The organism is Caulobacter sp. P4_E5 (assembly GCF_056401555.1).
This window is the reverse complement of record NZ_JBFUJD010000043.1, coordinates 1-42,182: the sequence shown is the minus strand read 5'-3', so window position 1 is coordinate 42,182 and position 42,182 is coordinate 1. Positions and strand designations below refer to the sequence as shown.

The 42,182-nt window shown below is 68.8% G+C and carries 38 protein-coding genes and 3 pseudogenes; 18 read left to right on the top strand and 23 right to left on the bottom strand.

Annotation, left to right across the window (positions count from 1 at the left end; translation table 11 throughout):
- Window positions 1–149: 149 nt before the first annotated feature.
- Both AC1DSO_RS14450 and AC1DSO_RS14445 read right to left on the bottom strand, forming a co-directional pair.
- The gene (locus AC1DSO_RS14450) at window positions 150–1,121 is read right to left on the bottom strand and encodes a FecR family protein (protein WP_477069476.1); all 972 of its coding nucleotides are present in this window, start codon (window positions 1,119–1,121) and stop codon (window positions 150–152) included.
- Window positions 1,090–1,671 (bottom strand): RNA polymerase sigma factor, encoded by a 582-nt coding sequence (locus tag AC1DSO_RS14445; RefSeq protein WP_477069477.1) that lies wholly within the window; start codon window positions 1,669–1,671, stop codon window positions 1,090–1,092. The genes AC1DSO_RS14450 and AC1DSO_RS14445 overlap by 32 nt, the downstream gene beginning before the upstream one ends.
- Window positions 1,672–1,879: 208 nt before the next feature.
- On the opposite strand from AC1DSO_RS14445, the gene AC1DSO_RS14440 reads away from it, so the two are divergent.
- Window positions 1,880–3,238, top strand: coding sequence for an FAD/NAD(P)-binding protein (locus AC1DSO_RS14440; RefSeq protein WP_477069475.1), 1,359 nt, complete (start codon window positions 1,880–1,882; stop codon window positions 3,236–3,238).
- On the opposite strand, the gene AC1DSO_RS14435 is transcribed toward AC1DSO_RS14440, so the two are convergent.
- The gene (locus tag AC1DSO_RS14435) at window positions 3,235–4,071 is read right to left on the bottom strand and encodes a LysR substrate-binding domain-containing protein (RefSeq protein ID WP_477069474.1); all 837 of its coding nucleotides are present in this window, start codon (window positions 4,069–4,071) and stop codon (window positions 3,235–3,237) included. The two genes, AC1DSO_RS14440 and AC1DSO_RS14435, sit on opposite strands and share 4 nt — an antisense overlap.
- Before the next feature lie 129 nt (window positions 4,072–4,200).
- Between AC1DSO_RS14435 and AC1DSO_RS14430 the strand changes: the two genes are divergently transcribed.
- The 12 genes from AC1DSO_RS14430 (at window position 4,201) to AC1DSO_RS14375 (ending at window position 16,636) form a co-directional block, all read left to right on the top strand.
- Window positions 4,201–5,010 (top strand): ABC transporter permease, encoded by an 810-nt coding sequence (locus AC1DSO_RS14430; protein WP_477069473.1) that lies wholly within the window; start codon window positions 4,201–4,203, stop codon window positions 5,008–5,010.
- Window positions 5,011–5,012: 2 nt separating this feature from the next.
- Entirely contained in the window at window positions 5,013–5,822 is an 810-nt protein-coding gene (locus AC1DSO_RS14425) for an ABC transporter ATP-binding protein (RefSeq protein WP_477069472.1), read from the top strand.
- A gap of 35 nt (window positions 5,823–5,857) precedes the next feature.
- Window positions 5,858–6,991, top strand: a complete 1,134-nt coding sequence (locus AC1DSO_RS14420; RefSeq protein WP_477069471.1) for an acyl-CoA dehydrogenase family protein — start codon at window positions 5,858–5,860, stop codon at window positions 6,989–6,991.
- A complete protein-coding gene (locus AC1DSO_RS14415; RefSeq protein WP_477069470.1) occupies window positions 6,988–7,938 on the top strand; it encodes a D-isomer specific 2-hydroxyacid dehydrogenase family protein in 951 nt (316 codons plus the stop codon). Before AC1DSO_RS14420 ends, AC1DSO_RS14415 begins: the two co-directional genes overlap by 4 nt.
- A gap of 11 nt (window positions 7,939–7,949) precedes the next feature.
- Window positions 7,950–8,792, top strand: a complete 843-nt coding sequence (locus AC1DSO_RS14410; RefSeq protein ID WP_477069469.1) for a class II aldolase/adducin family protein — start codon at window positions 7,950–7,952, stop codon at window positions 8,790–8,792.
- Entirely contained in the window at window positions 8,792–9,796 is a 1,005-nt protein-coding gene (locus AC1DSO_RS14405) for an ABC transporter substrate-binding protein (protein WP_477069468.1), read from the top strand. Before AC1DSO_RS14410 ends, AC1DSO_RS14405 begins: the two co-directional genes overlap by 1 nt.
- Before the next feature lie 125 nt (window positions 9,797–9,921).
- Entirely contained in the window at window positions 9,922–12,090 is a 2,169-nt protein-coding gene (locus tag AC1DSO_RS14400) for a TonB-dependent receptor (protein WP_477069467.1), read from the top strand.
- Between the two features lie 4 nt (window positions 12,091–12,094).
- Window positions 12,095–12,706, top strand: coding sequence for a cysteine dioxygenase family protein (locus tag AC1DSO_RS14395; RefSeq protein ID WP_477069466.1), 612 nt, complete (start codon window positions 12,095–12,097; stop codon window positions 12,704–12,706).
- Window positions 12,703–14,295 (top strand): rhodanese-like domain-containing protein, encoded by a 1,593-nt coding sequence (locus AC1DSO_RS14390; protein ID WP_477069465.1) that lies wholly within the window; start codon window positions 12,703–12,705, stop codon window positions 14,293–14,295. The genes AC1DSO_RS14395 and AC1DSO_RS14390 overlap by 4 nt, the downstream gene beginning before the upstream one ends.
- 8 nt (window positions 14,296–14,303) lie before the next feature.
- Window positions 14,304–14,945, top strand: coding sequence for a glutathione S-transferase family protein (locus tag AC1DSO_RS14385; protein ID WP_477069464.1), 642 nt, complete (start codon window positions 14,304–14,306; stop codon window positions 14,943–14,945).
- Between the two features lie 88 nt (window positions 14,946–15,033).
- Entirely contained in the window at window positions 15,034–16,128 is a 1,095-nt protein-coding gene (locus AC1DSO_RS14380) for an LLM class flavin-dependent oxidoreductase (RefSeq protein WP_477069463.1), read from the top strand.
- A gap of 4 nt (window positions 16,129–16,132) precedes the next feature.
- Window positions 16,133–16,636, top strand: a complete 504-nt coding sequence (locus tag AC1DSO_RS14375; protein WP_477069462.1) for a flavin reductase family protein — start codon at window positions 16,133–16,135, stop codon at window positions 16,634–16,636.
- 19 nt (window positions 16,637–16,655) lie between these two features.
- Here the strand turns inward: AC1DSO_RS14375 and tpiA are convergent, their stop codons facing one another.
- From tpiA to AC1DSO_RS14335, 8 genes are all read right to left on the bottom strand, one after another.
- Entirely contained in the window at window positions 16,656–17,390 is a 735-nt protein-coding gene (tpiA, locus tag AC1DSO_RS14370; protein ID WP_477069461.1) for a triose-phosphate isomerase, read from the bottom strand.
- A 77-nt stretch (window positions 17,391–17,467) separates the two neighbouring features.
- Window positions 17,468–20,044, bottom strand: a complete 2,577-nt coding sequence (locus AC1DSO_RS14365; protein WP_477069460.1) for a TonB-dependent receptor — start codon at window positions 20,042–20,044, stop codon at window positions 17,468–17,470.
- Between the two features lie 136 nt (window positions 20,045–20,180).
- Window positions 20,181–21,533, bottom strand: a complete 1,353-nt coding sequence (locus AC1DSO_RS14360; protein ID WP_477069459.1) for an ATP-binding protein — start codon at window positions 21,531–21,533, stop codon at window positions 20,181–20,183.
- Window positions 21,530–22,201 carry a response regulator transcription factor gene (locus AC1DSO_RS14355; RefSeq protein ID WP_477069458.1) on the bottom strand — a complete coding sequence of 224 codons (672 nt, stop codon included), beginning with the start codon at window positions 22,199–22,201 and terminating at the stop codon, window positions 21,530–21,532. The genes AC1DSO_RS14360 and AC1DSO_RS14355 overlap by 4 nt, the downstream gene beginning before the upstream one ends.
- The gene (locus AC1DSO_RS14350) at window positions 22,202–22,534 is read right to left on the bottom strand and encodes a PepSY domain-containing protein (protein ID WP_477069457.1); all 333 of its coding nucleotides are present in this window, start codon (window positions 22,532–22,534) and stop codon (window positions 22,202–22,204) included. It lies immediately after the preceding gene.
- Between the two features lie 62 nt (window positions 22,535–22,596).
- Complete coding sequence (locus AC1DSO_RS14345) at window positions 22,597–22,818, bottom strand: hypothetical protein (RefSeq protein ID WP_477069456.1); 222 nt, start codon at window positions 22,816–22,818, stop codon at window positions 22,597–22,599.
- Between the two features lie 94 nt (window positions 22,819–22,912).
- The gene (locus AC1DSO_RS14340) at window positions 22,913–23,707 is read right to left on the bottom strand and encodes an inositol monophosphatase family protein (RefSeq protein WP_477069455.1); all 795 of its coding nucleotides are present in this window, start codon (window positions 23,705–23,707) and stop codon (window positions 22,913–22,915) included.
- 3 nt (window positions 23,708–23,710) lie between these two features.
- Window positions 23,711–25,048 carry an MFS transporter gene (locus tag AC1DSO_RS14335; RefSeq protein WP_477069454.1) on the bottom strand — a complete coding sequence of 446 codons (1,338 nt, stop codon included), beginning with the start codon at window positions 25,046–25,048 and terminating at the stop codon, window positions 23,711–23,713.
- Window positions 25,049–25,227: 179 nt separating this feature from the next.
- Between AC1DSO_RS14335 and AC1DSO_RS14330 the strand changes: the two genes are divergently transcribed.
- The gene (locus tag AC1DSO_RS14330; protein WP_477069453.1) at window positions 25,228–25,509 is read left to right on the top strand and encodes a type II toxin-antitoxin system RelE/ParE family toxin; all 282 of its coding nucleotides are present in this window, start codon (window positions 25,228–25,230) and stop codon (window positions 25,507–25,509) included.
- Between the two features lie 53 nt (window positions 25,510–25,562).
- Window positions 25,563–25,880: a HigA family addiction module antitoxin gene (locus tag AC1DSO_RS14325; RefSeq protein WP_477069452.1), complete on the top strand. Its 318-nt coding sequence runs from the start codon at window positions 25,563–25,565 to the stop codon at window positions 25,878–25,880.
- A 90-nt stretch (window positions 25,881–25,970) separates the two neighbouring features.
- Here AC1DSO_RS14325 and AC1DSO_RS14320 read toward each other — a convergent pair whose 3' ends face one another.
- The 7 genes and pseudogenes from AC1DSO_RS14320 to AC1DSO_RS14290 all read right to left on the bottom strand — a co-directional run bounded on the left by AC1DSO_RS14320 (window position 25,971) and on the right by AC1DSO_RS14290 (window position 34,131).
- Window positions 25,971–27,470, bottom strand: coding sequence for a CoA-acylating methylmalonate-semialdehyde dehydrogenase (locus AC1DSO_RS14320; RefSeq protein ID WP_477069451.1), 1,500 nt, complete (start codon window positions 27,468–27,470; stop codon window positions 25,971–25,973).
- A 34-nt stretch (window positions 27,471–27,504) separates the two neighbouring features.
- Window positions 27,505–28,311, bottom strand: a complete 807-nt coding sequence (iolB, locus tag AC1DSO_RS14315) for a 5-deoxy-glucuronate isomerase (RefSeq protein WP_477069450.1) — start codon at window positions 28,309–28,311, stop codon at window positions 27,505–27,507.
- A pseudogene (locus AC1DSO_RS14310) lies at window positions 28,308–28,440 on the bottom strand (hypothetical protein); the annotation flags it as partial. The pseudogene AC1DSO_RS14310 and the gene iolB, both read right to left, overlap by 4 nt.
- A gap of 18 nt (window positions 28,441–28,458) precedes the next feature.
- A complete protein-coding gene (gene iolE / locus AC1DSO_RS14305) occupies window positions 28,459–29,358 on the bottom strand; it encodes a myo-inosose-2 dehydratase (RefSeq protein ID WP_477069449.1) in 900 nt (299 codons plus the stop codon).
- A 6-nt stretch (window positions 29,359–29,364) separates the two neighbouring features.
- The gene (gene iolD / locus AC1DSO_RS14300; protein WP_477069448.1) at window positions 29,365–31,209 is read right to left on the bottom strand and encodes a 3D-(3,5/4)-trihydroxycyclohexane-1,2-dione acylhydrolase (decyclizing); all 1,845 of its coding nucleotides are present in this window, start codon (window positions 31,207–31,209) and stop codon (window positions 29,365–29,367) included.
- Entirely contained in the window at window positions 31,210–33,141 is a 1,932-nt protein-coding gene (locus AC1DSO_RS14295) for a bifunctional 5-dehydro-2-deoxygluconokinase/5-dehydro-2-deoxyphosphogluconate aldolase (protein WP_477069447.1), read from the bottom strand.
- A 114-nt stretch (window positions 33,142–33,255) separates the two neighbouring features.
- Complete coding sequence (locus tag AC1DSO_RS14290; protein ID WP_477069446.1) at window positions 33,256–34,131, bottom strand: MurR/RpiR family transcriptional regulator; 876 nt, start codon at window positions 34,129–34,131, stop codon at window positions 33,256–33,258.
- Window positions 34,132–34,306: 175 nt separating this feature from the next.
- On the opposite strand from AC1DSO_RS14290, the gene iolG reads away from it, so the two are divergent.
- On the top strand, window positions 34,307–35,293 hold the full coding sequence (gene iolG / locus AC1DSO_RS14285) for an inositol 2-dehydrogenase (protein WP_477069445.1): 987 nt from the start codon (window positions 34,307–34,309) through the stop codon (window positions 35,291–35,293).
- A 44-nt stretch (window positions 35,294–35,337) separates the two neighbouring features.
- Here the strand turns inward: iolG and AC1DSO_RS14280 are convergent.
- Window positions 35,338–35,451: pseudogene (locus AC1DSO_RS14280) on the bottom strand (hypothetical protein); the annotation flags it as partial.
- A gap of 32 nt (window positions 35,452–35,483) precedes the next feature.
- Window positions 35,484–36,734, bottom strand: coding sequence for a histidine-type phosphatase (locus AC1DSO_RS14275; protein ID WP_477069444.1), 1,251 nt, complete (start codon window positions 36,732–36,734; stop codon window positions 35,484–35,486).
- A 239-nt stretch (window positions 36,735–36,973) separates the two neighbouring features.
- Here AC1DSO_RS14275 and AC1DSO_RS14270 point away from each other — a divergent pair.
- Both AC1DSO_RS14270 and AC1DSO_RS14265 read left to right on the top strand, forming a co-directional pair.
- Window positions 36,974–38,002: pseudogene (locus AC1DSO_RS14270) on the top strand (phytase); the annotation flags it as partial.
- 236 nt (window positions 38,003–38,238) lie between these two features.
- Entirely contained in the window at window positions 38,239–40,428 is a 2,190-nt protein-coding gene (locus AC1DSO_RS14265) for a transglycosylase domain-containing protein (RefSeq protein WP_477069443.1), read from the top strand.
- 59 nt (window positions 40,429–40,487) lie between these two features.
- On the opposite strand, the gene AC1DSO_RS14260 is transcribed toward AC1DSO_RS14265, so the two are convergent.
- The 3 genes from AC1DSO_RS14260 to AC1DSO_RS14250 all read right to left on the bottom strand — a co-directional run.
- The gene (locus AC1DSO_RS14260) at window positions 40,488–41,444 is read right to left on the bottom strand and encodes a beta-1,6-N-acetylglucosaminyltransferase (RefSeq protein WP_477069442.1); all 957 of its coding nucleotides are present in this window, start codon (window positions 41,442–41,444) and stop codon (window positions 40,488–40,490) included.
- Window positions 41,441–41,566 carry a hypothetical protein gene (locus AC1DSO_RS14255; RefSeq protein ID WP_477069441.1) on the bottom strand — a complete coding sequence of 42 codons (126 nt, stop codon included), beginning with the start codon at window positions 41,564–41,566 and terminating at the stop codon, window positions 41,441–41,443. Before AC1DSO_RS14255 ends, AC1DSO_RS14260 begins: the two co-directional genes overlap by 4 nt.
- Window positions 41,567–41,963: 397 nt before the next feature.
- A partial coding sequence (locus tag AC1DSO_RS14250; protein WP_477069440.1) for a DUF1636 domain-containing protein occupies window positions 41,964–42,182 on the bottom strand: 219 nt, incomplete at its 5' end.

Below are 42,182 nucleotides of genomic sequence, written 5' to 3'. Positions count from 1 at the left end.
CACCCCCGCCATTAAATGTCGGAGGACAATAGGCCGATCAGACCCATCTATTCTGAGTCAGAATACGTGCAAAATAGAACAGACTTACTCATATCGTCACGGCGAATGAGCGATATTCAATTCAATTATAAGAACGCGGAAATATACGCTCAAGAAATGTGAGCACGACTGATCCGGATCGCCGCGTCGTCGTCTCGCACGACGGCGCCCAGGGTCGCGGCGACCGCCGCCGCGAAACTTTCGGGCTCGTTGGTCTGGAAGAGACCGACGAAGCGCTCGCGCGCCAGGGCCGGGTCCTCGATGACGATCTGACGGCTGTTGTAGCGGTTGAACAGCCGCGCCGCCTGTTCCAGGCTTTCGCCATCCAACGCGATCTCGCCGTTGCGCCAGGCCAGGCTGCGCTCGATCTCGGATGGGGAGTCCGCGACGGCAGGCGAGGCGGCGCTGGCCAGGATGATGCGGCTGCCGGCCGACAATCGTCGCCGAGGCGCCGTATCCCCCTCGACCCACGCCTCGACCAAGCCCTCGGTGACCATGATGTCGACGCCGTCGCCGGCCTCGTCGCCGCGCCGCACCGAGAAGGCCGTGCCGACGGCGCGGACGCGGACCGATCCCGCCGCCACGACGAACGGGCGCTCGGGGTCCTTGGCGACCTGGAACCAGGCCTCGCCTTCCTTCAGAAGGATCCGCCGCGCCTTGGGCCTCATGGCCACTTCCAGCGCTGTCTTGGTGTTGATCGCCACCAGCGAGCCGTCGGCCAGGGGCACGCGCCGGATCTCGCCCAAGCCCGTGTCCAGCCGCTGCGGCCGCGCGGCCCACAGGCCGATCCCGCCAACCAGCGACGCGGCGATCCCGCCGGCGCCGGCGATCAGCGCGCGCCGGCTGGGACGCTGGGCGACCACGGTCTCGACCGGCGGCGCGGCGCTGGCCAGGGCCCGGCCGCGATCCAGGAAACTGATCGCCGCCTGGGCGCGCAGCAGAGCCCCCGCCCGTCGCGCGTCTCCCTTGAGCCAGGCTCGCAGTTCGGGATCATGCTCGACGTCCAGGCCACGCGCGTCGACGCGGGCGGCCCAGTCGGCCGCCTCCTCGTCAATCTCGCTTGCGGACCGGATGGAGCTCATGAGCCTTGCCGACTGCCGGATGATCCTGTGCTTCCGCTTCCGATAAGGCCCGCAGGATTAAACGCAAGCCCCGCGCCGACTGCATTTCCACCACGTTTTCGGTCACGCCCAAGCGCAGGGCGGTCTCCCGCTGCGACAGGCCGTGGATCCGGCGAAGCGTGAAGATCTGCCGACACCGTTCGGGAAGTCCCTCTATCAGCCGCTGCACCCGCCCCAGTTCGCGACGGCCCGCGACCACGCGTTCCGGAGAGGGCTCTTCATCTACGACGTTCAGCGCGTCGATTTCCGTGACGCAGTCGATGCGAACAATGCGCGCGCGGCGAATTTTCTCGATGGTGATGTTGCGCGCAGTTCGGAAGAAGTAGGCCCGGCCGCTGGCGATGTGGGYGATGCTGTCCAGGGCGGCCAGGCGGCAATAGGTCTCCTGGATCACGTCGTCGACGTCGGCGGGCGCGCTGCCCGATCGGCGCAGCCAGCCGCGCACGTCGGCCTCGTGCGGAAGGATCTGGCCGCCGACGAAGGCGACGATCTCGGCGCGACTCTGTTTCAACGGCCCCTCGACGACGGCGATCCGGACAGGGAAGCGTTCGGGCGAGCCGACCAAACCGGCAACACGCGGCCCGAACTTCAGCCGTCATTGACTGTTCGGCGCCGCCACACGGGGCAGAACTCGGTCGTCGGCGCCTCGAGCGCGAGCCGGCTTGCAAGTTGGCCGAGGATCGCCGACAAAATCCTATCAGTTCCATAGAGTTTTCCGGATGCCGCACCCGCCAGCGCCTGTCATCGCCGTGATCGGCGCGGGGTTCAGCGGCGTCATGACCGCGCTGAACATCCTGCGGCGATCACCGGACGCGAAGGTCATCCTGTTCGAGCGGCGCACCCCAGTCGGACTTGGCGCGGCCTACGCCACCCACAATCCCGGCCACCGGCTGAACGTCCGGGCGGGCAATATGAGCGCCTGGCCGGACCAGCCGGGGCATTTCGTGGCCTGGCTGCGCGGCCGCAACTTCGCCCTGGGCCCCGCCGACTTCGCCACCCGCGCCGACTATGGCCGCTATCTGCAGAGCCTGGTGGCCGAGATCGCCGAGGGCCCGGAAGGCGTCGGACGGCTGGTGGTGACGCCCGACGCGGTCGTCGGCATCGAGCCAGGCGGCGACGGCTGGCGGCTGCAATGCGCCATGGGCCGCGCGGTCACGGCCCACGCCGTCGTCCTGGCCCTGGGCAATCCGCCGCCGGCTCGGCCGCCCGGCATCGACGCGGCCTTCGCCACCTCGCACGCCTATGTCGCCGATCCGTGGCGCTGGAACGCCGCCGACTTGCCGCCCGGACCAGTGATGCTGATCGGCACGGGCCTGACCATGGTCGACGTGGCCCTGTCCCTGAACGACGCCCAGCACGGCCGCCCGATGCTGGCCCTGTCGCGACGCGGCCTGGCCCCGCTGGAGCATGACGGCGCGCCGCCGCTGATCCTTCCCGCCCCACCGGCCAACGACCTTTCGCCGCCGCAGGCCTTCGCCTGGCTGCGCAGCGCGGCGGCCGAGCACGGCTGGCGCACGGCCATTGACGCCACCCGGCCGATGACCCAGGCGCTGTGGCGCGGCTGGTCGGCGGCCCAGAGGCAGGCCTTCCTGCGCCACGCCCGGCCGTTCTGGGAGATCCACCGCCACCGCCTGGCGCCGCAAGTCGCCCGCCGGATCGCCGCCATGCGCGCCACCGGCCAGCTGACCCTGGCCGCCGGCAAGATCCGGAAGCTGACGCTCGAACCCGACGGTTTCGCCCTGTGCCGGTGGCGCGGGCGGGGCGAGCTAGGCGGCTACGTCTTTCGCGCGGCCTCGGTGATCAATTGTACGGGCCCCACCGGCGATATCCTGGCCTCGACGGATCCGCTGATCCAGGACCTGGTCAAGCGCGGCCTGGCCCGCCCCGACCCGCTGCGCCTGGGTTTCGACGTCGACGACAGCGGCCGTGTCCGCGACGTCTCCGGTCAGGCCTCGCCCACCCTACTGGCCGTGGGACCGGCCACGCGCGGCGCGTCGTGGGAGATCACCGCCGTCCCCGACATTCGCGGCCAGACGGTCGCGGTCGCCGACACGGTCCTGGCCGCGCTTCGCCCCTAGAGGTCCAGCGCCGCGGCGTGGATCAGCTGCCCCAGCTTGGTGATCGCGGCGTGGGGCGTGTCGTTGAGCTTCTGGACATAGGCCACCTCCGGCAGCGGCGGCAGGCGGTTGCTGGCCAGCGGCGCGCGCTCGGGCAGGAACAGCGAGGTGCGGCAGGTCACCGCCAGGCCCGCCTGCACCGCCGCGCGCAAGGCCGACAGGCTGGGCGTCTCCAGCGCCACCCGGTACGGCCGGCCGTCGCGCTCCAGCGCCGCCAGGGCGGCGTCGCGGAAGCGGCATGGCGATTCCAGGATGGCGATCGGCAGGACGTCGTTCTCGGCCAGCACCGATTCCCCGTGCCAGACCATCGGGACTACCCGGGCCGCGCGCGGATCGTCGGCCGCGCCCATGCACAGCACCACGTCCAGCCGGTCGGCTTCCAACAGGCCCAGCAGTTCCGGCGATCCGGCCACCCGCACCTGCAGCTGGGTGTCGGGATTGAGCTGGGCGAACCGCGCCAGGACACCAGACAGCAGGGTCTCGGCGAAGTCCTGCACCAGGCCGACCCGCGCGGGCCCCGCCAGGGCGTCGCCGGTCAGGGCCACGACGGCGCGATCGTTGAGCGCCAGGATCTCCCGCGCCCTCGGCAACAGGGTCTGGCCGGCCGGCGTCAGCACCAGCCGCCGCCCCTCGCGGTGGAACAGCGGCGTCAGCACCGTCTCCTCCAGCCGCTTCATCTGCAGGCTCAGCGCCGACTGGGTGACGAACACCCGCTCGGTGGCGCGCAGCATCGAACCGGAGTCGACGATCGCCACGAAACTCCGCAGCAGTTCGGTCGGCAGGTTGGTCACCATCGGGACCCTCTTGAGATTTGCTAATAAGACCCGTGAGTATAAGTCTATTGATTGAGTAGGAATTCAACGTCCTTCTTTCTGGACCCGCGGCGCTTGCGTCGCAACGGTTTCCGACGAGAGAGGACCGCAGTGTCTCTGGCGACGACCTACAGAATTTCTGAAGCTAAGCCGTGGCGGTGGCCCGACCTGGCCCGCGCCCGCTGGCTGTCGCCCCTGGCGCTGCTGGCCCTGTGGGAGCTGGGCGCGCGCGTCGGAGTGATCCCGGCCCGGGTGCTGGCCGCGCCGTCCACGGTCCTGGAGACCTTCTGGACGCTGACCGCCTCGGGCGAGCTGCCGACCAATCTGCTGGTTTCGTTGGCCCGGGCCGGCGCCGGTCTCGGCATCGCGCTCGTGGTGGCCCTGACCTTCGGCCTGCTGTCGGGCCTGTCGCGCTGGGGCGAGACGCTGATCGATCCGCTGATGCAGATCAAGCGGACGATCCCGGTCCTGGCGCTGACCCCGCTGTTCATCGTCTGGTTCGGCATCGGCGAGACCCCCAAGATCGCCCTGATCGCTGTCTCGGCCACCTTCCCGCTGTACCTCAACCTGTTCGCCGGCATCCGCGGCGTCGACGTGCGCCTGGTCGAGGCCGCTCGCAGCTTCGGCCTGCGGGGCTGGAGCCTGGTGCGCGAGGTGATCCTGCCCGGCGCCCTGCCCTCGTTCTTCGTCGGCCTGCGCTACGCCCTGGGCGTCTCGGTGCTGGTGCTGGTGATCTCCGAGCAGATCAACGCCCAAGCCGGCCTGGGCTACCTGGTCAACAACGCCCGCGACTTCATGCGCACCGACATCATCGTCGTCTGCCTCGTCGTCTACGCCCTGCTCGGCCTCGGCGCCGACGCCCTCGTCCGCACGCTGGAGCGCAAGGCGCTGGCGTGGCGCCCCAGCCTCGTGGAGCAATGATCATGGCCGCCCCCCAGCCGCGCCTTCGCCGCCCGGAAATCTCGCGCTCGGCCCCGAAGACCCCCGAGCCGGCCGTACGCCTCTCGAACTTCGTCCGCCGCTTCGGCGACAACACCGTCATCGACGGCCTGGACCTCTCGATCGCCCCCGGCGAGTTCGTCGCCCTGCTGGGCGCCAGCGGCTCGGGCAAGACCACCCTGCTGCGCACCCTGGCCGGCCTCGACTCCCCCGGCGATCAGGACGTGAAGACGCCTGACGCCCGCGCGGTCGTGTTCCAGGACGCGCGCTTGCTGCCGTGGAAGACCGTCTGGCGCAACGTCGCGCTGGGCCTTCCTGGTAGTGACGTCCGGGCCCGCGCTGAGGCGGCGCTCAAGGAAGTGGGCCTTGGGCATCGTCTCGACGCGTGGCCCGGCACGCTTTCGGGTGGGGAGGCCCAGCGCACCGCCCTGGCCCGCGCCCTGGTCCGCGAGCCGGGCCTGCTGCTGCTGGACGAGCCGTTCGCGGCCCTGGACGCCCTGACCCGCCTGAAGATGCACGACCTGGTGCTGTCGCTGTGGCGCGAGCACAGCCCGGCCGTGCTGCTGGTCACCCACGACGTCGACGAGGCCATCGCCTTGGCCGACCGCGTGCTGGTGCTGGACAAGGGCCGCATCGCCGCCGAGGAGCGCATCACGCTGGACCGGCCGCGCACGCCGGACGCCCGCTTCCAGGCCATCCGTCGCCGCTTGCTGAGCCAGCTCGGCGTCGAGTCCGGGCCGGCCCATGGCGAGGGCGCACTGGTCGCTTTCCCGACCGGCGAGGTCGTGCTGTGAACGCGCCGCTCCGTCGCTTCGAAGCTCGAGCGACCTTGCCCGACCTCGACGCAATCCTGCCGCGCCTAACGAAGGCCTTCGCCGCCACCGCCGGCCAGCACGACCGCGAGGCCAGCTTCCCGGTCGACAACTTCCGCCAGCTGCACGAGGCGGGCCTGCTGGCCTTGACCGCGCCCGCCCGGCTGGGGGGCCTGGAGGCCGATCTGCCGACGGCGCTGAAGGTGATCTCGGCCGTGGCGCGCGGCGAGCCGGCGACGGCGCTCGTTTTGGTCATGCAGTACCTGTTCCACGCCTCGGTCGAGGGCCGCTCCGGCTGGCCCGAGCATCTCAAGACCCGGGTCATCGGCGAGGCGATCGAGCACGGGGCCTTGATCAACGCCCTGCGGGTCGAGCCTGACCTCGGCACCCCCGCGCGCGGCGGCCTGCCTGCGACCATCGCCCGCCGCACGCCGGAAGGCTGGCGGATCAGCGGCCGCAAGATCTACTCGACCGGCTCGACCAACCTGACCTGGTTCGTGGTCTGGGCCCGCAGCGACGATGTCGAACCTTTGGTCGGCGGTTGGCTGGTCCGCGCCGACACGCCCGGGATCACGATCGAGGAAACCTGGGACCATCTGGGCCTACGCGCCAGCGCCAGCCACGATGTGGTCTTCGAGGACGTCCTGATCCCGCTGGACCACGCCTTGGACCCGCAACCCGTCGGCGCCCCGCCGCCCTACCCGGCCAGCTTCGCGGCCTGGTCGTCGGTGCTGACCTCGGCGATCTACGACGCCGTCGCCCGTGCGGCTCGCGACTGGCTGGTCGAGTTCCTGGCCAATCGCAAGCCGGCCAACCTGGGCGCGGCGCTGTCGACCCTGCCCCGCTTCCAGGAAGCCGTGGGCGAGATCGACGGCCTGCTGCTGTCCAACCGCATCCTGCTGGCTGCCGCCGCGCGCGGCGAGGTCGACGGCGTCGAGGCCAGCCTGGTCAAGCACCTGGTCACCGAGAACGCCATCAACGCCGTCGAAAAGGCCCTGAAGCTGACGGGCAATCCTGGCCTGACCCGCGCCAACCCGCTGGAGCGCCACCATCGCGACGTGCTCTGCGGCCGGGTCCACACGCCCCAGGCCGACGTGGTGCTGACCAGCGCCGGCCGCGCCGCCTTCGCGGGCCTGGAGACTGGCCGATGAGCCGTATCGTCGTCGCCAGCCAGCTGCCGGAAGTCTTCAACAGCGTCTTCGCCCAGCACGTCGCCGACGCCGAGATCGTCGCCGTCCCGCCCGGCCTGACGACGCCCCTGCCGCCCAAGGCCAGGGTTCTGGTCGCCGCGCCGTTCCGCAAGGCCGGCGGCATTCTGCCCGACCAGCCGCCGCCCGGCTGGCCGTTCGACGTGCGCTGGGTGCAGCTGGTGTCAGTCGGCATCGACTTCTATCCGGACTGGCTGTTCGAGGGGCCCGTCGTCACCTCGGCGCGCGGCTCCTCGGCCGTGGCCCTGGCCGAGTTCGCCCTGGCCGCCATTCTGGCCGAGGCCAAGCGCCTGCCCGAGATCTGGATCGACCAGGCCTCGCACTGGGCGCCGCGACAGCTGAAGCTGGTGGCCGGCTCGACCCTCGGCCTCGTGGGCTTCGGGGCGATCGGCGAAGCCCTGGCCCCGCGCGCCCAGGCGCTGGGCGTCAACGTCCTGGCCGTGCGCCGCTCGGACGCGCCGATCCCGGTGTCCGGCGTCGAGCGGGTCGCCGATCTCAAGACCCTGTTCGAGCGCAGCGACCACGTCGTCCTGGCCGCGCCCGCGACGCCGCAGACCGAGCGGATCGTCAACCGCGACCTGCTGTTGCACGCCAAGCCCGGCCTGCACCTGATCAACATCGCTCGCGGCGCCCTGATCGACGACGAGGCCCTGCTGACGGCGCTGGACGAGGGCCGCGTCGGCCGCGCCAGCCTGGACGTCACCTTCCCCGAACCGCTGCCCGAGGGCCATCCGTTCTACGCCCATCCCAAGGTGCGGCTGTCGCCGCACACCTCGGTACATACGCCCGACACCCGCATCAATCTGGCGACCCGGTTCGCCGAGAACCTCGCTCGCTTCCGGTCCGGCGCGCCTCTGGCCGACGTCGTCGACCTGTCGCGCGGCTACTGAAGGACACCGTCATGACCGCCTATCCTTCGGCCAAGGGTTTCAGCCCCGCCCCGCCGCACCCCGCCAAGATCGAGACCGTGCTGCCCGAGTTCGGGACCCGCGAGATCCCACGCCAGCCGACGATCGAGCTGGAACGCCTCTATCGCAAGCAGCGCCTGGCCGCTTCGTATCGCCTGTTCGGCCGCCACGGTTTTGACATGGGCGGGGCCGGCCACATCACCGCCCGCGATCCGGAGCTGACCGACCACTTCTGGGTCAATCCGTTTGGCGTCCACTTCTCGCGGATCAAGGTCTCGGACCTGATGCTGGTCAGCCATGACGGCCGCATCGTCGAGCCGCCGGCCAAGGTCCCGCCACGCCTGAACCGCGCCGCCTTCGCCATCCACTCGCAGCTGCACGAGGCCCGGCCCGACGTGGTCGCGGCGGCCCACTCGCACTCGCTGTACGGCAAGGCCTGGTCGGCGCTCGGGCGGCTGCTGGATCCGCTGACCCAGGACTCGGCCGCGTTCTATGAAGACCATGCTCTGTTCGAAGAATTCTCCGGCGTCGTGCTCGACGCCAGCGAGGGCCAGAAGATCGCCAAGGCGCTGGGTCCGAAAAAGGCGGTGATCCTGCAGAACCACGGCATCCTGACCGTCGGTCACTCGGTCGAGGCCGCCGTTTGGCGCTACCTCGCCCTGGAAAACGCCTGCCAGACCCAGTTGCTGGCCGAGGCCGCCGGTCCGACCAAGCCGATGCCGCCCGAGGTGGCCAAGCATACCGCCGGCCAGGTCGGCAGCGAGGCCGGCGGCCTGTGGGCCTTCCAGCCCTATTGGGATGTGGTCACCGAAGAAGAGCCGGATCTGTTCGACTGATGACTGGCTTTTCCTTTTCCAGGCGCGACCTGATGGTCGGCGGCCTGTCGATCGCCGGCCTTTCCATGGCGGGCCTGAYGGCCTGCTCACCCCAAGTGGATCGTAAGGGCGACGATCTCGCCAATCTCACACTGCGGGTCGCCACCTATCGCGGCAATCCCGAGAGCTTCTTCGACCAGGCCGGAATCCAGGCTCCGCCCTACAAGCTGGCCCGCACGCAGTTCGCCGGCGGCAACCTGATCGCCGAGGCGATCAACGCCCGGGCGCTGGACTTCGGCGGCATGAGCGAGATCCCGCCGATCTTCGTGGCCGACCATCCAGGCAATCAGCTCCGCATCGTCGGGGTGCTGCGCGGCGACGTGAACAACCAGGTGGTCCTGGTCCCCAAGGGCTCGCCCGTCCAGGACTTCAAGGCCCTGAGGGGCAAGCGCATCGGCTATGTGAAGGCCACGACCTCGCACTACATCCTGCTGCGTTTGCTAAAACGCGCCGGCCTGACCTGGGCCGACATCACGCCCGTGGCGCTGAGTCCCCAGGACGGCCTGGCCGCCTTCCAGAGCGGGGCGCTCGACGCCTGGATCATCTATGGYGTCATCGTCTACCAGGCCCGCGAGGCCGGGGCGCGGGTGCTGACCACCGCCCAGGGGATCCTCTCCGGCAACTACCTGATCACGGCGGCCAAGGAGGCCCTGGACGACCCGCTACGGCTCCAGGCGATCGGCGACTATGTCCAGCGCTACAAGCGCGTTTTCGACTGGATCAACGCCGACGGGACGCGCTGGGCCAAGGTCCGCACTCAGGCGACGGGGGTCAAGCAGGCCTATTACGAGCAGGAATTCCGCGAGCGCAGCTCGCCTTTCATCCTCGAGCCGGTCAGCGAAACGGCCATCGCTTCGCAACAGGCGGTGGCCGACACCTTCGCGACCGCCAAGGTCATTCCCGGCGCGGTTCAGGTCAAATCCCTCTGGGATGATCGACTGACGGCATTTTTGAAGATCAATTAGAAATACAAATATAGTCGTTCACAAATCTGGATATCAGCAAATCTATCGGTTTCCAGATTTTATATTCGTTGAGAACAGATCGCGTGGATGCGAAATCCCTACTTAATAACTAGGGGATAGATTGAATGTTTAAACTTCATTCGCGCGACCTGCTGCTGTTCAGCTCCGCCCTGGCGATCGCCGGGGCGGCGCGGGCCGCCGAACCCGCGCCCGAGGCGGACGCCCCCGCCATCGAGCAGGTGATCGTCACCGCCGAGCGCCGCGCCACCGACCTGCAGAAGACCGCCATCGCCATCTCGGCCTTCAGCCAGCAAGTCCTGGCCGACCGCAAGATCGACAGCATCCGCGACCTGTCGGGCCAGATCCCCAACCTCTCCATCAGCCGGGTCACGATCAGCCACACTACCCAGACCTACGCCCTGCGCGGGGTCGGCGAGGCCGATCCGATCCRGGAACCGGTGCTGGCCGTCTATGTCGACGACGTCTATGTGCCCCGCCAGATCGGCTCGATGGTCGAGTTCAACGACCTGGAGCGGATCGAGGTGCTGCGCGGCCCGCAAGGCACGCTCTATGGCCGCAATTCCAGCGCCGGCGCCCTGCGGATCATCACCCGCGATCCGGGCCAGACCTTGCGCGCCAAGGCCGAGGTGGGCCTCGGCAACTACGGCGCCGTCGATGTCCGCGCCCTGATCGAAGGGCCGCTCGTGACCGACAAGCTGTCGGGCAGCCTCTCGTACATCCACCACAAGCGCGACGGCGTCACCTTCGACCCGACGCTGAACCACGACGTCAACCGCATCGACCTGGACGCCTTCCGTGCCAAGCTGCGCTGGACGCCGACCGATCGCCTCGACGCCCTGCTGACGATCAACGCCCTGCGCGACCGCAGCGACACCCGCAGCTACGTGCCCGCGAACCAGCCCGGCGGCGCGTTCCGCGACGACCGCTCGTATTCCGAGGTCGAACCGGTCCAGGACCTCGACCAGATCAGCGGTTCGCTGCGCGTCCAGTACGAGCTCAGCGACCGTCTGAAGCTGAAGTCGATCACCGCCTATGGCGGCTTCAATCTCAATCCGGTCGCCTACGACAACGACGGCGAGGCCACGCTGATCCAGAAGAACCTGATCCACTACAACGACCAGTACCTCACCCAGGAACTCCAGCTGAACGGCGAGTTCGGCGACGTCACCTTCACCAGCGGCCTGTTCTATCTGCACGAGCGGTTCTTCGTGCAGCGCGACGGCTACAGCCGTCGCAACACCCTGCCGTCCGATCCGGTGGTCACGCCGACCAATTACGGCTTCGCCCGCGCCCACAACATCACCAACACCGACGCCTACGCCGTGTTCGGCGAGGCGACCTGGAAGGCGACCGACCGCCTCTCCCTGACCGGCGGCCTGCGCTGGACCAACGAGGAGAAGGACTTCGTCTTCGACAACAAGGTGCTGAACCTGGCCGGCCAGGTCGTCGGCCAGTCGATCGCGGGTCGAGCCGACAAGACCTTCTCGGCGATCACGCCCAAGGTCTCGGCCCAGTACCAGTGGACCGACGACGTCCTGCAGTACGTGACCTGGTCGAAGGGCTTCAAGTCGGGCGGCTTCGACAATCGCGCCACCCGCCTGGACCTGGCCACCCGCCCGTTCGCGCCCGAGAACGTCGACAGCTACGAGACGGGCCTGAAGACCGAGCTGTTCGACCGCCGCGCGCGGCTGAATCTGGCGGTGTTCTACAACGACTACAAGGACTTGCAGGTCAGCTACAGCGACCCCGCCTATCCCGGCAATTCGATCCGCGGCAACGCTGGCAAGGCCCACACCTACGGCGTCGAGCTGGAGAGCGACGTGCGCCCGACCGAGCGGCTCGGGCTGCAAGCCTCGGTCGGCTACCTGTTCGCCGTCTACGACAAATACCGCAACGCTGGCGGCGTGGGCGTCAACGCCGATGGCCATCGCCTGCTGAACTCGCCGCGCTGGAGCCTGTCGGGCGGCCTGACCTACGATGTTCCTGTCGAGATCCCCGGCAGCGTCCGCCTGGGGCTGAACGCCCAGTGGCAGAGCAAGACCTATTTCAACGCCCTGCAACGCCCCCAAGACGAAGCGCCCAGCCAAGGCTTCCTGAACGGCTCGATCACCTGGACCGCGCCGGACCCGCACTGGGCCGTGCAGCTGTCGGGTCGCAACCTGCTGAAGTCCGACAAGCCGGTCAGCGCCACCTACACGCCGGCCACCGGGGTCTTCTACCGCAACTACCCCGATCCCCGGACCTTCCTCGTCACCCTCAAATACGCGCTGTGACCCCATGAGCCAGCACCGCCCTCACCGCCTCTCCGACTTCGTCGCCGACCTTTCCGACCTGCTGGACCAGACCGGCGACGAGGCCGTGATCCTGCGCGAGGGCGCCGCCCTGCTGGCCGAGCTGGTCGCCGTCGACGACTGGCTGCCGGAGGCCCAGAGCCGCCCCGACCCGACGCGCTACCAGCAGTACCTGCTGCATCGCGACCCGGCCGGCCGTTTCTCGGTGGTCAGCTTCGTGTGGGGTCCGGGCCAGGCCACGCCGGTCCACGACCACACCGTCTGGGGCCTTGTCGGGGTGCTGCGCGGGGCCGAGCTTTCGCAGCGCTACGAGCGCAGTGGCGACGCCCTGGCCGCGACCGGCGAGGTCCATCGTCTGGAGCCCGGCAGGGTCGAGGCCGTCTCGCCGACGGTGGGCGACATCCACCGCGTCGCCAACGCCTTCGACGACCGGATCTCGATCAGCATCCATGTCTATGGCGCCGACATCGGGACGGTGCGCCGCGCCACCTACGACGCCGAGGGGCGGCCCAAGCCGTTCGTGTCCGGCTACGCCGACGTCGCCCCGCCCCTCCTGTTCGATCGCGCCAGCGCCCTGGCCTATGGAGCCGCCGAATGACCCTGCCCACCCTCACGCCGCAGCAGGTGCGCGCCGACCTGATCGCCCGCCGCGAGATCGCCCTGCTGGACCTGCGCGAGGAGGACCCGTTCGCCAAGGCCCACCCGCTGTTCGCCTCGCAGTTGCCGCTCTCCCGGCTGGAGGTCGAGATCCTGGACCGCGTGCCGCGCAAGGACACCAAGATCGTTCTCTATGACGACGGCGAGGGTCTGGTTCCGCCGGCCGGGCGACGGCTGGCCGCCCTGGGATACACCAATGTCCACGCCTTGAAGGACGGCCTCGGCGGCTGGCGCGCCGCCGGCTACGAGCTGTTCCAGGACGTCAACTCCTACAGCAAGGCCTTCGGTGAGTTGGTCGAGGCGCGGCGGCACACCCCGTCCCTGCCCGCCCAGGAGGTTCAGGCCCGCATCGACGCCAAGGCCGACCAGGTGATCCTCGACGCCCGCCGGTTCGAGGAATACGCGGTGATGAACATCCCGGGCGGGATCAGCACGCCGGGCGCGGAGCTGGTGCTGCGGGCCCGCGAGCTGGCCCCCGATCCCTCGACCACGATCATCGTCAACTGCGCCGGCCGCACCCGCAGCCTGATCGGCGCCCAGTCGCTGGTCAACGCCGGCCTGCCCAACCCCGTCTTCGCGCTGCGCAACGGCACGATCGGCTGGACCCTGGCCCAGCAGACGCTCGAGCACGGCCAATCGCGAAAGTTTCCGCAGGTCCGCGAACAGACCCTGGACGAGGCCCGGGCCCGCGCCCGCGACGTCGCCTACCGCGCCGGCGTCCGGCGGATCGACGCCGAGGGCGTGGCCGACCTGGCCCAGGACCGCAAGCGCACGCTCTATCGCTTCGACGTCCGCACGCCGGAGGAATACGCAGCCGGCCACCTTGCGGGCTTCCGCTCCGCGCCGGGCGGCCAGCTGGTGCAGGAGACCGACGTCTTCGCCCCCGTGCGCGGCGGTCGCATCGTGCTGGCCGACGACCTCGGCCCCCGCGCCGACATGACCGCCTCGTGGCTGGCCCAGCTAGGTTGGGAGGTCTACGTGCTGGAGCCCTACGTCTTGGATGGCGGCTTCGACGGCGAGCTGGAGACTGGCGTTTGGGCGCCACGCCCGCCGCCCCTGCCAACCGTCGAGACGCTCACGCCGCGCGACCTGGCCCAGGCGATCGCCGACGAGGCCGTGGTGGTGGTCGATCTTGCGCCCAGTCCGCGCCACCGCAAGGCCCACGTCCCGGGCGCCTGGTTCGCCATCCGCGCCCAACTGGCCGAGGCGTTGGAACAATGGCCCGAGGACCGCGCCATCGTCCTGACCTCGTCCGACGGCGTCCTCGCGACGCTGGCGGCGCCGGAACTGGAGGCGCTGACCGATCGCCCGGTGCGCGTCCTGGCCGGCGGGACCGAGGCCTGGATTGCCGCCGGCCGCGCCGTCGAGGCCGGCCTGACCCGCGCCGCCAACGCGCCGACCGACGTCTACAAGCGCCCCTACGAGGGCACGGACAACGCTGCCGAGGCCATGCAGGCCTATCTCGACTGGGAGTTCGGCCTGGTCGACCAGCTGGCCCGCGACGGCTCGCACGGCTTCTACGTGATCTGAGGCGCGAGATGGTCCTGCAGCTCTATTTCGCGCCCGGCGCCTCGTCCCTCGCCCCGCTGGTGGCGCTGGAGGAAATCGACATTCCCTACGCCGCTCACCGCCTCGACCTGGCGGCGGGGGACCAGCGCAAGCCGGAGTACCTCAAGGTCAATCCGCGCGGCCGCGTGCCGACCCTGGTGGTCGGCGGCCAACCGGTGACCGAGGTGCTGGCGATCCTCACCTATCTGGCCCACCGCTACCCGCACAGCGAACTCTTGCCCCTGGCCGACCCGCTGAAGCTGGCCAAGGCCTATGAGGTGATGAGCTGGTTCGCCAGCACCGTGCACGTGGCCTTCGCCCAGATCGCCCGGCCCGAGCGCTACGCCGACGACGAGGCGGTGAAGGCGGCCCTGGCCACGCCCGGCGAGGCGCGCTTCGCCCGAACCCTGACCGATATCGAGCGGCTGGCCCAGGGCCCTGGCCCGTGGCTGCTGGGCGAGAGCTTCAGCGCCGTCGACGCCTACGCCCTGGTCATCTGGCGCTGGGCCGAGCGCCGCCAGATCGAGACCGCCCGCTATCCCGCCTGGAGCGCCAAGGCCGCGCGCGCCTTCGCCCGTCCGTCCGTCGTCCGCGCCCTGCGCAAGGAGGCCGCGCCCGAAGGGGTTCGATGAGCCGTCCCCATAACCCTCTTGAGAACTCCTCGCTCATCGCCGGGCGAGGTCGTCCCTAAGGTTCAACCTGAAAAGACTGGAGCCCAACATGAGCGTCGAATTCATCGGTTTCATCGGCACGCAGCACGCGTCCGAGATCCATCCGCCGTCCGGCCCCGCGATCGACGTGGCCTATGTCGAGAAGACCGCCCGGGTGCACGAGGAAGGCGGTTTCGACCGCGCCCTCGTGGCCTTCCACTCTACCGGCCCGGAAAGCCAGCTGGTCGTGGCCCACGCGGCCTCGGTGACCCAAAAGCTGAACTTCATGATCGCCCACCGTCCGGGCTTCACCCAGCCGACCCTGGCCGCGCGCCAGCTGGCGACGCTGGACCACTTCACCGGCGGCCGCGTTGCTGTCCACATCATCACCGGCGGCTCGGACGAGGAACTGGCCAAGGACGGCGACCACCTGACCAAGGACGAACGCTACGCCCGCACCAGCGAGTATCTCGACATCGTCCGCGCCGAATGGACCGGCGACAAGCCATTCGACTACGAGGGCAAATACTACAAAGTCGACCAGGGCTTCGGCGCGGTGAAGCCGCTGCAGGCGCCGCACATTCCGATCTATTTCGGCGGCTCGTCCGATGCGGCCATCCCCGTGGCCGGCAAGCACGCCGACATCTACGCCCTGTGGGGCGAGACCCAGGCCCAGGTGCGCGAGACCATCGCCCGCGTCCGCGCCGCCGCCGCCCGGCACGGCCGCCAAGTGCGGTTCTCGCTGTCGCTGCGCCCGGTGATCGCCGACACCGAGGAAGCCGCCTGGGCCCGCGCAGACGACATCGTCGCCCGCGCCAAGGCCCTGCGCGAAGCCGCCGGCCTGCCGACCACGGGCCACCGCCCGCCCAACGCCGGCTCGCAGCGCCTGCTGGACGCCGCGGCCCAGGGCTCGCGCCTCGACAAGCGCCTGTGGACCGGCGTCGCTGGCGTCACTGGGGCGCAAGGCAACTCCACCGGCCTCGTTGGCACGCCGGAACAGGTCGCCGAGAGCCTGCTCGACTACTACGATCTAGGTGTCTCGACCTTCTTGATCCGCGGCTTCGACCCGGTGGAGGACGCCATCAGCTACGGTCGCGACCTGATCCCGCTGGTCCGCCAGCTGGTGGCCGAGCGCGACCTTCGCCTGGCCAAGGCCGCGAGCTAGGCCCATGGCCCCCTACGACGCAGCTTCGCCATCGATCTCGACACAAGCCGTCGATTTCCGGGAGGTGCTGGCCCACCTGGCGAGCGGCGTCGCCATCGTCGCCTGCTGGGACGGTGCGACGCCGCGTGGTCTGCTGGTCAGCTCGATCACCGGCCTATCGGTAGACCCGCCCCGCTTCCTGTTCTGCGTGCGCAAGGAAGCGGGGTGTCACGACGCCTTGCTGGGCGCGACCACCCTGTCGGTCGCGCTCCTGGGCCAGCAGGACCACGACGAGGCGCACCGCTTCGCGAGCGGCGCCAGGGCGGCGGAGCGGTTCGATCCGGCGCGCTGGAGCCTGTCCGCCGCCGCGCCGCTCTATCGAGGCGGCGTGGCGCGCGCGGTGTGCCGGGTCGAGATGGCGATCGACGCCGACACCCACTCGATCTTCACGGTCAGGGCGGACGACGTCGTCTTCACGCCGGGCCCCGCCCTGGTCGCCTGGAACCGCGCCCTGCACGCGGTCGGCTGACGATCAGGCCCTTTGGCGCTCAGCTGCGCAGGATGCTGGCGAACTGGTCGGCCCGCAGCGACGCGCCGCCGATCAGCAACCCGTCGACTTGCGGAAAGCCCAGGATCGCGGCGGCGTTGTCGGGCGTCACCGAGCCGCCATAGAGGATCGGCGGCCGCTCGCTCCAGACTTCGTTGAGCGCGRCGCGGATCGCCGCGTGAATCCTGACGATGTCGTCCCGGCCCGCCGCCAAGCCCGCGCCGATCGCCCAGACCGGCTCGTAGGCCAGGGCCCAGCCGGTCCCCTTCAGGCGCCCGTCCAGCACCGCCAGCACTTGGCGGAGCACCACCTCGATCGCTCGGCCGGACGCGCGATCCTCGGCGGTGTCGCCAACGCAGATGATCGGCGCCAAGCCCGCCTCGACGGCAGCCACGGCCTTCTCCCGCACCTGTTCGTCCGTTTCGCCATAGGCCTGGCGGCGTTCTGAGTGTCCGAGGATCACCCAGCGCGCGCCGGCTCGCGCCAACAGGGCCGCCGAAAGGTCGCCGGTGTGGGCGCCCCGCGCCGCCGCGTGGCAGTCCTGAGCGCCGATCTCGACGCCCAAGGGCGCGAGGCGGCGACGGGCCTGCGCCAACAGGGTGGCCGGCGGACAGACCACCGCTCGCCCCGTCCATTCGCCGCCGTCGAGACGAGCCGCCAGGGCGTCCAGCAAGGCCAGGTCGCCGTTCATCTTCCAATTGCCGACGATCAAGCGCGCCAAAGGGTTCGGAGACATGGTGTTTTCCGACAGGTGGACACGAAAAAGGCCGGCCGCGGCTTTCGCCAGCGACCGGCCCAGGGAGGTTTTCGGGATCAGTAGGTGAACGACAGGCCGAAGCGGTACGACCGGCCGTAGCTCTCGCCCTCGCGGAAACGATCGCTGGTGCGGAAGAAGTAGTAGTCGCTGGCGTCGTTGAGGTTGTTGGCCTCGGCGAAGACCTCGAACTGCTTGGTGACCTTGTAGGCGACCTTGGCGTCGAGGGTGCTGAGGGCGCCGAAATAACCGTCCGAGCGACCGCTGGCGTCGCTGACGTTCAGGCCGCCGTCGGTGTCCAGATAGGCCGAATGGTAGGTGTAGGCCACGCGTCCCGAGAAGCCGTACTTTTCATAATAGACCTGGGCGCTGGCGATCTTGTCGGCCTGGCCGATCAGCGGGGTCTTCACGTTGCGGCCGGGCGCCTTCAGCTCGCCGTCGGTGAAGGTCATGTTGAAATTGACCCCGAAGCCGTCCAGCGGCGACGGCAGGAAGGTCAGCGGCTTCTGGATGTTGAACTCCAGGCCCGTCACCGACGCCTTCGTGCCATTGGCGTAGGAATTGACGATGGCGTTGGTCAGGGCCACGCCGCCGAAGGTGCCGCTCTGGCCGGTGGCCGTGGAGTTGAAGATCGGGTTCTCGATGTCCTTGTGGAACAGGCCGATCGAGACGCCGCCCTCGCTGGGGAAGTAGTATTCCAGCGACAGATCGTAGTTGGTGGCCTTCTGCGGCTTCAGGTTCGGATTGCCCATGCTGACGGTGTTGCTGCCGACGTCGACGGTGACCGTCGGCGCTAGATCCACGAAGGGCGGCCGGCCCAGGGCCTTGGTGATCGCGCCGCGCGCCAGCAGATGCGACGAGAACTGGTACTTGAGGTTCAGGCTCGGGAAGTAGTTGGTGTAGCTGTACGCGCCGAACGAGTTGTAGCCGCTGGTCAGGGTGGTGGTCGGGGTGAAGGCAATCGCCTTGGTGTCGCCGTCAGTGTGCTCGACGCGCACGCCCGGCAGGATGGTCAGGTCACCTCTCTGGATGCTGGCCATCACATAGGCGGCCGTGACCTTCTCGACGACCTTGTAGTCGGAGGTCACCGACTGCGAGATCTGGTCCGCGCCGTTGACCGTGAACAGGCTCGGGTTGCTGTCGACGTAGTTGCGGGCGGCCTTGAAGTCGATCGTCGGGCCGAAGCTGTACTTGCCGTCGGAAATCAGCGGGAAGGTGTCGGCGGTGAACGAGGCCAGGGTTTGAGCGGCGGCCGCGCCCGTGGCCGTGAAGGTCCGGCCGGTCTGGTCCTGGAAGCGGTTGCGCTTCAGGTACTTGGCGCCGAACTTCAGATAGCTGCCTTCGCCCCAGCTGGAGATCGGCAGCTTGTAGTCGGCGCGCACCTGGTTCAACGCTTCGCCGGCCTTGCGCGAGACCCGCTTGTAGTTGTTCAGGCGATAGTTGGCCGGGTTCAGCGCCGCGGCGTTGATCGTGAAGCTGTCGGGCATCTTGTCGCCAAGGCGGAAACTGGCGCCGAGGCCGGTGGAGGCGGCGGCGCGGAACTCGACCTCGTCGCGGACCGGATCCTTCTTGTTCGACTTGGCGTGGGTGGCCTGGACCGTCAGCGTGCCGGGTCCCCAGTAAACGTCGCCGCCCACCGAGAAGGTGGTGGTGTCGGTGGTCTCGCTGCGCTGGCGGAACAGGCGGCGGGCCGTGGTCGAGCCGACGTTGATGTCGCCGCCGTCGGCCGTCAGGTTCGAATAGCTGGCCGCCGAGCCCGGGAAGAAGAAGCGGAAGCGGTTACGGCTCTCGCTGTCGCCGAATTCGGAATACATGATCCGGGCGTACAGCTTGACCGCATCGGTCGGACGCCAGTCGAAGTTGGCGACCGCGCCCTTGCGGGTGCGCCAGGCCGGATCATAGATGCGCTGGTCCATCTCGGCCGGCAGATCGACGCCGCCGACGGTCTGGCGGCTGGTGGCCAGGATGTCCTCGGAATAGGACGGACGCTTGGAATAGTTCAGGGCCAGCACCAGGCCGAACTGCTTCTCGGGACCGAACTTGCCGCCGACCGACACATCGCCTTCGTTGGCCTTGCGATCGCTGTTCTCATAGACACCGCGCACGTAGCGGGCGCTGAGGATGTTCTTCTTCCGATCGAAGGCCGTCAGGGTGTTGATGTCGACCTGGCCGGCGATGGCGTTGGCGTCGAGATCGGCGGTCAGCGACTTGACGACCGTCACCGAGCCGATCAGGGCCGAGGGGATGTCATCCAGCTTGACGTTGCGCGACTCCGGCTCAGGGGCCGAGGCGGTCTGGTTGTTGATCGTGACATTGGCCAGGTTCGGCTCGATGCCGCGGATGATCAGATAGCGGCCTTCGCCCTTGTCGGTGGCGACCGAGACGCCGGTCAGGCGGCGGACGGATTCGGCGACGTTCTGGTCGGGCAGCTTGCCCACGTCATTGGCCGAGACCACCTCGACGGCGCTGACGGCGTCGCGCTTTTTCTGCAGCGAGTCACGGTCCGAGGCGCGCTGGCCGGTGACGACCACTTCCTCCACCGTCACGGCTTGGTTGGATTGAGCCGCGGCCACACCCGGCGCGACGATGCATGACGTGAGCAGCAGAGCGCCCACGAGTTTGCTGGATGCGTTCACTCATCCCTCCCCATGTATGCGACTCCGCCACGGCGCCATTGGGCGCTCTGGGTCGCGAAGAGGACGATACGAACAAATATTCTATTTTGCAAATAGAATAGAAAATTTCGTGCAAAACACGGACTGGAAAAGGTTTTCAGATCACGGACGATTTCCAGGCGATGACAGCGCGCAGTCCGCCGAGCGTGGAGCGATCCATGCGCAACACCGCCCCCGCCGCCTCGGCCAAATCCCGGACGATCGCCAGCCCCAGGCCGTGGCCGGGGCCCGCCTCGTCCAGCCGCGCGCCACGCGCCAGGGCCGCCTCGGCCCGTCCCTCGTCCATGCCGGGCCCGTCGTCCTCGACGAACAGCGCCGGACCGTCTGCCATCGGAGCACCCGACACCAGCACCCGGCGGCGGGCGAAGCGGGCGGCGTTCTCGATCAGGGCGCCCAGCATTTCGGTTACGACGTCCTCGGAGGCCGCGACCCGCAGCGCGGACGGGATCTCGATGTCGAACATCAGTCGCTCGCCCTCGGCCGTGCGCTCCAGCACCGCCACCAGCCGTTCGGCGACCGCCAGGGGCGCGGTGCGGCTGGCGAAGGTCGCCTCGCGCGCGGCCGCCGCCCGGGCGCGGGCCAGCTCCGCCTCCAGCGCTGCGGCGACGGCGGCGATGGCGTCATCCAGGCCGTCGGCGGCTTCGACCGCTCCAGCTTCGCGGGCCCGGCGGCTCTGGGCCGAGAGGGCCGACAGCGGGGTCTTGAGGCCGTGGGCCAAGTCGCCGGCCCGGCGGCGCGCGCGCGCCAGATCCGCTTCCCGCGCCTCGGCCAGGGCGTTGATCGCCTGGGCCAGCGGCGCGATCTCGCGCGGGTGGTCGTCGGACATCCGGGCCGAGGGGCTCTTGCGCAGGCGAGCCAGCTCCTCGCGCACCCGCGCCAAAGGCGACAGACCCAGGGTCACCTGCAGGGCCGCGGCGGCCGACAGCACGACCCACAGGCCGGCCAGGAACAGCGCCAGGTCGCGGCCGAACTCGGTGCGCGCGGCGCGCAGGGCTTTCTCGTCGCTGGCCACCTGGATCAGCACGGCCGGTCCGCCACGATCGGGCCGCACCGAGCGCTCGACCAGCAGGATCCGGTCGTCGAACGGGCCAGCGGCGACGCGCGCGCGCCAGTCGTCGGCGTGAGCCTCGCCAGACGGCTTCAGCGCCTGGTCCCACAACGAGACCGACCGTTGGACCCCGGCGCGGCTCGAGACCTGCCAGTAGAGTCCGCCGGCGGCCCTGGACAGGCGCGGATCGGGCAAAACGACGTCGATGGCGGGCGCGCCGTCCGGCTGCAGCCGGAGACCGGCCGCCAGGGCTTGGCCGGTGCGGGTCAGTTCGGCGGTTTCGCGACGGACGATGTGGCGCTCGAACAGCCAGGTCATGGCCAGCCAGGCGACGGCCAGGGCGACCAGGATCGCCAGCATGCCGCCGGCGATCAGCCGCCATCGCAGCGACCGGCCCTTCATGCGTGCGCCGTTCCTTGGACCAGTAGGTAGCCGAAGCCGCGCCGGGTCTCGATCACGTCCGCGCCGACCTTGCGGCGCAGACGGGTGACCAGGGCCTCGATGGCGTTGGCGTCGGCGGTGTCGGCGACGCCATAGAGCTGTTCGGCCAGCTCGCCGGCCGAGACGGCGCGGCCGGGATTGTGCGCCAGACAGTCCAGCAGGCGGAATTCCAGCGGCGACAGGCGGACCGGCGCGCCGTCCAGCTCAGCCGACATCCGCCGGGTGTCGAGGGTCAGGCGTCCCGCCTCGATCACCGGCGAGACCCGCCCGGCGGCGCGGCGCACCAGCCCCCTCGCCCGCGCCAGCAGCTCGCCCATCTCGAACGGTTTGGCCAAATAGTCGTCGGCCCCGGCCTCGATGCCCTCGACCTTCTCGGTCCAGTCGCCGCGCGCCGACAGGATCAGCACCGGAAACGCCCGGCCGTCGGCGCGCCAGCGGCGCAGCACCGACAGGCCATCCAGGCGCGGCAGGCCCAGGTCCAGAATCGCGACGGCGTAGTCCTCGACCCCGCCCTTGAACGAGGCGTCCTCGCCGTCCCGCGCCAGGTCGACCACAAAGCCCGACGCGGCCAAGGCCTTGGCCAGATCGGGACCGACGACGGGATCGTCCTCGACGACCAGGGCCCGCACTCAGTCGTCCTCGAGCTTCAGGGTCGCGCCGGTCTTGGCGTCGAGCTCCAGTTCGCGAACCCGGCCGGTCTTGGCCAGGATCTTCAGGTCGTATTTCAGGCGGCCGTTGTCGCCCTGCTCCAGCTCGACCTCGATGACCTCGCCCGGCGCGCGCTCGGCGGCGATGGCCAGGATGCGGGTCAACGGCAGGACCTCCTTGCGCAGCAGCGCCTGGCGGGCCGCCTCGTGGCTCTGCTTCTTGTGCTCGCTGGCCACGGCGCCACTGGCCGACAGAGCGGCGGCGGCGGCGGCGGCCAGCAAGGCGATGCGGAGGGGATGATGGGACTGAGTCATGGGCCTGACGATTCCATGACTATCCTGACACGCCCCTGACGCGCCGTCAGTTGCCTAGGCCTTCAGGCGGCGATCCGACGGCCGCCGCCCATGGCCCGCCAGCGCTCGCGCTTGGCCAGGGCCCGCTCCAAGGTCACGCGCTTGATCGGCAGGCCCTTGCGCAGCTTGACCCAGGTCGTCTCGCTGATGCCGAACACGTCGAACAGATAGCGGTCGGTGATGGCCGGCAGGCTGGCGCGCAGGTCGGCGAATTCCTCGGGCGTGACGGTGACGAGATCGAGCATGGTGACGGCGTCCTTTGGCGCGCGCGAGACCGAGCCCGCTCCTAAAGAACGGACCGTCCGGGGATTTGAAAGCGATTTTAAGGCGTTAGATTATTCAGACCGGCCGCAGCTCGTGCAGCAGCATGGCATGAATCTGCGGCGTGGTCGCCAGGACCGTGCCGTTCATGACGTCGAGGTCGCGGCCCAGAGTGTCGGTGACCACCCCGCCGGCCTCGCGCACGATCACCGCGCCGGCGGCCATGTCCCAGGCGCTGACGCTCTGCTCCCAATAGGCGTCGAAGCGACCGCAGGCGACATAAGCCATGTCCACCGCGCCCGCGCCCAGCCGGCGCACACCCGAAACCTTGGGGGTCAACCGCTGCATTTCGGCGTGGAATTGTTCCTGGCGCGGCTTGCCCATGAACGGGATGCCGACGGCCAGCACGGCCTGCTCCAGACCTTGCCGCTTGGAGACGCCGATGGCCAGGTCGTTGAGATAGGCGCCGCCGCCGGTCTCGGCCCGGAACAGCTCGCCCAGCATCGGCACGTAGGTGACGCCCGCGACGATCTCGCCGCCGCGTTGCAAGGCCACGTTCACCGCCCAGATCGGCAGGCCGATCAGGAAGTTGGCCGTGCCGTCCAGCGGGTCGCAGATCCAGGTGTTGGAAGGGTCCGCGCCTTGGACCAGCCCGCCCTCCTCGCCGAGGAAGCCGTAGTCGGGATAGGCCTCCGACAGGATCGACTTCACGGTCTGCTCGGCGCGCACGTCGGCGACGGTGAAGGGGTCGGCGGGACCGTTCTTGTGCTGGATCTCCAGGGTGGCGATCTCGGCGAAGTCCTGCTTCAGGCGATCGCCGGCGGCGCGCGCCGCGCGGATCATCGTCCGCAGCAGCGGGGAAGGTTCGCTCACGGTCTAGTCTCTCAACTTGGTGCGCCAGAGGCCGGCGGCGAGGATCAGGGAGGCGACGGACGCGCCCATCCAGAACAGGACGGCCGGGCCGAAATCGTAGTGGCGAACGCCGTCGACGACACGCAGGCCCTTGTCGATCAGCGCGCCGCTGACCTGTTCCTGGATCGCCGCGCCCAGATAGCTGAACACGCCGATCAGGCCGATGGCCGCGCCGGCGACGCGCTTGGGACAGATGTCGGTGGCGAACAGGCCGCCCAGCGAGGTGACCAGGGCGGTCATGCCCAGGCCGAACAGGATCATGCCGGTGATCAGCACCGGGCCGGTGTTGGGGCCGTAGAAGATCAGCCACAGACCGGCCAGTTCCAGCAGGCCGAACAGCAGGTTGGCCGGCGGACGGCGAGCGTTGAACAGCTTGTCGGAGATGAAGCCGAACGAGATCGCGCCGACGATCCCGGCCAGGGTCGAGATCATCAGCAGCGAACCGGCGGCGGCCAGGCTGTAGCCCCGCGCCTCCTGCAAATAGAGCACGCCCCAGCTGTTGACGGCGTAGCGGGTCACGTAGATCAGCGCGCTAGACAGCGCCAGGGCCCAGACGGCCGGGATCTTCAGGATCTGCAGCTGGGTCTTGAAGACGCTGCCGGCCTCCGACTTGGGCTTGCCGCCCTGCCAGTGGTCGTTGCGCCAGTCGGCGACGGCGGGCAGGCCCAGGGTCTGGGGGCGATCCTGGATCAAGAAGTACGAGCCGATGGCGACCAGGGTCCCGATCGCGGCCGGCCCCCAGAAGCCGTAGCGCCAGCCCAACGCCCCGACGATCCCGCCGACCGCCACGAACGTCAGGCCCTCGCCGATCGAGTGGGCGGTGCTCCAGACGCCGTAATAGCGGCCGCGCTCGCGGTTCGAGAACCACTGGCTCATCGACACCACGCCGGCGGGGGCTCCAAAGCTCTGGAACCAGCCGTTGATCCCCCACAGCACCGCCGACAGCGCCACGGTCGTCGAAAAGCCCATGCCGATATTGGCGATCGCCGAGATCAGCACGCTGAAGGCGAAGAACCGCTTCATGTTGGCGTGGTCGGCCAGGAAGCCGTTGGTCAGCTTGCCGAACGCGTAGGCGTAGAACAGGGCTGAGCCGATCAGGCCCAGCTCGGTCGGCGTGAAGACCCCCGCGTCGATCAGTGGCTTCTTCACCATCCCCAGCGCCAGGCGGCAGGTATAGGACATGCCATAGCCCAGGGTGATCGCCAGCATGATCCGCAAGCGATGGCGCCGGTACAGCGTGTCGATTCTGTCTGGATCGCTCAGCGGCGGCGCATCGGCGCCCGGCGCGAAGAACTTCAGCATCCCCGTCTCCCCCGGTCCTCGCGCCGCATCCAGTGCGGTACGATCGGCCGTTACGAACACGCTATTCCATTGTGACAAAGAATGGAAGATTTTTTCCAAAATGGAACGACTTGCGAACGCGTAGCGCCAGGCACTACATAATTATTGCCAAGCGTAGCGCGAGGCGCTACATCTGACCGATGATCCAAAGCTGGAAAGACAAGCACGCGGAGGCTGTCTTCAAAGGCGAGACGCCGAAGGGGTTTCCCAGCGATCTGATCAAGGCCGCGCGCCGCCGCCTTCAAGCGCTTGATGCGGCCACGACGGTGGAGGATCTCAAAACGCCGCCTGGCAATCGCCTGCATCAACTCGCTGCTGATCGCGAGGGACAGTGGTCGATCAGCATCAACGACCAATTCCGCGTTTGCTTTGTTTGGGGACCCAGCGGTCCCGAGAACGTGGAGATCGTCGACTACCATTGAGGGTCTTGCCCTCCGCTTCCAGGGGCCGCCACCCCTCCAACTCGAGAAACGTCATGACCATCCGGGACTACACCACCTTCACGTCTCCCCTCCCCCACCCCGGGGAACATCTGCGAGAGGACTATCTTCCGGCCTTCAACATGTCGGCCGGCGCCTTGGCCAAGGCCATGGGCCTGAAGGACCGCAGCCGGATTGAGCAGCTGGTTCGGGAGCAGCGCGCCATCACGGCCGATACGGCGCTGCGCCTGGCAAAGGTGTTCGGGACGTCGCCCGAGTACTGGATGAACCTCCAGGCTCAGCACGATCTGTCGCGAGACGCCATCGCGGCCCGCGAAGCCCTGGCCAACATCAAGACCCTGGTCGCGGCTTAGGCGCAAAAAGAGGGCCCCGGACGATCTCCGCCCGAGGCCCAGTGCGCGCGCAGGAGGCGCACCGTTCGGGGAAGGACGCCCCGAAATCCGTCAGCGCATCGTCGGAATGACGAAGCTCTGGTCCAGCACCGCCCCGCCCTTGGGCCAGCGCTGGGTCACGGTCTTGGTCCGCGTGTAGAACCGCACGCCGTCAAGGCCGTACTGGTTCAAGTCGCCGAAACCCGAGCGCTTCCAGCCGCCGAAGCTGTGATAGGCGACCGGCACCGGGATCGGCACGTTGATGCCGACCATGCCCACCTCGACCTGGTCGGCGAACTCGCGGGCGGCGTCGCCGTTGCGGGTGAAGATCGCCACGCCGTTGCCGTACTGGTGGCGCGAGGCCAGGCTGACGCCCTCGGCCAGGCTCTCGGCGCGGACCATCTGCAGCACCGGGCCGAAGATCTCGTCATGGTACGAACGGCTGGTCGGCTTGACGTGGTCGAACAGGGTCGGGCCGACGAAGAAGCCGTCCTCATGGCCTTGCAGCGAAAAGCCGCGACCGTCGACCACCAGCTCAGCGCCCTCGTCGACGCCCATTTGGATGTAGCTTTCGATCCGCGCCTTGTGGGCGGCGCTGACCACCGGGCCGTAGTGGGCGTCCTGGTCGGTGCTGACGCCGACACGAAGACCGCCAATGGCCGCGACCAGCTTCTCGCGCAGGGCGATGGCGGTCTTCTCGCCGACCGGCACGACCACCGGCAGGGCCATGCAGCGTTCGCCGGCCGAGCCGTAAGCCGCGCCGATGATGTCGGCCACGGTCTGGTCGAGATCGGCGTCAGGCAGGACGACGCCGTGGTTCTTGGCCCCGCCCATGGCCTGCACGCGCTTGCCGCTCGCGCCGGCCCGCTGGAACACCGACTGGGCGATGTCCGAGCTGCCGACGAAGCTGACGGCCTTGATGTCCGGATGGTCGAGAATGGCCTCGACGCAGTCCTTGTCGCCATGGACGACGTTCAGGATGCCCGGCGGCAGGCCGGCCTCCATCAACAGCTCGGCCAGCCGCACCGGCACCGACGGATCGCGCTCGGAGGGCTTCAGGATGAAGGCGTTGCCGCAGGCGATGGCCGGGCCCATCATCCACATCGGGATCATGGCCGGGAAGTTGAACGGGGTGATGCCCGCCACCACGCCGAGGGGCTGGCGCATCGAATAGACGTCGATGCCGGGACCGGCGCCTTGCGTGTACTCGCCCTTCAGCAGGTGCGGAACTCCGCAAGCGAATTCAATGACTTCCAGGCCGCGCATGATGTCGCCCTTGGAGTCGGCGATGACCTTGCCGTGCTCGGACGACAGCAGCTCGGCCAACTCGTCCATGTGGACTTCCAGCAGGCGCTTGAACTCGAACATCACCCGGGCGCGGCGCTGCGGATTGGTCGCCGCCCAGGCCGGCTGAGCCGCCTTGGCGTTGGCGATCGCCGCATCCAGCTCCGAGGTCGAGGCCAGGGCGACGCGCGCCTGCACCTTGCCGGTGTTGGGATCGAAGACGTCACTGAGACGGCCTGACGTACCCTCGACGGCGCGGCCGCCGACGAAGTGGGGGATGCTGCGCATGACGCGCTCCTTCTGAGTGTGACGGCGCGGCCGGCTAGGCCTGACGCATGATCCAGTCGTGGGCCGGGTCGTTGCGGAAGATCCACTTCCGGTGCGGTCCGGCCATGACGTTGAGATAGTAGAGGTCGTAGCCGTGTGGGGCGCCGACCGGGTGATAGCCGCGCGGCACCATGACCACGTCGCCGTCCTGCACGCAGACCGTCTCGTCCAGGCTGCGGTCGTCGGTGTAGACGCGCTGGAAGGCGAAGCCCTGCGGCGGGTTCAGACGGTGATAGTAGGTCTCCTCCAGCGCCGTCTCCTCGCCCTCGGCGGCGGTGTCGTGCTTGTGCGGCGGATAGCTGGACCAGTGGCCGCCCGGCGTGATCACCTCGACCACCAGCAGGCCGTCGGCCGGCGCGGTCTCGGGCAGGATGTTGCGGACCAGGCGGGTGTTCGTGCCCTTGCCCCGCGTCTCGCGCGGCATGTCGGCCTCGGCGATCAGGCGGGCCTGGCCGCCCGGCTTGCCAGGGGCCGTGCAGAGAGCCAGCTCGACCTCGGACACGGCGGTCACGGCGAAGGGCGTGGCGGCCGGAACGTAGACCGCGCCCGGGGCCCGGTCCTCGAACACATTGGCGCGGCCGCCGACCTTGCCGAACGACACGCCCTCCGCATTGACCTCGGCGGTCCCGCTCATCACGACGACGCAGGTCTCGCGGGCGGGGTCGCCGCCTTCGAAGGTCTCGCCGGCCGCCAGCTTGACGACCTGGAAGCCGACGTGGGTCCAGCCGGCGGATTGGGGTGTGATTTCAAGGACGGAGCCGGAGGCGTCGGGGGCTTGTGTGCGAACCAGGAGCTTACTCATCGTTCCAGCTCCAAATCAGTGTCATCCCGGAAGCCTCGTAGAGGCTGTCCGGGACCCAGGGGCCAGCGCAGTGCGGTCGCCCCTGGGTCCCGGCTCTCCGCGCTCCGCGCTCCGGCCGGGATGACAAGGGTTGGGGGTGAAAGGGCATCACGCAGCCTCTAGCCCAGCGGCCGCAGCCTCGCGCTTCAGGGTCGCCAGGCCGATCTCGCCATACTCGCGCGGATTGGCGATGGCGGGGTCCTGTTCGGCCTCGACGATGATCCAGCCGGAATAGCCGATCTCGGCCAAGGCCTGCATCACGGCCGCGTAGTCCAGGGAGCCGTCGCCGGGCACGGTGAACATGCCGGCCAGGACGCCCTCCAGGAAGCTGCCGCCGTCCTGCGAGATGACCTTGCGGAACACCTCGCCCCGGATGTCCTTGCAATGGACGTGAGCGACGCGCTCGGGGTAGCTACGGATCACCGAGACCGGATCCAGCCCGCCCAGGGCCGCGTGGCCCGTATCGACGGTCAGGCCGACCGAAGGACCGGTATTGGCCAGGAAGGCTTCCAGGTCTTCGGGCCGCTCGACCACGGTGCCCAGATGGTGGTGATAGGCGAACTTCAGGCCCTGGGCGGCGATGTAGTCGGCCACCTTGGTCAGGCGCGCGCCGAACTCCTTCCAACCGTCGGCGTCGAGACGCGGGGTCGCCGACAGGGCCTTGGTCTTGTCGCCGTGAATGGCGTTGCTGGTCTCGGCGTGGACGAAGACGGTGCAGCCCATGGCCTTCAGCAGGCTGAGGTGCGGCTGCAGCGCCGCGATCTCGTCGTCGGCCGACTGGACCAGCAGGTTGCCGCTGTACCAGCCGCCCACGAGGCTGAGGTCGTAGCGGTCCAGCAGCGGCTTCAGCACCGCCGGGTCGCGCGGGAACACGCCGCCCAGTTCGACGCCTTCGAAGCCGATCGCCTGGCAGTCGGCCAGCACGCTCTCCAGCGGGGTGTCGCCGCCCAGTTCGGGCATGTCGTCATTGATCCAGGCGATGGGGCTCACGCCGAAACGGATGGTCATGGGCGTCTAGTCTCCCGTACGCTGCTGCTTGATCTTGTTGTCATAGTCGGCGCGGGCCGCGTTCACCGTCGGCCGCACCGAGACTTCCGGCACCGCCACGTCCCACCAGGCGCCGCCCTCGGTGGTTGGCATGGGGTCGGTGTCGATCACCACCACATAGGTCCGGTCGCTGGCCTTGGCGCGCTCCAGCGCGGCTTCCAGCTCGGCCAGGCTGGCCACCTTCTCCGATCGCGCGCCCAGGCTGGCGGCATGGGCGGCGAAGTCGATGTCGGGCAGGGTCTGGTGGACCGTGTCGGCCAGCAGGTTGTTGAACGCCGCCCCGCCGGTCGCCGCCTGCAGGCGGTTGATGCAGCCATAGCCCCGGTTGTCGAGGACGGTGACGATCAGCTTGGTCCCCAGCATCACCGAGGTGGCCAGCTCGGAATTCAGCATCAGATAGCTGCCGTCGCCGACCATCACGTGGACCTCGCGGTCCGGCGCGGCCATCTTCACGCCCACGGCGCCGGCGATCTCATACCCCATGCACGAGAAGCCGTACTCGACGTGGTAGCCGCCGGGTGCGCGGGTGCGCCACAGCTTGTGCAGCTCGCCCGGCAGGCCGCCGGCGGCGCAGACCACCACGCTGTCCTCGGACGAGGCCCGCCACACCGCGCCCAGCACCTGGGCGTCGGTCGGCAGCGGTCGGTTGTCGGCCTTGGTCGCGTCGTCGAAGATCGTGTTCCAGCCGGCGACACGGCCGGTGGCCTTCTCGGTCCAGGCGTTGGGCGCGCGCCAGCCGTTCAGGGCTTCGGACAAGGCCTCGACCACCGCCAGCGCGTCGCCGACCACGGCTGACGCGCCATGCTTGTGGGCGTCGTGCGGGGCGACATTGATCTGGACCAGCTTACGGCCCTCGGCGCCGAACAGGGCGCGCGAGCCGGTGGTGAAGTCCTGAAGACGCGTGCCGACGCCGATGACCAGGTCGGCCTCCTCGGCCGCCGCCACCGAGGCGGTGGCGCCGGTGACGCCGATAGCGCCGAGATTCAGCGGGTGATCCCAGGCCAGGCTCCCCTTCCCGCCTTGGGTCTCGGCGACCGGCAGGCCGGCGGCGGAGGCCAGGGCGGCCAGGGCAACCTCGGCGCGGGCGTAGAGCACCCCGCCGCCGGCCACCACCAGCGGCTTCTTGGCCGCCTTGATCAGGGAAACGAGGTCGGCCAGGTCGCGCGGATCGGGACGCGGGGCGCGGATGCGCCAGACGCGCTTGGCGAAGAAGGCTTGCGGATAGTCGAAGGCTTCGGCCTGGACGTCCTGACAGAAGGCCAGGGTCGCGGGGCCGCAAGTCACCGGATCCAGCATGGTCGCCAGGGCGCGTGGCAGGGCGTCCAGGATCTGCTCAGGCCGGACGATGCGGTCGAAATAGCGGGAGACCGGCTTGAAGCAGTCGTTGGCGCTGATCGTCCCGTCGCCGAAGTCCTCCACCTGCTGCAAGACCGGGTCCGGACGCCGGCTGGCGTAGACGTCGCCGGGCAGGAACAGCACCGGCAGGCGGTTCACATGCGCCAGGGCGGCGGCCGTGACCATGTTGGTCGCGCCGGGGCCGATCGAGGTGGTGCAGACCATGGCCCGCTCGCGCCGCGACTGCTTGGCGAAGGCGATGGCCGCGTGGGCCATGCCCTGCTCGTTGTGCGCACGCCAGGTCGGCAGCACGTCGCGGACGCCGTGCAGCGCCTCGCCCAGGCCGGCGACATTGCCGTGGCCGAAGATCGCCCAAACCCCGGCGAAATACGGGACCTCCCCTTCCCCGGTCTCGACATGTTGGGCGCAGAGCCAGCGGACGGTCGCCTGGGCGGCGGTGAGACGAACGGTAGCCATTTAAGCGGCCTTCTCCACGGAGCCCCGGAGGCGACGCCAGGCGTCGACCAGCACCTTGAACTTGGCGGCCAGGGCGGCGACCGCCGCCTCGTCGTCGATCCGGTTGGCCAGCCATTCGCGGGCGACATCGTAGAAGATGGTGCGGCCGACGGCGAAACCCTTGACGATCGGGAACGGCGCGACGACCTCGAACGAGGCCAGCAGCTCGGCCTCCGGCGCCGACAGGCCCAGCAGCACGACGCCCCGGCACAGCGGATCGTTCTCGTTGACGGCGGCCTCGATCTCGCGCCAGGCGGCAGGGTCGGTCAGCGGCTCCAGCTTCCACCAGTCCGGGCGGATGCCCAGGGCGTAGAGCCGGCGGATGCCGCGGGCCACGGTCTGGCTGTCGCTTTCCATGCCGCGCGGCAGGATCAGCTCCAGCAGCAGCTCATGGCGGGTCTTGCGGCAGGCGTCGAACAGGCGGAGCAGCTGGCGCTCCTGGCGTTCGCGCAGCTCGACCTCGTCATCGGGGTGATAGAAGGCCAGGCACTTGACGACCTGGTTCAGCGGCCACTCGGCCAGCTCCGTCGCCACGTCGGCCGAACTCTCGAACTCCAGCGGCCGCGACTTCGGCAGTTCGATCGGGCGGGCGATCCAATAGTCGTGCTCGGCCGCCTGGGCCAGGGCCTCGAACCCGAAACGGCCGTCCAGCAACATGCCAAAGCGGCGCTCGTCGTCGCCCGCCACCGCCTGCACGGCGCGCAGGGCCAGGGTCTTGAAATGCGGGATCCGTTCGAGGTCCCCGCCGGTCTCGGCGATCAGGTCCTCGAACTGGCTGCGGTGATCGATGGCCAGGACGGTCAGCTCGTCATAGACGTGCTCGCGGGTCGTGGCCCAGTGGATGTGCTCCAGCTCGAGATCCTCGCGCAGGCGGAACGGCCGTTCGCGTTCGCTCAGGAAGGCTTCCAGCTCGACCCAGGTCGGCATGGCCGGCGTGCAGCCGTGCCGCGAGACGACGATGGCCCCGCAGGCGTTGCCCCATTCGCAACACGTCTCGACGGGCTCGCCACGCAGCCAGCCGCGCAGGAAGCCGGCCATGAAGGCGTCGCCCGCCCCCAGCACGTTGAACACCTCGACCTTGAAGCCGCGCGCGCTGACGCCCTCGTCCAGGCTGCCCGGGATCGCGCCCGGGAAGGCCACGCAGCCGTCGGGGCCGCGCTTGCAGACCAGCAGGGCGTCCGGCGCGCCCTTCCGGATCGCGCGCAGGGCCGCGATGGTGTCGGTCGAGCCGCCCAGGATGTGGATCTCTTCTTCGGTGCCAACGATCAGGTCGCAGAGGGCCACGACCTCCTGCAGCTTGGCGGTGACCTGCTGGTTCTCGACGAAGCGGTTCTCGCCGGCGTCCTTGCCGGTCAGGCCCCACAGCACCGGACGGTAGTCGATGTCGAAGGCCACGCGGCCGCCGGCCGCCTTGACGGCCTTGGCGGCTTTCAGGCTGGTCTCGTAGACGTTCGGTTGCGACAGGTGGGTGCCGTTGATCAGCACCGCCCCGGCCTGGGCGAACCAGGCCTCGTCGACGTCCGATGGCTCCAGCGCCATGTCGGCGCAGTTCTCGCGATAGAAGATCAGCGGGAAGTTCACCCGGTCGCGGATGCCCAGGATCACCAGGGCCGTCAGGCGGTCGGGATCGGACAGCACGCCGGCGACGTCGACGCCCTCGCGTTGCAGCTGTTCGCGGATGAACCGGCCCATGTGGTCGGCGCCGACCCGGGTCAGCAGGCCAGTCTTCAGCCCCAGGCGCGCGCCGCCCGCGGCGGTGTTGGTCGGGCTGCCGCCCAGATACTTGGAGAAGGACCCCATATCCTCCAGCCGCCCGCCCACCTGCTGACCGTAGAGGTCGACGCTGGATCGGCCCACGGCGATCAGATCAAGGGTCTTTGCGTCCTGGGCCATGCGGTTCCACGTCACTCTCGGGCCGGCTCCCCACCGGCAATATGTAACGCATATTCCAAACCTAGAACGCTTGCAACATCCATTTCATTTTCGATCTGGGATGGAATGGACGGTTCACCCGCCCCTCTTTGGCCGCTTCTTTTCCTTGCTTGCCTCGAACGCGAAACTGATCACCAGCGCCTGGGCCAGGCAGATGGAAGCGGCCAGCGAGCGGAAGGTCCGCACCTCGGATTCGCGCACGTGCAGCACCAGTTCGGCCGGCTTGGCGATCGGGCTGACCAGGCTGTCGCTAATCGACAGGATCTTGGCGCCACGCTGGGTGGCCATCTCGACCGCCTGCACCGTTTCCTCCGCATAGGGGTGGTAGCTGACGGCGATCAGCAGGTCGCGCGGACCGATGGTCTGGACCTGCTGCTTGGTCAGGCCGGCCACGCCGTCGATGAACAGGGTGCGCTTGTTCACCTGCTGCAGCGAATAGGCCAGGTAGGAAGCGACCGGGAACGAGCGGCGGAACCCGATCACATAGACGGTCTCGGCCCGGTCGATCAGCGACACCGCGTCCTTCATGTCGGCTTCGCTGACGGTCTGCCCCAGGTTCTGCAGGGCCAAGGTGTTGCCCTCAACGAACTCGCTCAGCACGTCGGCCCCGCCCTCGGGCTTGCGGGCGACGGCCTCGTTGAAGTGCCGCACGCGCTCGCCATAGCCCAGGCCCGCATGGCCCGACAGCAGGCCGTCGCGGAACAGCCGCTGCATCTGGCTGGCGCCGGGATAACCAAAGGTCTTGGCGAAGCGGACGATGGCCGAGGGCTGCACGCCGCAACGCTCGGAAATCACCGCCAGGGTCTCCAGCGCCAGCTCATTGGGCTCGTCCAGCACATAGCGAGCGATCTGCTGCAACCGCTTGCTCAGCGACTCGTAGCGGTCGAGGATCGCCGCGCGCAGCTCCTCGGCCGTGGTCGGCGCGCTCGCCGCCGTGGTCTGTTCGGTCATTTCCGCCCCGGTATGATCACTTCAGGTTTAGAATATCCATTCCGCGCGCGAACACAAACACGACTGGAAGCGCTTCTTCATTCCACTTTCCATCTGGAAGGAATTTTTATTCCATACTACAGGGAAAGCAACGCGGCCGCCGGGTCCTGCGGCGCGACACGGCATTAGGGTTCCCATGCACGACATCGCCATTTTGGGCGCCGGCCGCATCGGCCGCATCCACGCCAAGAACGTCGCCGGCCAGCCCGGCTTGCGCCTGAAATACGTGGTCGATCCGGTCGCCGCGGCCGCCGACGGCCTGGCCGCCGAGACCGGCGCCACCGTGGTCGATCTCGACACCGCCCTGAACGATCCGGCCGTGGCCGGCGTCATCGTCGCCAGCTCGACCGACACCCACCTCGACTACAGCCTGAAGGCCATCGCGGCCGGCAAGGCGGTGTTCTGCGAAAAGCCGATCGACCAGGACCTGGCCCGCGCCCGCTCGGCGGCCGGCGAACTGGGCGGCAAAGGCGTGAAGCTGTTCCTGGGCTTCAACCGCCGCTTCGATCCGAACTTCCAGGGCTTGAAGGCGCGGCTGTCGTCCGGCGTGGTCGGCGCGCTGGAGACCGTGCACATCACCAGCCACGATCCGGCCCCGCCGCCGGTCGCTTACGTCAAGGTGTCGGGCGGCCTGTTCAAGGACATGGCCATCCACGACTTCGACATGGCCCGCTGGCTGCTCGACGAGCCGGTGACCGAGGTGTTCGCGGCCGCCAGCTGCCTGGTTGATCCGGCGATCGGCGAGGCCGGCGACATCGACACCGCCAAGATCCTGCTGCGCACCGCCTCGGGCAAGATCTGCATGATCAGCAACAGCCGCCGCAGCGGCTATGGCTATGATCAGCGTATCGAGGCCTTCGGCGCCAAGGGCCTGGTTCGGGCCGACAACGTCATGGAAAGCACCGTTTCGGTCTGGAACGAGGCCGGCGCGGCCACCGACGCGTTCCAGAACTTCTTCCTCGACCGCTACGCCGAGGCCTATCGCCGCGAGATGGCGCACTTCGCCGAGATCATCCGCGGCGAGGCCCTGCCCTCCGTCGGCTATGTCGACGGCGTCGAAGCCCTGGCCCTGGCCGAGGCCGCGGGCCAATCGGCTAAGACCGGGCAGGTGGTGAAGCTGTAGGCGCCGCAATCCGTTGAAGCTTCGAGGTCACCGTGATCTCGAAGCTACAAATCCGTGTCATCCCGGAAGCCTCGCAGAGGCTGTCCGGGACCCAGGGGCCGGCGCAGTGCGGTTGCCCCTGGGTCYCGGCTCTCCGCTACGCTGCGGCCGGGATGACACTGATAATCCGCTGCTTGATTGAATCTGAGCCCTAGCGCGGAGCCGGGCTCTTCAGCTTGCCGTCGACGATCTTCTGGAAGGTCTCGAGCGGGCACAGGGTCGGCTCACCCGCCACGCCGCAGCCCGGGATCGGGAAGTAGGCAAAGGCCGGCGGGTTGCTGGCGGTCAACGGTTGCAGCGCGCGCAGTTGGTCCATGCTCTGGGCGGTGTAGAAGGCCCGGACATAGGCCTTGCCGCCGGCGTCCTTCAGCAGCTCGAAGCCCATGGCCCCGCCGGGCGGCGGATCGTCCCGGGGATAGTCGGCGGCTGTAAAGTGCGCGCCGAGGAAGCCGCGCAGGGCCGCGATATTGGTGTCGTGGCCGACCAGCAGGGTCAGCTTGCCGCCCGTGCCCTCGGCGCCGCTCAGGGCCGCCAGCACTTCCTTGGCGATCGGCGCGGCGTAGCGCTCGGCGATATAGGGCGCGCCGACCTCGTAGTGGAACTTCACCGGGTGGAAGCGCAGCATGGCCTGGATGTCGGCCTTGGAGGCGCGGCCCCAGCCGACCTCGGCCATCGGCTTGCCCTCGACATATTCCAGCAGGATCGTCTGGCCCGCCGTCGAGGCGACCGACAACGCGCCTTCCAGGTCGGGCGTATCGCCCGGATTAGCGTTCAGGTGCGACGGCTTGGCCGCGACGCCGCAGCCGGCCTTAGTGGCCGGGTCGCAGCCCAGCACGCGCTGCAGGACGGCGAAGTCCCGGGCGTGGACGCGGGCTTCGGCCGCGACGCCGGGTTTCTGGCGCTGGGCGGCCTTCAGCGCCACGTCGCCATCGATCCCCTCGGCCGGATGGAAGATCGGGTCGTTCTCCTCGCTGTCCGGGTGGGCGACCTTCAAGCCGCAGCCGGGCTGCAGGCCATCGACGAACATCTCGGCCGTCTTGATGGCCCGCGACTTGCCGCTGGCCCAGGCGACGATGTCGCCGGACGCCGCGCAGCCGTCACGCGGCAGCAGGCCGCGCGCGCCCAGGAAGGTGCGGTAGTAGGCGCCCATCAGCCGCGCGCCCTCGCCACCGTGCGGGGTCAGGTCGCCATAGGGGGTGGTCCAGGTTCCCCAGGGCTGGACGGTCGTGCCCGGGGGCGTGGCCGGGCTCTTGGTCGGCGGCCGGACGCTGTGGCGCATGACCATGACCATGCGTTCGAGCTTGAGCCCCTCGGTCGGGCCACCCGGGCGCGCCGCCTGCGCCGTTCCCGCCAGCAGCGGGACCATCGCCGCCGTCATCAAGGCGTTTCGAAGCCTCTTCATAGACATCTCCCCGTGAGCCACTGCTTGTGCGCGGCTATTTCATTGCCGACGACGATATGAATGGATTTTCTATTTTGCAATAGGAATGGAATTTTTCTTCAGATGCCGTGTTGTGTCAGCGGGACGTCAGCCAACCGCGTCTAGGTCGGATCCGAGACGCAAACGTGACAACAGGGACGCCCGTCATGATCAAGCTGAACCTCGCCGCCGGCCTGCTGGCCCTGATGACCGCCGCGCCGGCCCTGGCCCAGACGCCCCCCTCCCAGACCGTCGAGATCGCCGCGCCTGGGGTGGCGCTGGTCCAGCCGACGATGGAGACCGAACCGGTCGATCACGAAGGCGACGCCGCCGACGATCCGGCGATCTGGGTCCATCCGAGCGATCCGGCCAAGAGCGCCATCATCGCCACCGACAAGAAGGGCGGCATGCTGGTCTACGATCTGTCGGGCAAGCGGCTGCAATACCTGCCCGACGGCCGGATGAACAATGTCGACCTGCGTGGCGGCTTCAAGCTGGGCGGCAAGCGCGTGACCCTGGTCGCCGCCAGTGACCGCACCCGCAAGGCCATCGCCCTCTACACGATCGATCCCGAGACCCGCCAACTGACCAGCGTCGCCGACGGCGTCCAGGCCACCGGCCTCTCCGATCCCTATGGCCTGTGCCTGTACCGCGACCGCAAGGGCGGGACGTTCGTGTTCGTCGGCGATCCCCAGGGCCTGGTCCGTCAGTGGAAACTGGTCGCCACCCCGGCCGGCAAGGTCCGGGCCCAGGCCGTGCGCGACATCAGGTTCGACACCCAGACCGAAGGCTGCGTCGCCGACGACGTCACCGGCGCCCTCTATGTCGCCGAAGAGGACGTGGCGCTGTGGAAGCTGGGCGCGGACGCCAAGGCCGGCTCGGCGAAGAAGGCGATCGCCCGTGTGGCCGACAATCCCGCCCTGAAGGACGATTTGGAGGGCGTCGGTCTCTACGCCCAGCCGGGCGGCAAGGGCTATCTGGTCGTCTCCAGCCAGGGCAACAACAGCTACGCCGTGTTCCGGCGCGAGGGCGACAACGCCTATGTCGGCAGCTTCGGGGTGACGGCCAACGAGGCCGGGATCGACGGGATCTCCGGGACCGACGGCCTGGACGTGGCCAGYGCCTCGCTGGGCGCGGGCCTGGAGGGCGGCGCCTTCGTGGCCCAGGACGACGACAACGCCGCTCCGCCCCAGCGCCAGAATTTCAAGCTGGTCCCATGGTCGGCGATCGCCGCCAAGCTGAAGCCCTAGCGAAGGCGCAAAAGAAAAGCCCGGCCAAACGGCCGGGCTGAAAAGGTGGGGAGGAAACGCCCCAGGAAAGGGCAGAGGCCGCTGGCCTCACGAGGTAGGAGTTATGATCGGTCCGTGGCGGTTCAAGGGCGGCATCTGAAAAAACTTCCTTTTCAGCGCGCTTGGTTTGCCGGGACCGTATGGTAATGAGCGCGCTCGACGAGTGAGGGCCTGCGCCCGAAGCGAGCGCCAAGCCCATGTCCGATCCCATCGATCCCAAAGACACCGCTCCCGAGACGCCGGCCGCGCCCAAGCCGCGAAAGCCCCGGAAGCCTCGCGCCCGGACGGTGATGACCGAGGCGGCCGGACTGGACGAGACCTCCTCCGCGATCGCCGCGGCCGAGACGCCCGCGCCGGACGCCGAAGCCGCGTCCGAGCCCGTCGCCGAACCCGAGGTCCTGCCGGAAGAGCCCGCCCCCGAGGCCGCCGAAACCGAGCTGCCCGAGGCGGTCGAAGCCGTGCCGGAAGCCGCCCTCTCCCCGGCCGAACCGGTCAAGCCAGCCAAGCCGCCGATCTGGAAGCGTCCCGCCTGGCTGATCGGCGCGGCCGCCGCCGTCGTGCTGGTCGTGGTGCTGGTCGCCTCGCTGTTCTGGTCGCTGCCGCTGAGCCGGGCGCTGGAGCCGCTGACCAACTCGGCCATCGTGCTGGTGGCCGAGGACGGCTCGCCGATCGCCCGCCGGGGTTCGTACAAGGAAGCGCCGATCGACGTGGCCAAGCTGCCGGCCTATGTGCCCGGTGCCTTCATCGCCATCGAGGACCGCCGCTTCTACAGCCACATGGGCGTCGACCCCAAGGCGATCGCCCGCGCCGTGGGCAAGAACGCCAAGGCCGGCGGCGTCTCGGAGGGCGGCTCGACCATCACCCAGCAGCTGGCCAAGAACGCCTTCCTCAGCAGCGACCGCAACCTTCGTCGTAAAGCTCAAGAAGCGATGATCGCCGTCTATCTGGAAGCGCGGCTCAGCAAGACCCAGATCCTGTCGCGCTACCTGTCGTCGGTCTATTTCGGCGACGGCGCCTTTGGCCTGCGCGCCGCGGCCCGCCACTATTTCGGCAAGCAGCCCGAGCAGCTGTCGATCGGCGAGGCCGCCATGCTGGCCGGCCTGGTCAAGGCCCCATCCCGCCTGGCCCCGACCAACAACATCGACGGCGCCCGTGAGCGGATGCGCGTGGTGCTCGGCGCCATGGTCGAGACCGGCACGATCACCCAGGCCCAGGCCGACGCGGTCGGCGAAGTCTCGGCCGTCGAGAACCCGGACAAGCTGCCGACCGGCTCCTACTTCGCCGACTGGGCCCTGCCCCAGGCCCGCGCCACCATCGGCGCCCGCTACGGCGAGACGATCGTCAAGACCACCCTGGATCCGAAGCTGCAGGAAAAGGCCGAGCGGATCCTCAACGATTTCATCGAACGCGACGGCAAGGTCCTGAACATCACCCAGGGCGCCCTGGTGGCCATGCGCAAGGACGGCCGCGTCGTCGCCATGGTCGGCGGCCGGGACTACAGGACCAGCCAGTTCAACCGCGCCGACGGCGAGCGCCAGCCGGGCTCGTCGTTCAAGCTGTTCGTCTATCTGGCCGCCCTGCGCGAGGGCATGACCACGACATCGCCGATCCTCGACACCCCGGTGCAGGTCAGCGGCTACATGCCCAAGAACCACGAGGGCAAGTATCGTGACCGCGAGATCCCGCTGATCAGCGCCTTCGCCGCCTCGTCGAACGTCGCCGCCGTGCGCCTGGCCCACGACCTGGGCCCGGCCAAGGTGATCAAGGTCGCCCGCGACCTGGGCGTCACCGAGAAGATCCCCACCGACCTGACCATGGCCTTGGGCACCGGCTCGATGAGCCTGACGCGCCTGACGGCGGCCTACGCCTCGGTCGCGGCGGGGGAATATCCGATCGTCCCGCACGCCTTGGACACCTTCAAGAAGCCGAAGACCACCGCCTACGACCCCAAGGTGCTGCTGGGCATGCGTGACCTGCTGCGCTCGGCCAMCCACCGCGGCACGGGCCTGGAGGCGGCCATCGCCGGCGCCTATGGCAAGACCGGCACCACCCAGGACTATCACGACGCTCTGTTCGTCGGTTACGTCGACGACCTGGTGGTCGGGGTCTGGGTCGGCAACGACGACAACAGCTCGATGAATGGCGTGGTCGGCGGCGGCGAGCCCGCCAAGATCTGGAAGGCCTTCATGCTCTCGGCCCTGGGCCGCAGCGTCGCCGCCCCGGTCGAGGAGGATCCGCTGGAGGACCTGGGCCTGCCGCTGGAAGGTGAGATCGGCCCCGACGGCCTGCCCCTGGCCCCGCTGACGCCGGTCCCGGCCGAACCGACGCCGGAGCCGGCCAACAGCGGCGTGCCGGTGCCGCCGCCGCCGCCGGAGCCGAGGCCCTAGGCTTCGCGAACAATCCGAGACGCCGCCAAAGCGCGGGCGACGTCTCGATGTCTGTGAGCCTAGGCAACGACCTTCAGCTCGGACGCCGGAACGCCCCCGAGGACGCCCAGATTGGGCCCTTCGGCGGGATTGGCGACATCCGACGCGCCAAGATGGGCTTCGAGGATGTCGAGGATCCGAGAGTCTTCCTCGGCGTCGAACTTCCGCGCGAACAGGGCGGGGCTCTCCGTCAACGCGACGGCGTCCTCGGTCCTGAACGTTCGAGGGCGCAGCTTGATGTCGCCGTCGGGAACCCAGTCGATCATTCGCAGGTCGTCATTGACGATCTCGCCATGCTCGGCGGTGTTCATCATCACGGTCTGGAAGAACCCTTCGTCGGCGATGAAGGTGTTTCGATAGAAGCTCTTGTATCGATCGACCGAAGGGTCGTGGCAGACGAACCGGCAGAACCGCCGGCTGACGATCTTCCACTGATTGCCGATGTACGGCGTCGCCCCATCGAGGAAGAGCCGGGTCGCCAGGGAATCGACGATGCGATCCTTGAGCTCGACCACGTGCTTGAGCACGCGCCCCATGGTGTCGGGGCGAAGCGCGGCCTGGTCCAGGACGCGGATGAACTCCTGGCCCCGACGCGCGCCCAGAAAGTCGCGAATATGGGCCTGGGTGGCGAGGGGGAAATCCTGGCCGCTGAGGTTGATGAAGAACTCCCAGTCCTCGCCCATCTCCAGAAGGCGCTCAATGCCGCGCAGCTCGGCGTCGACGAGGCTGTAGCCGCCCCAGAGCGCCCGCTTGCTCTCCAGCATGGCGGCGTTGGGATAGTCGGCCAGAAACGCGCCGATCTCCGCCTGGAGGGCCGGGCCGGAATTCTTGTCGACGTGGATCAGGTAGGTGTTGTCGGCGTCGTGGATCGCCTTGAACAGCCGCTTGAACTGCTCCGGATAGCGATGGACGAGCAGAAAGTACGCGATCTTGGCGGGCGATGAAGGCTGCCGGTCGAGCCGTACCGGATTGATCAAGACTTCGTACCCCGCAGGGCGTCGGGATCGATCGGGCGAGGCCGGATCGGCTGGCCGCCCGTGGACCGAGGATCGTTCAGACCCTTCGGACCGGAGGGGCGCGTGCCCGGATAGGTTTTCATCGTGGTGGCCTTTCGTCGGACGCGCCGTGCTGCGGCGCTCAGTCGTCGAAGGCTGGAGCGCTATTTCTTGCGGGCGGCGAGCGTCTGGATCGTCATGGCGGGCGCCGCGGCGATCACCTTGGGCTTCACGGTCTTGGGTTTGCGGACTTCGCGATTGCCTTTGGACAATAGGCTTCCTTTTTCTGGTGAGACCGCTCACGAGCGCCAGCCATCGCCCAGCGCGAGCCGGACGACGAGAAGGATAAGTTCGTGAAAGGGTCGAACGCCCAAATGGGGCGGAGATCTCTCGCCAGGAGGGCGAGTCGATCCATCTTTGGCGCGACTGAGCGCCTTGCCAAAGGGCTTACCACATCCGGACGTGGAGCGGGGAAATCATATTGGCGGCGGGCCATCCCTCCTACTCCCCCACTAGCCGCCCCGCCGGCGGCACGCGGACGATGAAGTGGCCTTTCACGCCCTCCGGCCATTGGCGGTAGGGCACCACGCCCTCGTCGCTGGCGGCATAGGCCATCGCGTAGTCCAGGATCGCCCGCGCCGCCTCGGCCGTCGGCTCGAACCGGCCCAGCACGTAGCCGATCTTGCCCGGGGCGCGCAGGTGGATCGAGCAGTGCTGGGC

What these genes read in the sequence shown, in the direction of transcription:
- AC1DSO_RS14350 (WP_477069457.1), bottom strand. Translation starts at nt 22,534, where the DNA reads ATGACTCAGTCCCATCATCCCCTCCGCATCGCCTTGCTGGCCGCCGCC.
- AC1DSO_RS14295 (WP_477069447.1), bottom strand. Translation starts at nt 33,141, where the DNA reads ATGGCCCAGGACGCAAAGACCCTTGATCTGATCGCCGTGGGCCGATCC.
- AC1DSO_RS14440 (WP_477069475.1), top strand. Translation starts at nt 1,880, where the DNA reads ATGCCGCACCCGCCAGCGCCTGTCATCGCCGTGATCGGCGCGGGGTTC.
- AC1DSO_RS14410 (WP_477069469.1), top strand. Translation starts at nt 7,950, where the DNA reads ATGACCGCCTATCCTTCGGCCAAGGGTTTCAGCCCCGCCCCGCCGCAC.
- iolD (WP_477069448.1), bottom strand. Translation starts at nt 31,209, where the DNA reads ATGGCTACCGTTCGTCTCACCGCCGCCCAGGCGACCGTCCGCTGGCTC.
- AC1DSO_RS14360 (WP_477069459.1), bottom strand. Translation starts at nt 21,533, where the DNA reads ATGAAGGGCCGGTCGCTGCGATGGCGGCTGATCGCCGGCGGCATGCTG.
- AC1DSO_RS14435 (WP_477069474.1), bottom strand. Translation starts at nt 4,071, where the DNA reads ATGGTGACCAACCTGCCGACCGAACTGCTGCGGAGTTTCGTGGCGATC.
- AC1DSO_RS14320 (WP_477069451.1), bottom strand. Translation starts at nt 27,470, where the DNA reads ATGCGCAGCATCCCCCACTTCGTCGGCGGCCGCGCCGTCGAGGGTACG.
- AC1DSO_RS14290 (WP_477069446.1), bottom strand. Translation starts at nt 34,131, where the DNA reads ATGACCGAACAGACCACGGCGGCGAGCGCGCCGACCACGGCCGAGGAG.
- AC1DSO_RS14335 (WP_477069454.1), bottom strand. Translation starts at nt 25,048, where the DNA reads ATGCTGAAGTTCTTCGCGCCGGGCGCCGATGCGCCGCCGCTGAGCGAT.
- AC1DSO_RS14325 (WP_477069452.1), top strand. Translation starts at nt 25,563, where the DNA reads ATGACCATCCGGGACTACACCACCTTCACGTCTCCCCTCCCCCACCCC.
- AC1DSO_RS14380 (WP_477069463.1), top strand. Translation starts at nt 15,034, where the DNA reads ATGAGCGTCGAATTCATCGGTTTCATCGGCACGCAGCACGCGTCCGAG.
- iolE (WP_477069449.1), bottom strand. Translation starts at nt 29,358, where the DNA reads ATGACCATCCGTTTCGGCGTGAGCCCCATCGCCTGGATCAATGACGAC.
- AC1DSO_RS14375 (WP_477069462.1), top strand. Translation starts at nt 16,133, where the DNA reads ATGGCCCCCTACGACGCAGCTTCGCCATCGATCTCGACACAAGCCGTC.
- iolG (WP_477069445.1), top strand. Translation starts at nt 34,307, where the DNA reads ATGCACGACATCGCCATTTTGGGCGCCGGCCGCATCGGCCGCATCCAC.
- AC1DSO_RS14275 (WP_477069444.1), bottom strand. Translation starts at nt 36,734, where the DNA reads ATGAAGAGGCTTCGAAACGCCTTGATGACGGCGGCGATGGTCCCGCTG.
- AC1DSO_RS14425 (WP_477069472.1), top strand. Translation starts at nt 5,013, where the DNA reads ATGGCCGCCCCCCAGCCGCGCCTTCGCCGCCCGGAAATCTCGCGCTCG.
- iolB (WP_477069450.1), bottom strand. Translation starts at nt 28,311, where the DNA reads ATGAGTAAGCTCCTGGTTCGCACACAAGCCCCCGACGCCTCCGGCTCC.
- AC1DSO_RS14330 (WP_477069453.1), top strand. Translation starts at nt 25,228, where the DNA reads ATGATCCAAAGCTGGAAAGACAAGCACGCGGAGGCTGTCTTCAAAGGC.
- AC1DSO_RS14415 (WP_477069470.1), top strand. Translation starts at nt 6,988, where the DNA reads ATGAGCCGTATCGTCGTCGCCAGCCAGCTGCCGGAAGTCTTCAACAGC.
- AC1DSO_RS14345 (WP_477069456.1), bottom strand. Translation starts at nt 22,818, where the DNA reads ATGCTCGATCTCGTCACCGTCACGCCCGAGGAATTCGCCGACCTGCGC.
- AC1DSO_RS14395 (WP_477069466.1), top strand. Translation starts at nt 12,095, where the DNA reads ATGAGCCAGCACCGCCCTCACCGCCTCTCCGACTTCGTCGCCGACCTT.
- AC1DSO_RS14390 (WP_477069465.1), top strand. Translation starts at nt 12,703, where the DNA reads ATGACCCTGCCCACCCTCACGCCGCAGCAGGTGCGCGCCGACCTGATC.
- AC1DSO_RS14385 (WP_477069464.1), top strand. Translation starts at nt 14,304, where the DNA reads ATGGTCCTGCAGCTCTATTTCGCGCCCGGCGCCTCGTCCCTCGCCCCG.
- AC1DSO_RS14450 (WP_477069476.1), bottom strand. Translation starts at nt 1,121, where the DNA reads ATGAGCTCCATCCGGTCCGCAAGCGAGATTGACGAGGAGGCGGCCGAC.
- AC1DSO_RS14255 (WP_477069441.1), bottom strand. Translation starts at nt 41,566, where the DNA reads ATGAAAACCTATCCGGGCACGCGCCCCTCCGGTCCGAAGGGTCTGAAC.